The organism is Paracoccus versutus (assembly GCF_000763885.1).
Lineage (GTDB): Bacteria > Pseudomonadota > Alphaproteobacteria > Rhodobacterales > Rhodobacteraceae > Paracoccus > Paracoccus versutus.
The window spans coordinates 1-45,396 of record NZ_JRKO01000047.1 but is presented as its reverse complement, the minus strand read 5'-3'; the positions used below and the strand labels follow the sequence as shown (position 1 = coordinate 45,396).

At 69.0% G+C, this 45,396-nt stretch carries 47 protein-coding genes and 1 pseudogene; 24 read left to right on the top strand and 24 right to left on the bottom strand.

Features of this window, described 5'->3' with window-relative positions; genetic code table 11:
* The 5 genes from IT40_RS19490 to IT40_RS19470 form a co-directional block, all read left to right on the top strand.
* Window positions 1-639, top strand: a 639-nt coding sequence (locus IT40_RS19490; RefSeq protein WP_036758695.1) for a 2-dehydro-3-deoxygalactonokinase, incomplete at its 5' end; no start/stop codon positions are given.
* A complete protein-coding gene (locus IT40_RS19485) occupies window positions 636-1,238 on the top strand; it encodes a 2-dehydro-3-deoxy-6-phosphogalactonate aldolase (protein WP_036758694.1) in 603 nt (200 codons plus the stop codon). The genes IT40_RS19490 and IT40_RS19485, both read left to right, overlap by 4 nt.
* Complete coding sequence (locus tag IT40_RS19480) at window positions 1,235-2,080, top strand: SMP-30/gluconolactonase/LRE family protein (protein ID WP_036758674.1); 846 nt, start codon at window positions 1,235-1,237, stop codon at window positions 2,078-2,080. Before IT40_RS19485 ends, IT40_RS19480 begins: the two co-directional genes overlap by 4 nt.
* On the top strand, window positions 2,077-3,087 hold the full coding sequence (locus IT40_RS19475; RefSeq protein WP_243700116.1) for an aldose epimerase family protein: 1,011 nt from the start codon (window positions 2,077-2,079) through the stop codon (window positions 3,085-3,087). The genes IT40_RS19480 and IT40_RS19475 overlap by 4 nt, the downstream gene beginning before the upstream one ends.
* Before the next feature lie 44 nt (window positions 3,088-3,131).
* Window positions 3,132-3,854 (top strand): GntR family transcriptional regulator, encoded by a 723-nt coding sequence (locus IT40_RS19470; protein WP_036758671.1) that lies wholly within the window; start codon window positions 3,132-3,134, stop codon window positions 3,852-3,854.
* A gap of 116 nt (window positions 3,855-3,970) precedes the next feature.
* Here IT40_RS19470 and IT40_RS19465 read toward each other — a convergent pair whose 3' ends face one another.
* The 3 genes from IT40_RS19465 to IT40_RS19455 form a co-directional block, all read right to left on the bottom strand.
* Window positions 3,971-4,816, bottom strand: a complete 846-nt coding sequence (locus IT40_RS19465) for an ureidoglycolate lyase (protein WP_036758668.1) — start codon at window positions 4,814-4,816, stop codon at window positions 3,971-3,973.
* Window positions 4,817-4,845: 29 nt separating this feature from the next.
* Complete coding sequence (locus tag IT40_RS19460; RefSeq protein WP_036758666.1) at window positions 4,846-5,583, bottom strand: SDR family oxidoreductase; 738 nt, start codon at window positions 5,581-5,583, stop codon at window positions 4,846-4,848.
* A gap of 87 nt (window positions 5,584-5,670) precedes the next feature.
* Window positions 5,671-7,122 (bottom strand): aldehyde dehydrogenase family protein, encoded by a 1,452-nt coding sequence (locus tag IT40_RS19455; RefSeq protein WP_036758662.1) that lies wholly within the window; start codon window positions 7,120-7,122, stop codon window positions 5,671-5,673.
* 161 nt (window positions 7,123-7,283) lie between these two features.
* Between IT40_RS19455 and IT40_RS19450 the strand changes: the two genes are divergently transcribed.
* A complete protein-coding gene (locus IT40_RS19450) occupies window positions 7,284-7,940 on the top strand; it encodes a peroxiredoxin (protein ID WP_036758660.1) in 657 nt (218 codons plus the stop codon).
* Between the two features lie 34 nt (window positions 7,941-7,974).
* Here IT40_RS19450 and IT40_RS19445 read toward each other — a convergent pair whose 3' ends face one another.
* The 10 genes from IT40_RS19445 to IT40_RS19400 form a co-directional block, all read right to left on the bottom strand.
* Window positions 7,975-8,739, bottom strand: a complete 765-nt coding sequence (locus IT40_RS19445; RefSeq protein WP_036758657.1) for a glycosyltransferase family 25 protein — start codon at window positions 8,737-8,739, stop codon at window positions 7,975-7,977.
* A 44-nt stretch (window positions 8,740-8,783) separates the two neighbouring features.
* The gene (locus IT40_RS19440; protein ID WP_036758654.1) at window positions 8,784-9,530 is read right to left on the bottom strand and encodes a hypothetical protein; all 747 of its coding nucleotides are present in this window, start codon (window positions 9,528-9,530) and stop codon (window positions 8,784-8,786) included.
* A 4-nt stretch (window positions 9,531-9,534) separates the two neighbouring features.
* On the bottom strand, window positions 9,535-10,431 hold the full coding sequence (locus IT40_RS26930; RefSeq protein ID WP_052096157.1) for a hypothetical protein: 897 nt from the start codon (window positions 10,429-10,431) through the stop codon (window positions 9,535-9,537).
* Between the two features lies 1 nt (window position 10,432).
* Window positions 10,433-11,179: a glycosyltransferase family 25 protein gene (locus tag IT40_RS19430; RefSeq protein ID WP_166435619.1), complete on the bottom strand. Its 747-nt coding sequence runs from the start codon at window positions 11,177-11,179 to the stop codon at window positions 10,433-10,435.
* A 78-nt stretch (window positions 11,180-11,257) separates the two neighbouring features.
* A complete protein-coding gene (gene pnp / locus IT40_RS19425; protein ID WP_036758720.1) occupies window positions 11,258-13,402 on the bottom strand; it encodes a polyribonucleotide nucleotidyltransferase in 2,145 nt (714 codons plus the stop codon).
* 241 nt (window positions 13,403-13,643) lie between these two features.
* Window positions 13,644-14,309 (bottom strand): hypothetical protein, encoded by a 666-nt coding sequence (locus tag IT40_RS26925; RefSeq protein ID WP_147307248.1) that lies wholly within the window; start codon window positions 14,307-14,309, stop codon window positions 13,644-13,646.
* A 170-nt stretch (window positions 14,310-14,479) separates the two neighbouring features.
* Entirely contained in the window at window positions 14,480-14,749 is a 270-nt protein-coding gene (rpsO, locus tag IT40_RS19415; protein ID WP_024842753.1) for a 30S ribosomal protein S15, read from the bottom strand.
* 144 nt (window positions 14,750-14,893) lie between these two features.
* The gene (locus IT40_RS26920; RefSeq protein ID WP_244274035.1) at window positions 14,894-15,751 is read right to left on the bottom strand and encodes a calcium-binding protein; all 858 of its coding nucleotides are present in this window, start codon (window positions 15,749-15,751) and stop codon (window positions 14,894-14,896) included.
* Window positions 15,752-15,914: 163 nt separating this feature from the next.
* Window positions 15,915-16,568 carry a YggS family pyridoxal phosphate-dependent enzyme gene (locus tag IT40_RS19405; RefSeq protein WP_036758650.1) on the bottom strand — a complete coding sequence of 218 codons (654 nt, stop codon included), beginning with the start codon at window positions 16,566-16,568 and terminating at the stop codon, window positions 15,915-15,917.
* 70 nt (window positions 16,569-16,638) lie between these two features.
* Window positions 16,639-17,631 carry a porin gene (locus IT40_RS19400; protein ID WP_036758648.1) on the bottom strand — a complete coding sequence of 331 codons (993 nt, stop codon included), beginning with the start codon at window positions 17,629-17,631 and terminating at the stop codon, window positions 16,639-16,641.
* 305 nt (window positions 17,632-17,936) lie between these two features.
* Here IT40_RS19400 and IT40_RS19395 point away from each other — a divergent pair, with 305 nt between their 5' ends.
* The 5 genes from IT40_RS19395 to IT40_RS19375 all read left to right on the top strand — a co-directional run bounded on the left by IT40_RS19395 (window position 17,937) and on the right by IT40_RS19375 (window position 23,872).
* The gene (locus IT40_RS19395) at window positions 17,937-18,449 is read left to right on the top strand and encodes a DUF3576 domain-containing protein (protein ID WP_052096154.1); all 513 of its coding nucleotides are present in this window, start codon (window positions 17,937-17,939) and stop codon (window positions 18,447-18,449) included.
* 75 nt (window positions 18,450-18,524) lie between these two features.
* Window positions 18,525-21,140 (top strand): leucine--tRNA ligase, encoded by a 2,616-nt coding sequence (gene leuS / locus IT40_RS19390; RefSeq protein ID WP_036758640.1) that lies wholly within the window; start codon window positions 18,525-18,527, stop codon window positions 21,138-21,140.
* On the top strand, window positions 21,127-21,612 hold the full coding sequence (gene lptE, locus IT40_RS19385; RefSeq protein WP_036758638.1) for an LPS assembly lipoprotein LptE: 486 nt from the start codon (window positions 21,127-21,129) through the stop codon (window positions 21,610-21,612). The genes leuS and lptE overlap by 14 nt, the downstream gene beginning before the upstream one ends.
* Window positions 21,609-22,637 carry a DNA polymerase III subunit delta gene (gene holA / locus IT40_RS19380; protein ID WP_036758634.1) on the top strand — a complete coding sequence of 343 codons (1,029 nt, stop codon included), beginning with the start codon at window positions 21,609-21,611 and terminating at the stop codon, window positions 22,635-22,637. The genes lptE and holA overlap by 4 nt, the downstream gene beginning before the upstream one ends.
* Window positions 22,634-23,872 carry a TIGR03862 family flavoprotein gene (locus tag IT40_RS19375; protein ID WP_036758710.1) on the top strand — a complete coding sequence of 413 codons (1,239 nt, stop codon included), beginning with the start codon at window positions 22,634-22,636 and terminating at the stop codon, window positions 23,870-23,872. Before holA ends, IT40_RS19375 begins: the two co-directional genes overlap by 4 nt.
* Here the strand turns inward: IT40_RS19375 and IT40_RS19370 are convergent.
* Window positions 23,848-24,435, bottom strand: coding sequence for a glutathione S-transferase family protein (locus tag IT40_RS19370; RefSeq protein WP_036758630.1), 588 nt, complete (start codon window positions 24,433-24,435; stop codon window positions 23,848-23,850). The two genes, IT40_RS19375 and IT40_RS19370, sit on opposite strands and share 25 nt — an antisense overlap.
* Before the next feature lie 121 nt (window positions 24,436-24,556).
* On the opposite strand from IT40_RS19370, the gene IT40_RS19365 reads away from it, so the two are divergent.
* The 6 genes from IT40_RS19365 to IT40_RS19340 all read left to right on the top strand — a co-directional run bounded on the left by IT40_RS19365 (window position 24,557) and on the right by IT40_RS19340 (window position 31,589).
* Complete coding sequence (locus IT40_RS19365) at window positions 24,557-25,813, top strand: MFS transporter (RefSeq protein WP_036758622.1); 1,257 nt, start codon at window positions 24,557-24,559, stop codon at window positions 25,811-25,813.
* Window positions 25,814-25,889: 76 nt separating this feature from the next.
* Window positions 25,890-27,083, top strand: a complete 1,194-nt coding sequence (locus IT40_RS19360) for an MFS transporter (protein ID WP_036758620.1) — start codon at window positions 25,890-25,892, stop codon at window positions 27,081-27,083.
* Window positions 27,076-28,122, top strand: coding sequence for a glycosyltransferase family 4 protein (locus IT40_RS19355; protein ID WP_036758617.1), 1,047 nt, complete (start codon window positions 27,076-27,078; stop codon window positions 28,120-28,122). The genes IT40_RS19360 and IT40_RS19355 overlap by 8 nt, the downstream gene beginning before the upstream one ends.
* Complete coding sequence (locus tag IT40_RS19350; RefSeq protein ID WP_036758615.1) at window positions 28,119-28,733, top strand: glycosyltransferase family 29 protein; 615 nt, start codon at window positions 28,119-28,121, stop codon at window positions 28,731-28,733. The genes IT40_RS19355 and IT40_RS19350 overlap by 4 nt, the downstream gene beginning before the upstream one ends.
* A gap of 101 nt (window positions 28,734-28,834) precedes the next feature.
* Entirely contained in the window at window positions 28,835-29,857 is a 1,023-nt protein-coding gene (locus IT40_RS19345) for an aspartate-semialdehyde dehydrogenase (protein ID WP_036758613.1), read from the top strand.
* Window positions 29,858-29,963: 106 nt separating this feature from the next.
* Window positions 29,964-31,589 carry a DUF4139 domain-containing protein gene (locus IT40_RS19340; RefSeq protein WP_036758611.1) on the top strand — a complete coding sequence of 542 codons (1,626 nt, stop codon included), beginning with the start codon at window positions 29,964-29,966 and terminating at the stop codon, window positions 31,587-31,589.
* A 297-nt stretch (window positions 31,590-31,886) separates the two neighbouring features.
* Here IT40_RS19340 and IT40_RS19335 read toward each other — a convergent pair whose 3' ends face one another.
* The 3 genes from IT40_RS19335 to IT40_RS19325 form a co-directional block, all read right to left on the bottom strand.
* Window positions 31,887-32,525, bottom strand: a complete 639-nt coding sequence (locus IT40_RS19335; RefSeq protein ID WP_036758707.1) for a 5'-methylthioadenosine/S-adenosylhomocysteine nucleosidase — start codon at window positions 32,523-32,525, stop codon at window positions 31,887-31,889.
* 87 nt (window positions 32,526-32,612) lie between these two features.
* A complete protein-coding gene (locus IT40_RS19330; protein WP_036758608.1) occupies window positions 32,613-34,208 on the bottom strand; it encodes a PAS-domain containing protein in 1,596 nt (531 codons plus the stop codon).
* Between the two features lie 75 nt (window positions 34,209-34,283).
* A complete protein-coding gene (locus IT40_RS19325; RefSeq protein WP_139293963.1) occupies window positions 34,284-35,627 on the bottom strand; it encodes an ActS/PrrB/RegB family redox-sensitive histidine kinase in 1,344 nt (447 codons plus the stop codon).
* Between the two features lie 89 nt (window positions 35,628-35,716).
* Here IT40_RS19325 and IT40_RS19320 point away from each other — a divergent pair, with 89 nt between their 5' ends.
* The 3 genes from IT40_RS19320 to IT40_RS19310 all read left to right on the top strand — a co-directional run bounded on the left by IT40_RS19320 (window position 35,717) and on the right by IT40_RS19310 (window position 37,349).
* Complete coding sequence (locus IT40_RS19320) at window positions 35,717-36,358, top strand: SCO family protein (RefSeq protein ID WP_052096159.1); 642 nt, start codon at window positions 35,717-35,719, stop codon at window positions 36,356-36,358.
* 52 nt (window positions 36,359-36,410) lie between these two features.
* The gene (locus IT40_RS19315) at window positions 36,411-36,959 is read left to right on the top strand and encodes an ActR/PrrA/RegA family redox response regulator transcription factor (protein WP_036758606.1); all 549 of its coding nucleotides are present in this window, start codon (window positions 36,411-36,413) and stop codon (window positions 36,957-36,959) included.
* An 81-nt stretch (window positions 36,960-37,040) separates the two neighbouring features.
* Window positions 37,041-37,349 carry an H-NS histone family protein gene (locus IT40_RS19310; protein ID WP_036758604.1) on the top strand — a complete coding sequence of 103 codons (309 nt, stop codon included), beginning with the start codon at window positions 37,041-37,043 and terminating at the stop codon, window positions 37,347-37,349.
* Between the two features lie 44 nt (window positions 37,350-37,393).
* Here IT40_RS19310 and IT40_RS19305 read toward each other — a convergent pair whose 3' ends face one another.
* The 3 genes from IT40_RS19305 to IT40_RS19295 all read right to left on the bottom strand — a co-directional run bounded on the left by IT40_RS19305 (window position 37,394) and on the right by IT40_RS19295 (window position 39,293).
* Complete coding sequence (locus tag IT40_RS19305) at window positions 37,394-38,002, bottom strand: HD domain-containing protein (RefSeq protein ID WP_036758601.1); 609 nt, start codon at window positions 38,000-38,002, stop codon at window positions 37,394-37,396.
* 147 nt (window positions 38,003-38,149) lie between these two features.
* A complete protein-coding gene (secB, locus tag IT40_RS19300; RefSeq protein ID WP_036758599.1) occupies window positions 38,150-38,674 on the bottom strand; it encodes a protein-export chaperone SecB in 525 nt (174 codons plus the stop codon).
* Between the two features lie 49 nt (window positions 38,675-38,723).
* Complete coding sequence (locus IT40_RS19295; protein WP_036758597.1) at window positions 38,724-39,293, bottom strand: FxsA family protein; 570 nt, start codon at window positions 39,291-39,293, stop codon at window positions 38,724-38,726.
* Between the two features lie 114 nt (window positions 39,294-39,407).
* Between IT40_RS19295 and IT40_RS19290 the strand changes: the two genes are divergently transcribed.
* On the top strand, window positions 39,408-40,064 hold the full coding sequence (locus IT40_RS19290; RefSeq protein ID WP_036758595.1) for a Tim44/TimA family putative adaptor protein: 657 nt from the start codon (window positions 39,408-39,410) through the stop codon (window positions 40,062-40,064).
* A gap of 3 nt (window positions 40,065-40,067) precedes the next feature.
* A complete protein-coding gene (locus tag IT40_RS19285) occupies window positions 40,068-40,664 on the top strand; it encodes a Smr/MutS family protein (protein WP_036758593.1) in 597 nt (198 codons plus the stop codon).
* Here IT40_RS19285 and IT40_RS19280 read toward each other — a convergent pair.
* The 3 genes from IT40_RS19280 to hslU are packed head-to-tail and all read right to left on the bottom strand — an operon-like array spanning window position 40,661 to window position 43,330.
* Complete coding sequence (locus tag IT40_RS19280; RefSeq protein ID WP_036758591.1) at window positions 40,661-41,734, bottom strand: alpha/beta hydrolase; 1,074 nt, start codon at window positions 41,732-41,734, stop codon at window positions 40,661-40,663. The two genes, IT40_RS19285 and IT40_RS19280, sit on opposite strands and share 4 nt — an antisense overlap.
* A 60-nt stretch (window positions 41,735-41,794) precedes the next feature.
* Window positions 41,795-41,971 (bottom strand): PLD nuclease N-terminal domain-containing protein, encoded by a 177-nt coding sequence (locus IT40_RS27830; RefSeq protein ID WP_072462136.1) that lies wholly within the window; start codon window positions 41,969-41,971, stop codon window positions 41,795-41,797.
* A gap of 54 nt (window positions 41,972-42,025) precedes the next feature.
* The gene (hslU, locus tag IT40_RS19275) at window positions 42,026-43,330 is read right to left on the bottom strand and encodes an ATP-dependent protease ATPase subunit HslU (RefSeq protein ID WP_036758588.1); all 1,305 of its coding nucleotides are present in this window, start codon (window positions 43,328-43,330) and stop codon (window positions 42,026-42,028) included.
* Between the two features lie 129 nt (window positions 43,331-43,459).
* On the opposite strand from hslU, the gene IT40_RS26915 reads away from it, so the two are divergent.
* Window positions 43,460-44,077, top strand: coding sequence for a WYL domain-containing protein (locus IT40_RS26915; RefSeq protein WP_116171031.1), 618 nt, complete (start codon window positions 43,460-43,462; stop codon window positions 44,075-44,077).
* A gap of 97 nt (window positions 44,078-44,174) precedes the next feature.
* Here IT40_RS26915 and hslV read toward each other — a convergent pair whose 3' ends face one another.
* A complete protein-coding gene (gene hslV / locus IT40_RS19265) occupies window positions 44,175-44,729 on the bottom strand; it encodes an ATP-dependent protease subunit HslV (protein WP_036758586.1) in 555 nt (184 codons plus the stop codon).
* 103 nt (window positions 44,730-44,832) lie between these two features.
* Here hslV and IT40_RS26910 point away from each other — a divergent pair.
* A pseudogene (locus IT40_RS26910) lies at window positions 44,833-45,396 on the top strand (hypothetical protein); the annotation flags it as partial.

Genomic DNA, 45,396 nt, shown 5'->3' with positions numbered 1-45,396 from the left:
GACCCGCGCCGCGCCATCCGCGCCCCCGCCCACGACCCGCGGCTGGATGTCCGCATCCTGCCCGGCCTGTCGCAGGCCGAGCCCCCCGACGTCATGCGCGGCGAGGAAACACAGATCGCCGGTTTCCTGGCCGAGAACCCCGGTTTCGACGGCGCGCTCTGCCTGCCCGGCACGCATAGCAAATGGGTCCGCCTGTCGCAGGGCCGGGTCGAGCGTTTCCGCAGCTTCATGACCGGCGAGGTCTTTTCGCTGCTTGTCGGCCAGTCGGTGCTGCGGCTGACCATCGGCGCGGCCCGCCCCGATCCCGCGGCCCTTGCCGAAGCCGGGGCCGAGGCGCTGGCCGATCCCCATGCCGCGCAATCCGGGCTGTTTCCCCTGCGCGCCGCCGCCCTGCTGCAGGGGCTGGCGCCGGAACGGGCGGCGGGCCGCCTTTCGGGCCTGCTGATCGGCGCCGAACTGGCCGCGGCGCGCGACTTCTGGCAGGACGGCCCGACCGCGATCATCGGCGCGCCCGACCTGGCGCGGCTTTACGAAACCCTGCTGCTGGCGGCCGGCGCGCAGGCATGCCACAAGGACGGCACGGCGCTGGTCCTGGCCGGCCTTGCCGCCGCCAGCCTCGATTTGCCGGAGGACACATGACCCTGCCCATCATCGCCATCCTGCGCGGCCTGACCCCGGCCGAGGCCCTGCCCGTCGCCCGCGCCCTGGTCGATGCCGGCATCGACCGCATCGAGGTGCCGCTGAACTCGCCCGACCCGCTGGAAAGCATCCGGCGGATGACAGGGGGGCTGGCCGGGCAGGCGACCATCGGCGCCGGAACCGTGCTGACGGTGGATGAGGTCGCGCAGGTGGCCGATGCCGGCGGGCGGATGATCGTCTCGCCCAATGCCGATCCGGCGGTGATCGGCGCGACGCGGGCGCGCGGCCTGCAATCCTGGCCCGGCGTCTTCACCGCCACCGAATGCTTCGCCGCCATCGCCGCGGGCGCGACCGGGCTGAAGCTGTTTCCCGCCGACCAGGCCGGCACCGGCACGCTCAGGGCGCTGCGCGCGGTGCTGCCGCGCGACATGCCGGTCTATGCCGTGGGCGGCGCCGGCCCGGCGAATTTCGCCGAATGGCTGGATGCCGGGGCGCAGGGCTTCGGCATCGGCAGCGCGCTCTATCGCCCCGGCGACGGACCCGAGACGGTTGCGGCCCGCGCGCGCGACATCGTGGCGGCGCTGCGGGCCTGCGCATGAACGCGCGGGTCTTCGACCCCCGCATCTGCGAACTGGGCGAAGGCGCCTTCTGGCATCCCGAACGCGCCCAGCCCTTCTGGTTCGACATCCTCGGCCGCCGGCTTTTGTCGCGGCTGGACGACGGGACCGAGCTGGAATGGCGATTCGACGAGATGGTCTCGGCCGCGGGCTGGATCGACCGCGACCGCCTGCTGATCGCCAGCGAAACCGGGCTGATCCGCTTCGACCTGCGCGACGGCCGCCAGGAACGGCTGGCCGCGCTGGAAGCCGACCGGCCCGGCAACCGCTCGAACGACGGGCGGGCCGATGCTTTCGGCGGTTTCTGGATCGGCACGATGGAACGCGACGGAAGGGCTGGAAAGGGGGCGATTTATCGCTATCTTGACGGAGAGTTGCGCCTGCTGCGGGGGAACATGTCCATCCCGAATGCGATCTGCTTTTCTCCCGACGGTCGCCTGGCCTATTTCGCCGACACCGCCGCCCAGACCGTCTGGTCGCAAGACCTGGACGCGCGCGGCTGGCCCTGCGCCGAGGCCCGCGTCTTCCTGGACCTGGCCAGGACCGACCAGTTCCCCGACGGCGCCGTCACCGACGCGCAGGGGCGGTTCTGGAACGCGCGCTGGGGCAGCGGCGCGGTCGTCTGCCATGCGCCGGACGGCCGCCTGCTGCGCCGCCTGTCCCTGCCCGCCAGCCAGCCCAGCTGCCCGGCCTTCGGCGGCCCCGGCCTTGCGCAGCTGATCGTGACCAGCGCCGCCGAGGGCCGGCACGGGCCGCAGGACGGCCGGACCTGGCTGCTGGACCCCGACGCCCAGGGCCGGCCGGAACCGCGGGTCCGGGCATGATGCCACGCACATTCGGCCTGCTGCCGGACGGCCGGCCGGTGATGCAGGCGACGATCTCGGGCCATGGGCTGACGGCCTCGGTCATCACGCTGGGGGCCTCGCTCCAGGATCTGCGGCTGGCCGGGATCGGGCATCCGCTGGTACTGGGCTTTCCGCGGCTTGCACCCTATCTGGACGAGGGGCGCTATTTCGGCGCGGTGATCGGGCGCTATGCCAACCGCATCGCCCATGGCCGCGCGGCGCTGGACGGGCAAAGGCTGCAACTGGACCGCAACCAGGACGGCCGCCACATGCTGCACGGCGGCCACGACGGCTGCGGCACGCGCAACTGGATGCTGGCCGACTGGGACGAAAGCTCGGTGGCGCTGGCCGATCACCTGCCCGCGGGCCACATGGGCTTTCCCGGCGCCATGCTGATCCGCGCGACCTGGTCCATCCTGCCCGGCCCGGTCCTGATGCTGACCATCCTGGCCACCTCGGACGACACCACCTTCTGCAACTTCGCCCAGCACAGCTATTTCAACCTGGATGGCACCGATACCGTGGCCGGCCACCGGCTGACCGTCCCGGCCGAAACCTACCTGCCGGTGGACGAGGACATGATCCCGCTGGGCGCGCCCGCGGCGGTCCAGGGCACGCATCTGGATTTCCGCAATCCCGTCACCCTGGCCGAGCGGCTCAAGGGGCCGCGCATCGACCACAACCTCTGCCTTTCGGACCGGCGCCGCATCGTGCCGCGCAAGGCGGCGGTGCTGCAGGCGGACGGGCTGATGATGACCCTGCGCTCGACCGAGCCGGGGCTGCAAGTCTATGCCGGCGAACACCTGGCGCCCGGCGCGCCCGGCCTTGGCGGCCGGCCCTATGGCCGCCATGCCGGCATCGCGCTGGAATCGCAGCTCTGGCCGGACGCGCCCAACCATGCCGGCTATCCCTCGGCGCGGCTGGAGGCGGGGCAGCTCTACCGCCAGACCACGGTGATGAGCTTTCACCGCAGCCCCAAAGGTTGACGCAAGGTCCGGTCCCGAACTAATGCGGGTTCCAGGGAGGATTCATGGACCCCGCATCGACCGAAACCCTTTCCGCCACCGGGGGCCCGCCGCCCTTCGCGGCGCAATTGCACGCCCGCCTGCGCCAGCGCATCATCCGCGGCGAGCTGCCGCCCGGCACGCGCCTCTCCGAACAGGAGATCGCCGACCAATGCGCCCTGTCGCGGCAGCCGGTGCGCGAGGCCTTCATCCGCCTCGCCGGCGAGGGCCTGCTCGAGGTGCGGCCGCAGCGCGGCACCTTCGTCACCCGCATCGACATGGAATGGGTGCTGTGTACGCGCTTCATCCGCGAATCGGTCGAGGCCGACACCGTCCGCCTGGCCGCCGCCTGCGCCCCGCCCCAGGATTGCGAGGCCCTGTTCGCCCAGATCGCCCGGCAAGAGGCCGAGGCCGACCCCACCGCGCTGGCCCAGCTGGACGAGGAATTCCACGCCACCCTGGCCGCGATCGCCGGCAAGGCAAGGGTCTGGAGCCACCTGCAGCAGATGAAGATGCATCTCGACCGCGCCCGCCACCTGCTGACGGCGATGACGCCCAAGGACACCATGCTGGCCCAGCACCGCGCCGTGGCCGAGGCCATCGCCGCCCGCGACCCCGACCGGGCCGAGGCCGCCATCCGCCAGCACCTGCGCCGCGTGCTGCTGGACCTGCCCGGCGTGCTGCGGCTGTCGCCCGACTATTTCACCAAGACCGACACGCTGGCGGAAACCCTGGCCGCCGAAAGCTGACGGCCTTCTTCGTTCTCCAAATACCCATTGCGACCGCGCCGCCGGCCGCTGCCTTGCCGGCTTCCGCGCAGCCTCTCCGCTTCACCGTTTCCGAAATACTCGCCCACCCGCAGCCGTCAATCGCGGCAGCGCACCCTCTGGCGCTGCTCGCCCAGGCCCTCGATGCCCAGCCGCATGATCTCGCCCCCGCGCAAGAACACCGGCGGCGTCGCGCCCATGCCGACTCCCGGCGGCGTGCCCGTCGTGATCACATCCCCCGGCATCAACGTCATCAGCCGCGAGCAATAGGCGACGATCTCGGCCACGCCGAAGATCATCGTCGCGGTCGAGCCCTGCTGGCGGCGCAGCCCGTCCACCTCCAGCCACAGCTCCAGCGCCTGCGGGTCGGGCACCTCGTCGCGCGTCACCAGCCAGGGGCCGATCGGGCCGAAGGTGTCGAAGCCCTTGCCCTTGTCCCAGGTGCCGCCGCGCTCGGCCTGCCATTCGCGCTCGCTCACGTCGTTGACCACGCAATAGCCGGCGACATGGTCCAGCGCCGCCGTCTCGGAAACATGGCTCGCGCGCGAACCGATGACCACGCCCAGTTCGACCTCCCAATCGGTCTTCTGCGCGCCGGGCGGGATCACCACGTCGTCGTCCGGGCCGATGATGCAGCTGGTCCATTTGTTGAACACCACCGGCTCGGCCGGCACCGGCAGCCCGGCCTCGGCGGCGTGGTCGGCATAGTTCAGCCCGATGGCGACGAATTTCGGCACCTGGCCCACGCAGGGCCCCAGCCGCGGCTGGCCCGAGACGATGGGCAGCCCGTCCAGGTCCAGCGCCGCGATCCCGGCCAGCCCCTCGGGCCCCAGCACCGCGCCGGCGATGTCGGCGACATGGGCCGAGAGGTCGCGGATGCGGCCCTCGGCGTCCAGAAGCCCCGGCTTTTCCCGGCCCGGCGGGCCATAGCGCAGCAGTTTCATCCCTGATCCTTTCGCTTGTCCGGGCCCGTTCAGCCGCGCCCGACAAAGGGCATGTTCGTCGCCATCACCGTCATGTGCAGCACATTGGCGCCCTCGGGCAGGCTGGCCATGTGCAGCACCGCCTCGGCCACGTTCGCGGCGTCCATCACCGGCTCGGGCCGGATCGAGCCGTCGGCCTGCGGCGCGCCCTGCGTCGCCACGGCGGCGATCATCTCGGTCGCGGCATTGCCGGCGTCGATCTGGCCGCAGGCGATGCCGAACGGCCGCCCGTCCAGCGCCAGCGTCCGCGTCAGCCCCGTCACCGCGTGTTTCGAGACCGTATAGGGCACCGAGCCGGGGCGCGGCGCCTCGGCCGCGATCGAGCCGTTGTTGATGATCCGCCCGCCCATCGGCTGCTGACGCCGCATCTGCCGGAAAGCGGCGCGGGCGCACAGGAACATGCCGTCGATGTTCACCCGCGCCACGCCCTGCCACTCCTCCCAGGAAATCTCGTCGATCAGCCGCGAGATCAAGATGGCGCCGGCATTGTTGAACAGCACGTCCAGCCGTCCCCATTGCGCCACCGCGCGGGCAAAGGCGGCATCGACCGCCTCGGGCACCGTCACGTCGCAGGGCAGGACCAGCGCCTGCGGATGGCCGTCCGCGGTCTCGGCCAGCGCCGCCTCGCGCCGGCCGATCAGCCCGACGCGCCAGCCGGCGTCAAGAAACCGCCGCGCGGTCAGCCGGCCGATGCCGCTGCCGCCGCCGGTGATCAGGATGGTCTTCATCTGTCGCGCCCCCTCGACTTGCGCGGCGCGGATGCTAGCGGCACGGCCCCGCAAGGAAAAGGGCCGCCCGCCAAGCGGCCCCGCACGTCAGGCATCGGGATCCCAGCCGCTGATCTGCTTGCTGTCCATGAACTCCTCCAGCCCCCAGACGCCGCCCTCGCGCGCCCGGCCCGAGGCCTTGACGCCGCCGAAGGCCGAGCCCCTGCCCCGGCCCTGCCCGTTCATCTCGACCATACCGGCGCGCAGCTGCCGCGCCAGCCGGTTGCGCCGTGCGCCGTCGCTGGTCTGCACATAGTTGGTCAGGCCATAGATCGTGTCGTTGGCGATCGCGACCGCCTCTTCCTCGCTGTCGAAGGGGATGATCGACAGCACCGGGCCAAAGATCTCCTGCCGGGCGATGGTCATGTCGTTGGTCACATCGGCAAAGACCGTCGGGCGCACGAAATAGCCGCGATTGACGCCCTCGGGCAGGCCGGGGCCGCCCGCGACCAGGCGCGCGCCCTCGTCGATGCCCTTCTGGATCAGGTCCTGGATCTTGTCCCATTGCTGCTTGCTGACCACGGGGCCGATATGGCGCCCCGGCTGGTGGGCCGTCGCCACCGCGGTCTCCTCGGCCACCTTGCGGGCCTGCTCGACCGCGGTTTCGTAAAAGGACCGCTCGACCAGCATCCGCGTCGGCGCGTTGCAGGACTGGCCGCTGTTGTAGAAGCAATGCCGCGCCCCGCGCGTCACCGCCTTGTCGTCGGCATCGGCAAAGACCAGGTTGGCGCCCTTGCCGCCCAGCTCCAGCGCCACCTTCTTCAGCGTATCGGCAGCCGCCTTGGTGATGGCGATGCCGGCGCGGGTCGAGCCGGTAAAGCTGATCATGTCCACGTCGGGATGCACCGAAAGCTGCGAGCCCACGCCCGCACCGTCGCCGTTCACCATGTTGTAGACCCCCGGCGGCAGCCCGGCCTCGTCCACGATCTCGGTAAAGACGACCGAGGACAGCGGCGCGATCTCGCTGGGCTTCAGCACCACGGTATCGCCGGCCAGCAGCGCCGGGATCACCTTCAGCGTGACCTGGTTCATCGGCCAGTTCCAGGGCGTGATCAGCCCGACCACGCCGACCGGCTCCCATGCCACCATGCTGGTCGGCGTGTCGGGGCGCAGCGGCCGGATGAACTCGAAATCCCGGAACGCCTCGATGAAGGTCTCGATGTGATAGCTGCCCGCCGCGGCCTGGTCGTTCAGCGACATGTCCTGCGGCGCGCCCATCTCGGCACTGATGGCGGCGGCCATGTCGGGCGCGCGGCGCTTGTAGATTTCCAGGATCTTCTCGACATGGGCCAGTCGCTGGGCCGGGGGCGTCGCCGCCCAGGCCGGGAAGGCCGTCTTGGCCGCGGCCACCGCCGCATCGGTGTCGGCCTGGCCGCCCAGGCTGATCACCGCCACCGCCTCCTCGGTCGAGGGGTCGATCACCTCCAGGTCGTTGGGCGCGCGCGGCGCAACCCATTCGCCGCCTATGTAGAATTTCCGCTTGTCGGCAAGTCCGCTCATGAGAGCCTCCCTTGATCTGCGATTGGCCCGCAGACTGGCACCCGCAAGACCGGGCTGCAAGCCGCAGCGGCCCTGCGAATTATCACGACTGAACAGATCGAGTTGGACAATCCGCCGCAGATGCCTATCTTGTCGCCGAAGGCCAACCGAAAGGATCTGCAATGTCCCTGCGCATCAACGACACCGCCCCGGATTTCACCGCCAATTCGACCGAGGGCCAGATCAGTTTCCACGACTGGATCGGTGACAGCTATGCGGTTCTTTTCTCGCATCCGCGCGATTTCACCCCGGTCTGCACCACGGAATTCGGCGTGGTGGCGCAGCTGGTGCCCGAGTTCGAGAAGCGCGGCACCAAGGTTCTGGGCGTCTCGGTCGATTCGGCCGAGGACCACGGCAAATGGAAGGCCGACATCGAGAAGGTCGCAGGCGTCCCGGCGAATTTCGCCATCATCGACGACACCGAACTGACGGTGGCCAAGGCCTATGACATGCTGCCGGCCGACTATTACCTGCCGACCGAGGGCCGCACGCCGCAGCATTCGGCCACGGTGCGCACGGTCTTCATCATCGGGCCGGACAAGAAGGTGCGGCTGACGATGACCTATCCGATGTCGGTCGGCCGCAACTTCGCCGAGATCATCCGCGCGCTGGACGCGGTGCAAAAGACCGACGGCGTGCCGCTGGCCACCCCGGCGAACTGGGAACCGGGCCAGGACGTGATCGTGGCGCTGGCGCTGGACGACGCGGCGGCCGAGGCGAAATACGGCCAGCTGAACAAGGCGCTGCCCTATCTGCGCTTTGCCAAGGATCCGGCCTGATCCTGCAAAGGCCGCGGCACCGCCCGCGGCCTTTCTACCGGCGCGCCAGCCGCCGCTTGTGACGCCACGCGATCAGCTTGTTGACGATCTGCCGGCGTTGCTTGATCAATCCGTAAAGCGGGTGCCGCCCGCCTGCCGACCGCTTGCCCTTGCCGTCTTCGATCTGGCTTTCCACGCCGGTCGTCGTGACCAGAGGCGGCCAGACCGCCAGCCCCCGGTCGTTGCGGGTCAGCCAGTGGCGGAAATGATTGTCCACGCCCGCCGTGATGCGCCGATGGGTGCGAATAAAGGTTTCGGCCCCCTGCCGCGACCAGAGCAGCGCGGTGGCCGTCATCGGAAAGTAATGGGCGCGGGTCAGCTCATGATGCCGACCCGCAACCTCGAACCCCATGACCGGGGTATAGATCTTGTGCTGTCTGGCGCCGAAATTGATCAGATCCCAGTCGCGATCATGCCGGTCCAGCCAGCCCATGAGGATGCGCATCCCCTCGGCAAAGCCAGGCTGCAATTGCATGTCATCCTCGAACACCAGGCCATATTCGGCGCCGCTGTCCAGAAAGCGCCGCGCACAGTCGAGATGGCTGAGATAGCAGCCGATCTCGCCCCCGCGCAAAGGCCGGCCCATATAGGCCATCGCCCCAGCGGGATCGTAATCGGGAAATTCCTCGACCCGCAGCGCCCTGCCGTCAAAGGCCGGGACGCGCTCGAAGGGCACGCCCGCCTCGTCCAACTGCCGGGAGGCTGAACGAAGCCGCTCGTCCGAGCCGTCAAGGTTGATGAGATAGGCGGGAAGGCGCATCTATTCGCCCCTCGCGACCAAGCAATCCGACAAGCCAAGGACACTCATGTCTCGTCCTCCCACCAACCGGTGCGGTCGCGGCGGTGCAGCGCCCGGAGCCGGGCAAAAGCCGTATCGTTGACCTGCATCCGATCATAGACCGTCTTGAGGATCATCCCCGCAGAACCGGCGGCGAAGAAGGGCTCCAGCCGCCAATACATGTTGCGCAGCGTATCGTCGGTGCCGACGGTAAAAACCGACATCCCCTCGAAAAGCGGAACCAGTTCGGTCTGGAGTTCTTCGATCCGCTCCGGCAGCGGCGCCGATGTCTCCGAACCGCGGACATAGCGGTCGGATTCACCGATCTTGACGGTATTGGCCAGAAGCGAGGCCATCATCGCGACCGCGCGGGCCTGCGGATCAGGGCCATGGTCGGCAAAGGTATCCGCCGCCGAGATCAGCCAGCGCAGGTTCAGGTGCCGACACAGAAACTCCGCCTCCTGCGCCCAAAGCGCGGTGAATTGGCCGAGACTTTCGGCCAGCCGCACCTCGCGACGGATCAGAACGATCAGCGTGGCGTGATGCAGCAAAAGCTCCGGGCGGCCCGAAAACTCGCAGCGCAGGTTCGCCAGGTGCCGCTCCAGCGACTTATCCGAGCCGCGGGTCTGCACCGGCTCGCCCGCCTGGACGATCCGCTCGCGCATCGCGACCAGGTCGGGGGCGGCCAGGACATGTCGCCGCGCGCCCCAACGCTTGCGATGCTGATTGAGCGAAAAGAAGCGCTCTAGCCGGGATTTCCTGCGCCTGACCATTCGCCTATGTCCGCCGCGAGACGATCGCATCCAGTTGCGGATCGAAACTGAAATCAAGGTTCGCCAGCGCGGCGCGATAGCCAGCGCTCAGGTCGTCGCTTCCGATCTCATCCTTCGGCCGGGCCGAGGCGTTCACATAGGCCTTGAGCCGGCGCGATGCCTGTTTCTGGTCGATGAAGGGCCGGATCTTGCGCCCGAACGGATAATAGAACAGCCTGTCCCGCAGATCGCGGATCTTGGGCCGGGGAGTGCGGGACACCCCGCCGTTGAACCATTGGCTCGCCAGCGCCGTCTCGCGAGCGGTGCGGAACCAGGCCAGGCTGAAAAGCACCTGATCCCAGACATTCGGATGCTGGTCGCAAAGCCGCACCCATTCCGCCAGCATCCTGCCCGTCGCCTCGGTGGCGTTAAGGTAAATCAAATAGGAAATATCTTCCCACCCCGCGCGGCGGACGAAAGCCACATCAAAGGGATTGCCCATCAGAAAGCTGGGCGGCCGCAGGATCGCCGCATCCGCGTCGATCCAGCAGACCGGGCGGCCGCTGTCTTGCCAGGCCGCCTGGATCACCCGCGCCTTGAGCCCGGTATTGGCGACCCATGACCCGCGCGACGCCACCGGCTCGATCCGATGGGGCAGGCCGTGGCGGTCCAGCGAGGCGCGCAGATCGGCGGCAAGCGCCTCATATGGCGTATCGGTGGTATAGTAGGAAACGAAAAGCGGCGGCTCGCCCTGGGGGGTTTCGTAAAGCGCGATCTCTTGCGTGAGATCGGCCGTGCAGGCCAGATCGACACCGTCCGGGCGGCGCAGATGGGCAATCACCCTGCCCCGCGGGTCCGCCAGCGCCTCTGGCACCGGCCGGAAGGACAGGCCCGCCCCTGCGATATAATCCGAAGGTGTCATGCTAGGAGTCCACGCGGCGCGCCAGCCTGCGCCGAACAAGCCCGCGGTAATAACTTGCCTTAAGGAAACGGGCCGGATTCCTCTTTTCACAGGGCCGCTGCATCTCCGCAACGGTTCGCTCCTGGGCTAGATGCGAAAGCCCCTGTCCCGGAGGGGCATGATGCACGACACGCGGGGCGACCAACCAAGCTCGCGAATCATACAAGTCCACGGGCCAGTCGGACACGAAACTGACCGGGGTCATCGCCTGCAACAGCTCATGCGCCATGTTTCGGGACAGCGTGTAGCCGGTGCAGCCCGATGCCCGTCGCGTCGGACGATACATCAACCACCGACCGGCTTTCCTGCGTTGCCAGGGCAGCGCGCGGCCGGAATAGTGATACAGCAAGGCCAACGTATCGGTCAAATGGTGCCCCGCACGAATGAAGTCGGGAAAGTCCGGCGTCAGGATTGCATCATCCTCAAGCACGAGCGCCCCATCAAGACCCTCGGCCATGATAATCTCGTAAATACGCCGATGCGACAAGGCGCAGGCAAATTCCGAATCCGTCATCGGCCGTTTCAGTCGATCCTGAGCGGCGTCGCGGTCGATCATCGGCAAGTATTCCGGCGGCAGGCCCCGCCGTCCATCGACCCCGTAGACCAGGCGCCATTGCAAGCCGTTTTCGGCAAGCCGGTCCAACAATGGCTGACGACGCGCCTCGTCGCCTGCCAATGTCAATACGAAGATCGGCCAATTCGTCTGCATCGTTGATATCCCGTCCCGCCGAACATGGAGGAGCCCCGGCATTGCCGAGGCTCCAACAGTCGAATCGCGGCGAAAGCCTCAGCCCTCGGCCGATTCCTCTTTCTTCTCGGTGATCTCTTCACCGGTCTCCTGGTCGACCATCTTCATGCCCAGGCGCACCTTGCCGCGGTCGTCGAAGCCCAGCAGCTTGACCTTGACCTCCTGGCCCTCCTTCAGCACCTCGTTGGGGTGGTTCAGGCGCTTGTTGGCGATCTGGCTGACATGCACCAGCCCGTCGCGCTTGCCGAAGAAGTTCACGAAGGCGCCGAAATCGACCAGCTTCACGACCTTGCCGACATAGACCTTGCCCTCTTCCGGCTCGGCCACGATCGAATAGATCATGTCATAGGCCTTCTTGATCGAATCGGCATTGGCCGAGGCGATCTTGATGGTGCCGTCGTCGCTGATGTCGACTTTCGCACCCGAGGTCTCGACGATCTCGCGGATCACCTTGCCGCCCGAGCCGATCACTTCGCGGATCTTGTCGGTCGGGATGGTCATCGTCTCGATGCGCGGGGCATGGGCGCTGAACTCGCGCCGGCCTTCGGACAGCGCCTTGGACATCTCGGCCAGGATGTGCAGCCGGCCGTCCTTGGCCTGGGCCAGCGCCTGCTCCATGATCTCGGGCGTGATACCCGCGACCTTGATGTCCATTTGCAGGCTGGTGATGCCGTTTTCCGTGCCCGCGACCTTGAAGTCCATGTCGCCCAGGTGGTCCTCGTCGCCCAGGATGTCGGTCAGCACCGCCCAGCGGCCGTCCTCTTCCAGGATCAGGCCCATGGCGACGCCGGCGACCGGCGCCTTCAGCGGCACGCCCGCATCCATCATCGACAGCGAACCGCCGCAGACCGAGGCCATCGAGGACGAGCCGTTCGACTCGGTGATCTCGGAAACCACGCGGATGGTATAGGGGAAGTCGGTCGCGGCCGGCAGCACGGCCTGCAGCGCACGCCAAGCCAGCTTGCCATGGCCGATCTCGCGACGGCCGGGGCTGCCGACGCGGCCCACCTCGCCCACCGAATAGGGCGGGAAGTTGTAGTGCAGCAGGAAGTTCGAGCGGGAATTGCCATGCAGCGCGTCGATGATCTGCTCATCGTCGCCGGTGCCCAGCGTGGTCACGACCAGTGCCTGCGTCTCGCCGCGGGTGAACAGCGACGAGCCGTGGGTGCGCGGCAGGAAGCCCACTTCGCAGTCGATGGGCCGCACGGTCTTGTTGTCGCGGCCGTCGATGCGCGGGCGGCCGTCGATGATGCCGCCGCGCAGGATGCCCGATTCCAGCTTCTTCAGCGCCGAGCCCAGGTTCGGGTCGAGCCGCTCTTCCTCGGTCAGCCCTTCGAGGATCTTCACCTTCACGGCCTCGATGGTGTCGCGGCGCTCACCCTTGTCGTGGATGGCATAGGCGGCGCGCATCTCGGTCTCGCCCAGCGATTTCACGCGGGCGTAAAGCGGGCTGTAATCCGGCGAGGCGAAGGGGAAGGGCTCCTTGGCGGCGGCCTCGGCCAGGTCGATGATCAGGTCGATCACCGGCTGCATCGCCTCGTGGCCGAATTTCACCGCGCCCAGCATCTCGGCCTCGGTCAGCTCATAGGCTTCCGATTCGACCATCATCACCGCGTCGCGGGTGCCGGCGACCACCAGGTCCAGCCGCTGCTCGGGGTTGCCGCGCAGCTGGTCCATGTCCTGCACCTCGGGGTTCAGGACGTATTCGCCATTGGCGAAGCCGACGCGGGCGGCGGCGATCGGGCCCATGAAGGGCACGCCGGAAATCGTCAGCGCGGCCGAGGCGGCGATCATGGCGACGATGTCGGGATCGTTGACCAGATCGTGGCTCAGCACCGTGCACATCACCAGCACTTCATGCTTGAAGCCGGGGGCGAACAGCGGGCGGATCGGACGGTCGATCAGGCGCGCGGTCAGGGTTTCCTTTTCCGAAGGCCGGGCCTCGCGCTTGAAGAAACCGCCGGGGATCTTGCCGGCGGCATAGTATTTTTCCTGGTAATGCACCGTCAGGGGAAAGAAGTCCTGGCCGGGCTTGGGTTCTTTCGCGAAAGTGACGTTGGCCATCACGCTGGTCTCGCCCAGGGTGGCGATGACCGAGCCGTCGGCCTGGCGGGCAACCTTGCCCGTTTCCAGCGTGAGCGTTTCCTGGCCCCACTGGATGGATTTCTTCACTTCATCAAACATCTGGTTTCCTCTGGCGACGCGCCGGCCCTTCCGGTCGCGTCCCGTGTCAAATGGCGGCCCCATTGCCGCCGCCCCTATCCTTCGCATGTGCCCAGGGGCCTGGCGTCACGTCACAGATGGAGACGCCCCATACAGGAAATCAAGGCACATGGAAAGTGGCTTGGCATCCGCCCCGCCCCTGCGAATCGAAGCGGGCGGCGCCCGGTCGGCAGCCGCCCGCCTTGTTCCGCGCATGGGGCGATCAGGCCACGGCCAGCGTTCTGGACGCGGCGGCTTCCTGATCGGCCTTCAGCACCTTCACCGCCTTTTCGGTCCTTTCAGCGGCCGCGTCGGTCGGCCAGGGCCGGGTGCTGAGCGCGGCGACGCGATCGACCATGGTCTGCACGCCCTCCCTGTCCTGGGCCTTGATCGCCCAGGCGCGAGCCAGCGCCTCGGCATCGGGATCGGCGGCCTGGGCCACGCTTCTGGCCGCGGCTGCGGCTGGGGCCGCAACCTCGTCCGGGGTGGCCGCATCAACCCCGCCAGACGCGGCCGCCGCCTGGGCCGGAGCCTGCGCGGCCAGCACCACGGCGGCAGGCCCCGCTGCCGCCTCCGCCGGATCGGCGCCCCCGGCCGGGGCCTGGGCCGCGGCAGGGACTGCAGCCTCGGGCGCCGGGTGCTTCGCGGCCGCGGCGGCGACAGGGGCCGGTGGTTCATCGGCCGGGGCCGCGCCATCGGCAGAAGCCTGCATCGCCTGGGACGAGAAGTCGAACCGGACCCCGTCGCCATCCGCGGGCTTCACGCCCAGCAGCGATCCGGCCAGCGTATCGACGGCGTTCGAGACAGCCTGCAAGGGCGTCGCACCGGCCCCCGAGGCGGCGGCTGGGGCAGAAGAGGAAATAGGCTTGAAAAGTGAACTGATTACCATCTTACGATCTCCATCTTGAAGACAGCCACAGGATAAAGGCCGCCCGTTAGGAATCCAGAAAGCAATTCGTTGGATTTTAATTGACCGGCCGCACCGCAACGAAAAACGCCCGCAGCCTTTGCCGCGGGCGTTTCCTGCAATCCAAGGGCCGCGGGATCGCGGCCGGCCGGTCAGCGGCGCAGGCCCAGCTTGCCGATCAGGTCGGTATAGCGGGCTTCGTCCTTGCGCTTCAGGTAGTCCAGCAGCTTGCGGCGCTGCGCGACCAGCTTCAGCAGACCACGACGCGAATGGTTGTCCTTCTTGTGGGTCTTGAAATGCTCGGTCAGCGTGGCGATGCGCGACGACAGGATGGCGACCTGCACCTCGGGCGAGCCGGTGTCGCCTTTCTTGGTCGCGAATTCGGTCATCACGCGGTTCTTTTCCTCGACGGTGATCGACATCGGGGTCTCCTTTCAGGATCAAAGGGTTATGGCACAGGCCGGGATGTCGTCCAGCACAGGCCCGTGGAGAGATCCGCCGGAATCGCCCGGTCGGATGCGGGCGTATAGGCAAAATCGGCCGAAAAGGAAAGGGTTTTCTGCGGCTCAGCCGCCCGGTGCGATCCGCGTCAGGGCGATGTCGGCAACCCGCAGCCCTTCGGCCTGCAACACCCGGCCCACCGCCATCCCGTCCACGCGGATCACCGCCGATCCGTCGGTCTCGCGCTCCAGCGCGACCACGGGATCGGGGCCGTCGCCGTGATAGCGCAGCTCGATCCGGTCCAGATCCCGGTCGAAATCGGCGATGACCGGCAGCGTCTCGCCCGGATCGTCCAGATCCTCGCCCGGCACGTCCAGCAGGAACAGATCCTCGCCCTCGCCGCCCTCGGCGAAATCGCCCAGGCCGGGCTGCAGCGTGTCGTGGCCGGCGGCACCATGCAGCCAGGCCCGCTCGGGCTCGGCCGAGCCGATCAGCAAATCGTCGCCCTCGCCGCCGTCCAGGTCATCCTCGCCGCCGCCGGCGATCAGCGTGTCGTTGCCGGCATTGCCCGAGATCCAGTCGTCGCCGTCGCCCCCGGTCAGCAGGTCGTCCCCCTCGCCACCGAAGATCGTGTCGTTGCCGGGGCCGCCATGCACGGTGTCGTTGCCGCCCTGCCCGGCCAGATAGTCGTCGCCCGCGCCGCCGTCGATGGAATCGTCGCCGCCCGGTCCATAGTCGCCGTCGCCATAGATCCAGTCGGTGCCGTCGCCGCCCAGCAGCGTGTCGCTGCCCAGCCCGCCATGCAGGTCGTCGTTGCCGCCAAGGCCGGTCAACAGGTCGTCGCCATCGCCGCCGGCCAGCCAGTCCGAGCCCTCGCTGCCCTCGGCCGTCAGCCCCTTGGGCGCGTCGCGATCGGATGATTCAGGAAAAGGCGGGTCGTCGGGGTCATGCTCACCGCCGGGAGTGCGGGCGGTCCCGGTCACATCCACGGCAAGGCCGGCGAATACCAAACTGAGCAGACTACTGATCAACAACATTACGGGAACCCAAGCGAATCACGCGACCCACATTGGCACCTTATCCCGTCGCCGCCCGCCCCGCATCCTTATTGCTAATAAAGGCTTAACGGGCCGGGGAGCCCCGCGGTCAGCCGTAGTCGCGCGCGCCAAAGATGGCGCTTCCGATGCGGACATGGGTCGCGCCCTCGGCGATGGCGGTTTCGAAATCGGCGCTCATCCCCATCGACAGCCCCGCCAACCCGTTCTGTGCGGCAATATCACGCAGGGCGCGGAAATGCGGCACCGGGTCCAGATCCTCGGGCGGGATGCACATCAGCCCGGTGATCGCCAGGTCCAGCGCGCGGCATCGGGCGATGAAGGCGTCGGCCTCGTCCGGCAGGACGCCGGCCTTTTGCGGCTCGGCGCCGGTGTTCACCTGCACGAAAAGCTGCGGGCAGGCCCCGCGCGCCTGCACCTGCCGCGCCAGTTTTTCGGCCAGCGAGGGGCGGTCGAGCGTGTGGATGGCGTCGAAAAGCTCCAGCGCGGGTTTCAGCTTGTTGGTCTGCAGGGGGCCGATCATGTGCAGTTCGATGCCGGGGAAACGCTCGCGCCAGCGGGGCCATTTCCCCGCCGCCTCCTGCACGTAGTTTTCGCCGAAGACGCGATGGCCGGCCGCCAGCACCGCCTCGACCCGGTCGGGGGGCTGCACCTTGCTGACGGCGATCAGCGTGACCGCGCCAGGCGCGCGTCCGGCGGCTTTCTCGGCCGCGGCAATGCGGCGCCTGATGTCATCCAGTTCCATGGCGGCATGATTTCCAAAAGAAAAGAGCGGGCGCAAGGCCCGCTCTTCCTGTTTTCCGTATCCCGTAGGATCAGAACTCGAAGCGCACGCCCATGTCGGCGGTCACGCGCTCTTCGTAGTCGCGCTGGAGCGACGCACCCAGACGGGCACCGCCCAGGTCGTAGTTCACGCCGATACCGAACGCGTTGTCGGTTTCTTTCGCAGCCCAGTCGCCGTCGTTGTTGGCGATGTAGGCTTCGATGTTGGTGCGGCCGTCAACCAGGGTGTAGTCGCCATAGAGGGCGAAGGTCTGACCATAGTTGTTGGTGGCCGACACCGGACCCGCGTTCACCGCCGAGTCCTCGGCGTTGACATAGTTCAGGCCGATGCGGGCGTTTTCCATGACGGCATAACGGGCGCCGAGGAAGAAGATGTCGTTGCCGTCGATGCCTTCGCCGTTGAACGCGGCAGCGGCCGACAGTTCCAGACGGTCGTTCCAGGTGTAGTCGGCCGACAGCGAGAACTCTTCTTCGTGGTTCGCTTCATTCACGCCCGACTGGTCGGGATCGACATAGGACGCTTGCAGCTCCACGTCGGCCAGGGTGTAGAGGGCGCGGATGCCCACGCGATCGGCTTGGTCGGTGCCATAGCTCTTCGCCGAATAGGCGAAGAAGTTGCCGGTCACGCTGCTGAAGCCGACCGAACGGTCATAGGAGCCGAGTTCGGTCGCGTAGATCAGGCCGTTCGAGTCGAGGGCGGTGTCGACGTTGCCGACCTCAACGGTGAAGCCCTGGGCGCTGACCCACAGTTTGCCGGGGTTCGAGCCGGTGCCGGCATCGCCCTGGTCCCACTGAAGGCGGAAGCGGGCACCGAAGTCGACGCCCGAATCGGTCGAGGTCGAGGCGTCGATGTTCATCCGCAGACGGCTGACGATGCGCGCTTCGTTCACGCCGGCGGCGTCTTGAGCAGCAGTGTTTTCGTAGTAGATCACACCGGTCCGGCCGTAGCCCGAGATCGTGACGTCGGCGGCGGCCACGCCCGCGGTCAGGAGCAGCGCGGTGGAGGCGATAAGAGCCTTTTTCATGATGTTTCCCTCTTGTCTCTCTCGTATGCCCCACCCGGTATGCCGGTTTGGGGTATGCCAGTTGTGTCGCGCTTTCCCCCCTGCATTGCAACGGAATCGCATCGGCTTAGCCCGATTCCGACCTGCTGTGATGCACATGGGCCACACCCCGTTGCAACGCCCCCCGCCCCGCCGCGAACGCCCTTACGCGCGCGAGCCATATCCCCTCCGGGACGGGGGATCGCGGGCCAGGGGCGCAGCCTCTCTTGTCGCAAGGGGCGGAATTGCGCTATGGCTCGCGGCAAGGACGATCCGGGGGACATCAGATGACCAGACGCGCCGCACGGCTGACCGCCGCCCTGCTGATCCTGGCGGGGCTTGCCGCCTGTTCGGGGGGCGGCTCGGGCTTGGGTTCGGCAGGCTCGGCCGGATCGGCGACCTCGATGCCGGGCGGCGGGAATCGCCAGGCCCAGCCGCAGACCGTCGAGCGGCGCGAGACGATCTGGGACGTGTTCTCGGACCGGCGCAACCCCAACGACACGGTGGCGGTCAACAAATACCTGTGGAACGCCAGCCTGGACGTGCTGAACTTCCTGCCGATCCAGTCGATCGACCCCTTCACCGGCGTCATCGTCACCGGCTACGGCACCCCGCCGGGCGGCGGGCGGTCCTATCGCGCCACGATCAAGGTCAGCGACCCGGCGCTGGATGCCCGCGCGCTCAAGGTCTCGTTGCAGGGGGCGGGCGGGGCTGCCGTGGCGCCCGATACCGTGCGCGCGGTCGAGGATGCGATCCTGACGCGGGCCCGGCAGCTGCGGGTGCAGGACCGCAACCTCTGATCCCGCCGAGCCCGCTGGACCTGCATCGGGCAAGCGGCTAATACCCTGCGGGCAATCTGTCGCCCGGAGGTTTCCATGCCCTATGATCCCGCAATCAGCGAACCGCGCTGGCAAGAGGCGTGGGAGCAGGCCGATACGTTCCGCGCCATGCGGGACGAGCGGCCCAAGTATTACGTGCTGGAGATGTTCCCCTATCCCTCGGGGCGCATCCACATGGGCCATGTGCGCAACTACACGATGGGCGACGTCGTGGCCCGCTTCAAGCGCGCGCAGGGCTTTTCCGTGCTGCACCCGATGGGCTGGGACGCCTTCGGCATGCCGGCCGAGAACGCGGCGATGGAGCAGGGCGGCCATCCGCGCGACTGGACCTATGGCAATATCGCCACCATGCGCGGCCAGCTGAAGCCGCTGGGCCTGTCCATCGACTGGAGCCGCGAATTCGCCACCTGCGACGACGCCTATGTCGCCCAGCAGCAGGCGCTGTTCCTGGACATGCTGGAGGCCGGACTCATCACCCGCAAGTCGGCGCAGGTGAACTGGGATCCGGTCGACATGACGGTGCTGGCCAACGAGCAGGTGATCGACGGCAAGGGCTGGCGATCCGGCGCCACGGTCGAGCGCAAGGAGCTGACGCAGTGGTTCTTCAAGATCTCGGATTACTCGGACGAGCTCTTGTCGGCGCTGGACGGGCTGGAGGGCTGGCCGGAAAAGGTGCGGCTGATGCAGGCCAACTGGATCGGCAAGTCGCGCGGGCTGCAATTCCGCTTTGATACCGTCGATCTGCCGGATTTCCCGCAGATCGAGGTCTACACCACCCGGCCCGACACGCTGATGGGCGCCAGCTTCGTGGCGCTGTCGCCGGATCATCCGCTGGTCAAGTCGCTGGCCGCATCGGACCCGAAGGTCGCGGCTTTCGTCGAGGAATGCCGCCGCATCGGCACCACCGAGGAAGCCATCGAGACCGCGCCCAAGATGGGCTTCGACACCGGGCTGACCGTGTGCCACCCGCTGGACCCGGATTGGCAGCTGCCGATCTGGATCGCCAATTTCGTGCTGATGGACTACGGCACCGGCGCCATCTTCGGCAGCCCCGCGCATGACGAGCGCGACCATGAATTCGCCACCAAATACGGCCTGCCGATCCGCGCCACCTTCGGCGAGCGCGGCATGGACCTGGCCGCCGCCGACGCGCTGGTGGCCAAGGCGCCCTATGTGCCGCTGAAATCCGAGACCGTGACCTATGTGCGCGGCTTCGCCGGCGAGGCCGACCAGACCGGCGAGGCCGCGGTCGATGCCGCCATCCTGCACGCCGAGGCCGCCGGCTATGGCGAGGGCGTGACCAAGTTCCGCCTGCGCGACTGGGGCATCTCGCGCCAGCGCTATTGGGGCTGCCCGATCCCGGTGGTGCATTGCGACGCCTGCGGCACCGTGCCCGAGGCCAAGGCGAACCTGCCGGTGCTGCTGCCGCAGGACGTCAGCTTCGACGTGCCCGGAAACCCGCTGAACCGGCACCCGACCTGGGCCGCGACCACCTGCCCGAAATGCGGCGGCCCGGCCCGGCGCGAGACGGATACCATGGACACCTTCGTCGATTCGTCCTGGTATTACGCCCGCTTCACCGCGCCACACGCGGCCACGCCGACCGACCGGGCCGAGACCGACTACTGGATGAACGTGGACCAGTATATCGGCGGCATCGAACACGCGATCCTGCACCTGCTCTATTCCCGCTTCTTCGCCCGCGCCATGGTCCGGACCGGCCACCTGCCGGAAGGCGCAAAGGAGCCCTTCGACGCGCTGTTCACCCAGGGCATGGTCACGCATGAGATCTACATGACCCGCGACGAGCGCGGGCGCCCGGTCTATCACCTGCCCGAGGACGTGGTGCTGGTTACTCTTCCAACGGGATCGAAGGTGGGGATAACTAGAAGCGCTTTACCTGCGAACTATGCTGAAAACGACGTGCTTGCTGCCTGGAATCAAGATCGAGGCGTTGTCGAAATCATCCCCTCGGCCAAGATGTCGAAGTCCAAGAAGAACGTCGTCGATCCGGTGAACATCGTCGAAAGCTTCGGCGCCGATACCGCGCGCTGGTTCATGCTGTCCGACAGCCCGCCCGAGCGCGACGTGGAATGGACCGCCGCCGGGGCCGAGGCCGCGAACCGCTTCCTCGCCCGGGTCTGGCGGCTGGCCGACGAGATCCCCGAGGGCGGGGCCGATCCCGAGCTGACCCGCGCCGCGCATCGCGCCATCGACGAGGTGACGCGCGCCATCGAGGGCTTTGCCTTCAACAAGGCCGTGGCCAAGATCTATGAGCTGGCGAACGCGACGGCCAAGTCGGCCGCGGGCGGCGAAAGCCGGCGCGAGGCGCTGCGCATCCTGGCGCAGCTGATGGCGCCGATGGTGCCGCACCTGGCCGAGGAGGTCTGGGCCAAGGCCGGCGGGCAGGGCATGGTGGTCGATGCCGCCTGGCCCAAGGCGGACCCGGCGATGCTGGTTTCCGACAGCGTGGTGCTGCCGATCCAGATCAACGGCAAGCGCCGGGCCGAGATCGAGGTGCCCAAGGACATGCCCAAGGACCAGATCGAGGCCATCGTGCTGGCCGACGAGACCGTGCAGCGCTTCATGGAAGGTCAGGCGCCGAAGAAGCTAATCGTGGTGCCGGGGCGGATCGTCAATGTCGTGGTCTAGGCGGGCGGTGATCCTGGGCGCGCTGGCCCTGGCCGGCTGCGGCTTTTCCCCGGTCTACGGGCCGGGGGGGACGGGGGGCAAGCTGTTCGGCCAGGTTCGCACCGCCGATCCGCGCACGCCCGACGACTTCGCCTTTGCCGGCCGCATCGCCGAGCGGCTGGGGCCCGATGCGCAGGCGCGCTTCCTACTCGACTACCGGCTGCGCATCGCCGTGGTGCCGCAGGCGATCACCCCCGACGAGGTGACGACGCGCTATGCGCTGAACGGCACCGCCGATTTCACCCTGACCGAGGCCGGCACCGGCCGCGAGGTGACGCGCGGGCAGGTCAGCAGCTTTACCTCCTATTCCACCACCGGCACCACCATCGCCACCATGGCCGCCGAACAGGACGCGCATGAGCGGCTGGCGCGGATGCTGGCCGACCAGGTGGTGACGCGGCTGCTGGCCATCCAGCCCGACGCCGTGCCATGATCCTGAAGGGCGCCGAGATCGGACGCTACCTGGCGCGGCCCGATCCGACGCGTCCGGCGCTGTTGATCCATGGCCAGGACGCGATGCGCGTGGCGCTGAAGCGGGCCGAGGCGGTCAAGGCCCTGGTCGGGGCGGGGGCCGAGGAAGAGATGCGCCTGACCCGCATTCCCGGCGCCGACCTGCGCAAGGATCCGGCGGCGCTGTTGGACGCGGTCAAGGCGGTGGGGTTCTTTCCCGGCCAGCGCGTGGTGCTGGTCGACGACGCGCCGGATGCGGCGGCGCCGGCCATCGCCTCGGCCATCGCGGAATGGAAGCCGGGCGACGCGGTGATCGTGGTCGCGGCGGGCGGATTGAGCAAGTCCTCGGCGCTGCGCAAGCTGTTCGAGCCGCATCCCGCCGCCGTGGCCGCGCCGATCTATGACGACCCGCCCGGCGAGGACGAGGTCGGGCGCTGGCTGAAGGATGCCGGCCTGCGCGAGGTGCCGCGCGACGCCATGCGCGACCTGATGGCGCTGTCGCGGGCGCTCGATCCCGGCGATTTCCGGCAGACGGTGGAGAAGATCGGGCTTTACAAGCATGGCGATGCCGAGCCGCTGACGCCGGCCGAGATCGCCGCGCTGGCGCCCGCGACCATCGAGGCCGAGGTGGACGAGCTGATCGACTGCGTGGCCGAGGGCCGCGCCCGCGAATTCGGCGCGCTGATGCGGCGGATCGAGGGACAGGGAACCCTGCCGGTGACGCTGTGCATCGCGGCGTTGCGGCATTTCCGGGCGCTGCACGCGGCGGCCTCGGACCCCGGCGGGCCGGGGGCGGGGCTGGCCCGGCTGCGGCCGCCGGTCTTCGGCCCGCGCCGCGACCGGATGATTCGTCAGGCGCAGGACTGGGGCATGCGGGCGCTGGAGGATGCGATCCACCAGCTGATCGACACCGACCTGGTGCTGCGCTCGTCCTCGCGCGCGCCGGCCATGGCGCTGATGGAGCGGATGCTGTTGCGGCTGTGCATGATGCCGCGGGGCGGGCGGTGAGCGAGGCGGCAGAGGTCGAGGCGCTGGTGATCGGTGCCGGGCCGGCGGGGCTGATGGCGGCCGAGGTGCTGGCCGGGCAGGGCGCGCGGGTGATGGTGGCCGAGGCCATGCCGACCCCGGCGCGCAAGTTCCTGATGGCGGGAAAATCCGGGCTGAACCTGACCAGGGACGAGCCCTGGGCGATGTTCGTGACGCGATACGGGGGCTCTGCCCCCCGCGCGCCCGACCCCTCGACGGGGTCGGGCGCGCGTCCCCCGGAGTATTTGCAGAACGAAGAAATCGGGCCCGAAGCGGTGATGGCCTGGGCACGCGGGCTGGGGGTGGAGCTGTTCACCGGCTCGACCGGGCGGGTGTTCCCTGTGGGCATGAAGGCCTCGCCATTGCTGCGGGCCTGGCTGGCGCGGCTGGCCGGGCAGGGCGTCGCCTTGCGGACGCGCTGGCGCTGGACCGGCTTTCAGGGCCAGGACTGGTGCTTCGAGGTTCCGGGCGGGGTGGCCTTGCTGCGGCCCCGCGTCGTGGTGCTGGCGCTGGGTGGGGCAAGCTGGCCCCGGCTCGGCTCGGATGCGGCCTGGGTGCCGTGGCTTGCCGGGCGCGGCGTGGTGGTGGCGCCGTTCCGGCCGGCGAACATGGGGTTTCGCGTCGCCTGGTCGGCGCCGATGGCGCGGCATTTCGGCCAGGCGGCCAAGGGCGTCGCGCTGCATGTCGGCGATCGCGTCGGCCGCGGCGAATGGGTGGTGACGGCCGAAGGCATCGAGGGCGGCGGCATCTACGAGGTCGCGGCCGCGATGCGCGACGGGGCCGAGGCTTTCGTCGACCTGGCCCCCGATCTCGCGCCCGAGGAACTGGCGCGGCGCCTTGCGCGCGCGCCCTCGAAGCTCTCGGTCGGCAACCGGCTGCGGCGGGTGCTGGGCGATCCGCTGCGCGCGGCGCTGCTGATGGAATGGGGCCGGCCCTTGCCCCTTGAGCCCGAGCGGCTGGCCATGCGCGCCAAGGCGCTGCACCTGCGGCACCAGGGCGCGATGGGCATCGAGCGGGCGATTTCCTCGGCCGGGGGGATCGCTGCCGAAAGCCTGACCGCGGCGCTGGAGCTGAAGGCGCTGCCCGGCGTCTTTGCCGCCGGCGAGATGCTGGACTGGGAGGCGCCGACCGGCGGCTACCTGCTGACCGGCTGCCTGGCCACCGGGCGGCTGGCCGGGCGCGGCGCCGCCGCCTATCTGGCCGCGGCGCGCAGGTAGGCCGGGCGGGCGCGCATCATCTCGAGGTAGTCGGTCAGCCGGTGTTCGGTGATCGGGAAGCGCGCGGTCAGCGCCCAGGTCAGGCAATGCGCCAGGATGATGTCGGGCACGGTCATGCGGTCGCCCATCAGGAAGCCCCCCTCGGCGATGCGATGCACCAGGGTGCGCTGGCTGCGCTCGAATTCCCAGCGCAGCGTGTTCTTGATCGCCGCCAGCCGCATCTCTTCGGGCAGCACGAAGCTGTGGCGCGCCGCCAGCCACAGCGCGGCGTCGAATTCATCCAGCACGAATTGCGTCAGGCTGTCCTGGCGCGCCCGGTCCAGCGTGCCCGCCGGATGGGTCAGCGCGCCGTGCTTGTCGGCCAGATAGGTCAGGATCGCGGTGGAATCGGTGACGGGCACGCCGTCCACCACCAGGACCGGCACCTTGCCGGCCGGGTTGAAGGGCCTGACGCCCTCGCTATGCGGGTTGACGGCGACATGTTCATAGGGCTGGCCCAGTTCCTCGAGCATCCACAGCACGCGCATGGCGCGGCTCTTGCCGGTTCCGATCACCTGATACATCCAGTTCCCCGCATGGCGTTGAAACCCAAGGCTAGCGCCGCCGCCCGATTCAGGCAATCGACGCCATTGACGCGGCCCCCGGCCGGGCGCAGGAATTGCAGGCTGCGAGAGGGAGGGCAACATGACCAAGGCAATGCGCGCGCCGCTGTTCACGCCGGTGCTGATCGGCGGCTCGATCATCCTGCTGATCAACTTTGCCCTGCGGGCCAGCTTCGGCGTCTTCCAGATCCCGATCGCGCAGGAATTCGACTGGCCGCGGGCCGAGTTCAGCATGGCCATCGCCATCCAGAACCTGGCCTGGGGCATCGGCCAGCCGATCTTCGGCGCGCTGGCCGAGCGCTGGGGCGACCGCTGGTCGGTCATCATCGGCGCCTTCCTTTACTCCGCCGGGCTGATCCTGACGGCCTATGCGACCGACCCGCTGGCCATGCAGCTGCTGGAGGTCATGGTCGGCTTCGGCATCGCCGGCACCGGCTTCGGCGTCATCCTGGCAGTGATCGGCCGGGCCGCCAGCGACGAGAACCGCAGCTTGGCGCTGGGGATCGGCACCGCCGCCGGCTCGGCCGGGCAGGTCTTCGGCGCGCCCCTGGCCGAGGTGCTGCTGATGCATTACCCGTGGCAGAGCGTCTTCGTCATCTTCGGCGTGATCGTGCTGGCCTGCCTGTTCTTCCTGCCCATGCTGGGCAGCGGCAAGCCCGCCAGCCGCAGCGAGCTGGAAGAAAGCATGGGCTCGGTGCTGAAGCGCGCCTTCACCGACCCGTCCTATCTGATGATCTTTGCCGGCTTCTTTTCCTGCGGCTACCAGCTGGCCTTCATCACCGCGCATTTCCCCGCCATGGTGACCGAGATGTGCGGGCCGATCAGCCCCATGGGCACGCTGGCCAGCATCGGCATCACCACCACCTCGACGCTGGGGGCGGCCGCGATCTCGCTGATCGGGCTGGCGAATATCGCCGGCTCGATCTTTGCCGGCTGGCTGGGCAAGCGCTATACCAAGAAATACCTGCTGGCCGGGATCTATACCCTGCGCACCATCGCCGCCGCCGCCTTCATCCTGATGCCGATCACGCCCACCAGCGTCATCGTCTTTTCGCTGGTGATGGGCGGGCTGTGGCTGGCCACGGTGCCGCTGACCTCGGGGCTGGTCGCCTATATCTACGGGCTGCGCTACATGGGCACGCTTTACGGCTTCGTGTTCCTGAGCCACCAGATCGGCTCGTTCCTGGGCGTGTGGCTGGGCGGCAAGCTCTATGACATCTATGGCGACTACACCATGGTCTGGTGGGTCGGCGTGGGCGTCGGCGCCTTCAGCGCGCTGATCCACCTGCCGGTGCGCGAGGCGCCGGCCCGGCTGGAGGGCGCCGCGAAAACCGCCTGATCCGGCCCGCGGGGGCCATTGCGTCCCGCCGGGCAATCGACAAATCTCGGCCCGGTGCAGCGGAGGGGGACGGTTCATGCGCGCATTGCTGTCGGCGGGGATCATCAGCCTGATCCTGGCCTATACGCTCAGTCAGTTCTACCGCGCCTTCCTGGCCGTGCTGTCGCCGGTCTTGCAGGCCGAGCTGGGGGCGGGGCCCGAGGATCTGGCGATCTCGTCGGGGATGTGGTTCCTGACCTTCGCGCTGATGCAGATCCCCATCGGCGGCGCGCTGGACCGCGCCGGGCCGCGGCGCACGGTGGCCGTGCTGCTGGCGCTGGGGGGCGCGGGCGGGGCGGCGGTCTTTGCCCTGGCGCAGGCGCCCTGGCACCTGCATGTCGCGCTGGCTCTGATGGGGATCGGCTGCGCGCCGGCGCTGATGGGCAGCTATTACATCTTTGCCCGCAACTATCCGGCGGCGCTGTTCGGCACCCTGGCGGGCGCGGTGGTCGGCTTTGGCTCGATGGGCAACATCCTGGGCGCCGCGCCCTTGGTCTGGGCGACCGAGGCCTTCGGCTGGCGCGAGACGCTGTGGGCGCTGGCCGGGGTCACGCTGGCGGTGGCACTGGCGATCCTGGCCTTTACCCGCGACCCGGAACGGCTGGCCGCCACCGCGCCGCGCGGATCGCTGGCCGAGATCCTGCGGCTGCGGCCGCTATGGTTCATCCTGCCGCTGTTTTCCGTGAACTATGCCGCCTCGGCCGCGATCCGCGGCCTTTGGGCCGGGCCCTACATGGCCGAGGTCCACGGCGCCTCGGACCAGCTGATCGGCTGGGCGACGCTGGCCATGGGCGTGGCCATGGTGGTCGGCAGTTTCCTGGTCGGGCCGGCGACGCGGCTGGTCGGCTCGATCCGGCGGCTGGCGCTGATCGCCAATGCCGCGGGCGTGGCGGTCATGGCCGGGCTGTGGCTGTTTCCGGCCGAGGGCGTGGCGCTGTCGGTGGCGCTGCTGGCGCTGGTCGGGCTGTCGGGCGCGACCTATACCGTGCTGATGGCGCATGGCCGCGCCTTCCTGCCCCCGCACCTGGTGGGGCGGGGCGTCACCTTCCTCAACCTGTTCTCGATCGGCGGGGCCGGGGTGCTGCAATTCACCTCGCGCCCGGTCTATCGCTGGGCCAGCGCCCACGGCACCCCGGCCGAGGCTTACTCGACCCTGTTCCTGTTCTTCCTGATTCCGCTTACGGTGGGGTTCCTGCTGTATTTCCTGACGCCCGAGACCCCCGATGCCTGAGATACCCGCCGACCGGATCGACGTGGTCGCCCCGAACCTGAAACGCCGCCTGTCGGGCGTGACGGCGACCGTGGTGCGGCTGATCCCGGTGCAGGCCGGGATGATCGGCATCGTCGCCACCGGCCCCGGCCTGCCGCCCGGCCTGCCGCATATCCCGCTGGCCCGCGCCGCGTTGCTGCCGCGCGACCGCTGGCGGGTCTGGCACGCCCGGCGCAACACGGAGATGGCGCTGGGACTGGTGCTGCGGCATGTGCTGCGGCGGCGCTATCGGCTGCTCTTCACCTCGGCCTCGCAGCGTCGGCACAGCCGCTATACGAAATGGCTGATCTCGCGGATGGACGCGCTGGTGGCGACCTCGGCCAGGGGCGCGGCGTACCTGGAGCGTCCGGCCCGCGTGATCCACCACGGCATCGACACCGACGGCTTCGCGCCCCCCGCCGACAGGGCCGCGCTACGCGCAAGCCTGGGCCTGCCGCCGGACCAGGTGCTGGTCGGCTGCTACGGCCGCATCCGGGCGCAAAAGGGCACCGGCGATTTCGTGCAGGCGATGCTGGCCCTGCTGCCCTCGCGCCCCGGCGTGACCGCGCTGGTCATGGGCCGGGCCACGGAAAAGCACCGCGCCTATCTGGCGGACCTGAAGGCGCAGGTGGCCGGGGCGGGCCTGTCCCAGCGCATCCTGTTCCCGCCCGAGGTGCCGGTGGACCGGATGGCGGCATGGTATGGCGCGCTGGACCTGTATGTCGCGCCGCAACGCTGGGAGGGCTTCGGCCTGACCCCGCTCGAGGCCATGTCCTGCGGCGTTCCCGTGGTGGCGACCCGCGTCGGCGCCTTCGAGGAACTGGTCCGGGACGGCGTGACCGGCAGCCTGGTCCCGCCCGAGGACCAGCCCGCCATGCAGGCCGCCGTCGCGCGCTGGCTGGACGACGATGCCGCGCGGCAGGCGGCGGGGCAGGCGGCCCGCGCCCATGTCGCGGCGAACCACGCCATCGAGACCGAGGCCCGCGCCCTGGTCGAGGTCTATCGCGGGCTGCTGTCGTGAACCGGCTCGGCTTCCTGGTCGCCCGCACCCTGCGGGATGAGGGCGCGCTGCAACGTTTCTCGGCGCCGCAATCCGCGCTTCTGGACGATCTGGCGGGCAAGCGTGTCGCGCTGGTCGGCAATGCCCGCGCGCTGGCCGAGGCCCGGCACGGCGCGCAGATCGACGCCGCCGACCTGGTGATCCGCATCAATCGCGCGCCGATGCCCTCGGCCGAAAGCCACGGCAGCCGCACCGACTGGCTGGCGCTGGCGGTGCGGCTTTCGGATGCCGACCGCGCCCGCATCGCGCCCGCGCGCCTTTTGTGGATGTCGCCCAAGCGCAAGCGGCTGGACTGGCGCACCGCCTCCAGTCCCGGTTTCTACCTGCACCCGCTGGCGGATTACCGGGCGCTGATGGCGCGGCTGGGCGCCCCGCCCACCACCGGCGCGATGATGATCGACCTGATCGCGCGCTCGCAAATGGCGCGGCTGGAGCTTTACGGCTTCGATTTCTTCGCCTCGCTCTCGCTTTCCGGCCGGCGGACCGCCGAGCAGGTTCCCCATGATTTCAAAGGCGAATCCGAATGGGTGCGGGAACTCATTCTGGCAGATCGCCGGATTCTTCGGCATTAAGCCGAAATCCTGCCAGATCAGCGGGCGTTTTGACGAAATCTCGCTTTCCCTTTGCCGCAATACCCCCTATATCGCGGCGTCCTTTGTTGAAGGAGACCCCAATGGGCTACAAGGTCGTTGTCGCCGGCGCCACGGGGAACGTGGGCCGTGAAATGCTGAACATCCTGGCCGAGCGCCAGTTTCCTGCTGATGAGGTTGTCGCTCTGGCTTCGCGCCGGAGCATTGGCACTGAGGTCAGCTATGGCGACAAGACCTTGAAATGCAAGGACATCGAGGGATTCGACTTCACCGGCTGCGACATCGCGCTGTTCGCCATCGGCTCGGACGCGACCAAGACCTATGCGCCCATCGCCGCCTCGCAGGGCTGCGTGGTGATCGACAACTCGTCGCTCTATCGCTACGACCCCGAGATCCCGCTGGTCGTGCCCGAGGTGAACCCGGACGCGGTCGAGGATTACCGCAACAAGATGATCATCGCGAACCCCAACTGCTCGACCGCGCAGATGGTGGTGGCGCTGAAGCCGCTGCATGACCGCGCCCGCATCAAGCGCGTGGTCGTCTCGACCTACCAATCGGTCTCGGGCGCCGGCAAAGAGGGCATGGACGAGCTGTGGAACCAGACCAAGGGCGTCTATGTTCCGGGCCAGGAAGTCGAGCCGAAGAAGTTCCAAAAGCAGATCGCCTTCAACGTGATCCCGCAGATCGACGTCTTCCTGGACAGCGGCGACACCAAGGAAGAATGGAAGATGGTGGTCGAGACCAAGAAGATCGTCGATCCGGCGATCAAGGTCACGGCGACCTGCGTGCGCGTGCCGGTCTTCGTCGGCCATTCGGAATCGGTGAACATCGAGTTCGAGGATTTCCTGGACGAGGACGAGGCCCGCGACATCCTGCGCGAGGCGCCGGGCATCCTGGTCATCGACAAGCGCGAGCCGGGCGGCTACTCGACCCCGGTGGAATGCGTGGGCGATTTCGCCACCTTCGTCAGCCGCATCCGCCAGGACGTGACGGTGGAAAACGGCCTGAACATGTGGATCGTCAGCGACAACCTGCGCAAGGGCGCGGCGCTGAACGCGGTGCAGATCGCCGAGCTTCTGGGCAATCGCTGCCTGAAGAAGGGCTGATCCGATACGGATATGTGAGGGCGCCCCCGCGGGTTTCGCGGGGGCGCCCTCTTGCATTTCAGGGCCCCCTCGCGGACCTTGGCCGGGTCATGACAAGGGGGGCCCGATGCGCCATCTGCTGATTTCCACCGCCATCCTGCTGGCCGGCCCCGCCCTGGCCGATCGGATCGAGACCGTGGCCCGCGTCACCGAAGTCACCGTCTATCCCTGGGGTGCCGGCGTCACCCGCGAGGCGGCGCTGGACCTGCCCGCCGGCGCGCATGAGCTGGTGATCCCCGGCATGCCCGCCGGCATCGACCCCGCCAGCCTGCGCATTGCGGCCGAAGGCGCGGTGATCGGCGCGACCGGCCTCCAGCAGGAACGCGCCTTGCCGGAAACCCCGGCGAAATCCCCCGAATTACGCGCGGCCGAGGATGAGGTCCGCCGCCTGAAAGCCGCGCTGGCCGAACGCGATGCCGGCGTGGCCGAGATCAAGGCGCGGGCCGAGGCGGCCGAGGACAGCATCGACTTCCTGATGAAGCTGGCCGAATCCGACGCTGCCGGCACCGCCGACATCGCGGCGCTGGCCCGCGTGGTGGGCGAACAGCTGTTGCAGGCCCGCCAGACCGCGATCCGCGCCGGGCTGGAAGCCGAGGCCGCCGATGCCGGCCGCGAGGAGCTGGCCGAGGCGCTGGCCCGCGCCGAGGCCCGGCTCGAGGCGCTGCGCGGCCCGGATGCGGATCGCGGCGCGCTGGTGATCGCCGTGCAGGGCCAGGGCCAGCCCGCCCGCATCCGCATCACCAGCCTGACCGACGCGGCCAGCTGGGAGCCGGTCTACGACCTGTCCCTGCAGCGCAAGGAAGGCAAGCTGCGGCTGGACCGCGGCTTGCTGGTGCGGCAGGACACCAGCGAGGACTGGCGCGGCGTGCATCTGGTGCTGTCCACCGCCCGGCCGATGGACCAGTCGGCGCCCAGCGAATTGCAGCCGGACTTCCCCCGCATCGGCGAGTCCGAGGCCAAGCTTTACAGCCGCTCGGCCGCGCCCATGGCCGAAGCGGCCATGGATTCGATGGAACGCGCGGCAGCCGCGCCGGCGCCCGTGGCCGGCTCGGCCCTGGCGGGCATGGTGGGCGAGACCGTAGTCTACGACTATCCGACGCCGGTGGACATGCGTGCCGGCGCCGATGCGCTGCGCCTGCCGCTGGATTCGCACGAGCTGGCGCCCGAGATCGTCGCCGAGGCGGTGCCGCGACGCGACAACACCGCCTATCTGGTGGCGGATACGGTGAACTCCACCGGGGCGGTGATCCTGCCCGGCGACGCGACCTTTCATGCCGACGGCGCCATGGTCGGGCGCGGCGCGCTGGAACTGACCGCCGCCGGGGACGACATGAAGCTGGGCTTCGGCCCGCTGACCGGCATCAAGCTGGAACGCCGCATCCCCGACGAGATCGAGGGCAATCGCGGGCTGATCTCGAAATCCTCGGAGCGGCGGGAAACCGCGATCCTGCGGCTGCGCAACCTGACGGGCGAGGAATGGCCGCTGCGGGTGATCGACCGCGTGCCGGTCTCGACCCAGGAAAACCTGCGCATCGACTGGTCCGCCGATCCCAGCCCCGACGAGACCGACCCCGAGGGCAAGCGCGGGCTGCTGGTCTGGAACGGCAGCATCGGCGCGGGCGAGGAGCGCATCATCACCCTGACCACCACGCTGCGCTGGCCCGAGGGGCAGGTGCTGGTCGGCGGCGACTAGGCGCCTGGCCCGCCGCCGGCAAAGGGGGCGAGGGCTGGTCAAGCCCTTCCCGCTTTCGGTCGACGGGTCGATGATGCGCAACCACGCGATGATCGAGATCGCCGGCGACGATGCCGCAGCCCTTGTCGCCGCGGTGGTGCTGGGCGATGGCGCCATCCCGCAAGGCACCGGCCGGCGCATCTTGCCGCAGGCCGGCTTTGCCCCGATGGCGCGCGCCCTGCGACGCGGCAAGGGCACCGGACGGGCTGGACGCGGGCGCGCCATGCCTCTCGCCGGGGCCGCGAAGGACGGCACCACCTACAGCGCCAGTTCGCCCCGCTCCAGCGCCTCGGCCAGCCGGTCCACGGCCTCGGCCAGGCGCTCATCGACCAGGTGCAGGTAGCGCGTCCAGTCCGAGAGCTGCGCCAGTTCCTCGGCCCCGTCCGAAATGCCGCGCAGCCCGATCAGCGGCAGGCCGAAGCGCTGGCAGGCGCGCAGCACCGCGAAGCTTTCCATATCGACCATCTCGGCGGCGATGGCGTCATAGCCGGCGCCGCTGACGATGCTGGCCCCGGTCGCCAGGCTGGCCGCGGCGATGCCGGGGATCCGCAAGGGCAGCTCGACGCGCACCGGCAGGCCCAGAAGCGGCGTCTCGCCCCTGGCGAAACCCAGGGCCGAGGCATCCATGTCGCGATATTCCAGCGAGGCGACCTGGTAGATGCCCAGCTGCGCCAGCCGGCGCGAACCGGCCGAGCCCAGCGAGACCACCAGATCCGGCAACTCGCCCCGCGCCTGAAGGCCCGAGAGCGCCGCGGTCAGCGCCACCGCCGCCTCGACCGGGCCGACGCCGGTCATCAGCGGCGAGATCCGCGCCCGCAGTTGCGGGCCGTATTCGGCATCCACGGCCATGACGAACAGCACCCGCCGCCCGGCCAGGACATCCGGCCCCGCGGTCACGACCGCCCTCTTGCATCCGCCATCCATGATCCCTTTCCGACAGTTTTCGCAAGGGAAGCGCAGCCGCGCCCGCAGAGCAAGACCCGATCAGCCGGTCAGGGCGCGCTGCATCGCGGCAGATGCCGCCGGCTCGGGCTTGTCGGCGGCGCGCGGCGCCTCGCGCCCCATCGGCAGGGGCGGCATCGGGGCGGCAAAGCTCAGCAGCAGGCGCGCGCCGGACAGGCCGCGCAGCCCCCAGGACAAGAGCCCGCCCGCCGGCCCGGCCATGGCCCCGCGCAGCGGCTCGTCCGGCAGCGCCGCGTTCAACGCGTCGCGCAGGGCGACCAGGCCGGGGCTTGCGCCGCAGGCCTGGGTCCAGACCTGCACATGGCCCTCCAGCGTGGCGGGCACCGCCGCGCCCCACAGCTCGGCATAGCGGCGGTTCGAGATCAGCAGCTCGCCATTGGCGGCAAAGACCGCCACCGCATCCTCCAGCGCGTCCAGCACCTCGGCGCCCAGCGACAGGTCGGCGCGGAACTTGCGGGTCAGCGAGATTTCCGAGGTGATGTCCTCGAACAGAAAGGCGACCGCGCCGTCGGGATGCGGCCGGCCGGTCACGCGATAGGTCTGCCCGCCGGGCAGCGACCACATCTCGACATGGTGCCCCGAGGAGGCGGCGGCCTCCAGCGTGTTCATCTGGTTGCGCCAGCTGCGGTAATCCTTGGGCTCGGGCACCATCCGCGCCTCGCGCAGCCGGTCGAGAAAGGCGTAAAGCGTCGGCCGCGCGGTCAGGAAGCCGGTGGCAAGCCCGGTCAGGTCGATCAGCGCCGGGTTGAACAGCTGCAGGTTGCGTTCGCGGTCGAAGATCGCCAGCCCGATGGGCAGGTCGGCAAAGGTCTTGGTCAGGGTCTGGACGAATTCGCGCAACGAGCGTTCGGCGCGCACCGCCGCATCGGCGGGCAGGGCAATGGCCACGGTCTGCCCGCCGATCTCGTGCAGGTGGCAATCATACCAGCGGCTTTGCCCGTCATGGTCGATCTGCATCCGCCGCGCGCCGCCGGGGGCGGCGGGCTGGACCGGCCGCGCCGACAGGTCGATGATGCGGGGCAGCGGCCAGACCGTCTGCCCCTGGGCCTTGGCCTCGACCAGGTTCAGATAGGCCGAATTGGCCCAAGTGACCTGCCCCTGCAAATCCTGCCGCCAGGCCAGCATCGGCGAATGGTCCATGGCGCTGCGCAGGATTTCCAGCTCCTGCTCCATCGCGTGCAGGGACAGCGAATCGACCAGGATGCCGGCATCCTCGGCCGCGGGGTCGGCAAGCGTCAGCCGCAGCAGCCCTTCTCCCAGATCCTCGGCCAGAAGCCGCAGCGGGCTGTGGCCGCCGCGCTCTGTCAGTTCGATCCGCGCGGCGCCGCCCAGGTCGGGCAGCAGCGCGCTGAATTCCGGCAGGCGCATGCCCAGCCATGCGCTGAGCCGCTGCCATTCGCTGTCGCCGGGCAGGCTGGCCAGCAGGGTGCGCGCCGGCACGGTGGCATCGACCAGCGTCCCGTCGCGAAACAGGAAGGCGATCGGTTCAAGCGCACGCTCCAATCCGCGCGCCACCGGCGCCCCGGCAAGGCCCCGGTCCGCCAGCCGAAGCCACGCCAGCGCCAGCAGGACCGCCAGCCCCGCCGCCGCGAAGGCGATAAGGAATTGCGCAACCATCGAAACATCCCCGCACGATACAGCCACCCACAACTATAGCGGGATAGTTTAAGAAGTGGTTAACGCGGCTGGAGATCAGGCCAGAATCTCGGGATTGGGGCCCAGGGGGATACGATCCTGGGCCTCGATCATGTCGCGCGGCCATGTCACCAGGATCTCGGCGCCGCCCTTGGCGCCATTGGCAAAGCGCAGCCGCGCGCCCGAGCGTTCCAGCAGCGCCTTGGCGATGAACAGGCCCAGCCCCATGCCTTCGTAGCTGCGGCCGTCCTCGGCCCGCGGCCGGGTGGTCAGGAAAGGGCTGCCGATGCGCGGCAGCAGCGCGGGGGGAAAGCCCGGCCCGTCGTCGGCGATCCGCACCCACAGGTCGCGGCGGTCGGCGCCGGTCTCGATGGTCACGCGGCGGGCGGCGAAATCGACGGCGTTCTGGATCAGGTTGCGCAGCCCGTGGATCACCGCGGCGTCGCGCTGGACGATCAGCGGCTCGGGCGGGGGCTGGACCATGATCTCGGCGCCGCGGCCGCGGTGGGGGGCGGCGGCCTCGGCCAGCACTTCGGTCAGCGGGGCCGAGCGGATCAGCAGGTCGTCGCGCCCGGCGCTGCCCATGGATTTCAGGATGTCGCGGCAGCGGTCGGCGGATTGGCGCAGCAGGGCCACGTCCTCGGCCAGATCCTCGCGCTCGGGCAGGGCCTCGTCCAGCTCGTCCGCCAGTTCGGCGCTGACCAGCTTGATCGTGGCCAGGGGCGTGCCCAGCTCATGCGCGGCGGCGGCGACCACGCCGCCCAGATGCTGCAGCCTCTGCTCGCGCTCAAGCGCAAGGCGGGCGGCGAACAGCGCGTCCGAGGTGGCGTTGACCTGCGCCGCGACCAGCCGGGCATAGCCTGCAAAGAACACCGCGCCGATCACGATGGCGAACCAGTGGCCGACCAGCAGCGGCTCGCGCAGCGTGACCAGGCCGCCGGCGCCGAAGGTCAGCGGCTGGGCGCAGATCGCCGACAGCGTGACCATCAGGAAGGTCGCGGCCCCCAGCGCCAGCAACTGCCGCGGCGGCAGGGCGGTGGCGGCGACCGTCACCGGCGCCAGCAAAAGCAGGGCGAAAGGGTTCGAGAGCCCGCCGGTCAGCGCCAGCAGCGCCGCCACCTGCCCCAGGTCGAAGCCCAGCTGCCAGGCCGCCTCGCGGGCCGAGATGCGCCGATCCGGCCGCATCGTCAGCGCCAGGTTCAGCGCCACCGCCAGGCCGATCACCGCCAGCACCGCCGCCAGCGGGAAATCCGCCCCGATCACCAGCGCCGCGCCGACGGCGGCCAGCTGTCCCGCGATCGCCACCCAGCGCAGCAGGATCAGGGTGCGCAGGCGGATCGGCTCGGGCGCGGGCTGGCCGGGCAGCAGGTCGATGCGGTGGGAAACAAGGCCGAGGGGCACGCTGGGACTTCCTGATGGGACGGGCTTTTGCATTGATACCCATGGCCGGATGGGCGATCAATGCGTCCAAGCGGACGGAGACGCGCCTGATGGGCAAAGACGGAACGATCCTGATCCTCGGCAGCCTGGCCGCGGCCCTGGTGCTGGTGACGGGCGGGCTGTGGCTGTCGCGCGGCGCGGCCGATCCCTTTGCCCCCTGCCGCCAGGGCGGGGTGCAGGGCGGGCTGGACAGCCTGGGCGCGCCCTTCGAGCTGACGAACCAGGACGGGCGGCGGGTCAGCGACCGGCAGGTGCTGGCGCAGCCGGCGCTGCTTTATTTCGGCTATACCTATTGCCCGGATGTCTGCCCGCTGGACAGCGCCCGCAATGCCGAGGCAGTGGCGATGCTGGAGGAACGGGGAATGACGGTCACGCCGGTCTTCATTTCCGTCGATCCCAAACGCGACACGCCCGAGGTGCTGGGCGATTTTACCCAGGCCATGCACGAACGGATGATCGGATTGACCGGAACCACGGCCGAGATTGATGCGGTCGCGAAAGCCTGGCGCAACTATTACAAGGTGAATGACCAGGAAGATCCGCAGAACTATCTGGTGGATCACATGACCAATACCTATCTTGTGATTCCCGGCATCGGCACTGTCGAGCTCTTCGGCCGCGAGCTTTCCGCGCAGCAACTTGCGGAACGCACCGCCTGTTTCATTGACGCGGCGTCAGGCAACGGGGTTTGACCGACTGGACAAAACACTCTAATCAACAGTGAACTTTCAAGGGCAAGTGAATATGGCAGAGGATTACCAAATCGGCCCCGACCCCAGCCTGCTGCTGGTCGACGACGACGAGATCTTTCTGAACCGTTTGGCCCGTGCGATGGAAAAACGCGGCTTCTCGGTCGCCCGCGCCGCCTCGGTCGCCGAGGCACGGACGGCGGTGGCCGAACACCCGCCCGCCTATGCGGTGGTCGATCTGCGGCTCGAGGATGGGAACGGGCTCGATGTGGTGGATGCCCTGCGCGAGGCGCGCGAGGATGCCCGGATCGTCGTGCTGACCGGCTATGGCGCCATCGCGACGGCGGTGGCCGCGGTCAAGATGGGGGCGACGGATTACCTGTCGAAACCGGCGGATGCCGACGACGTGACCCATGCGCTGCTGGCGCGGGGCGACACTTTGCCGCCCCCGCCCGAAACGCCGATGTCGGCCGACCGGGTGCGCTGGGAACATATCCAGCGCGTCTATGAGCAATGCGACCGCAATGTCAGCGAAACGGCGCGCCGGTTGCATATGCACCGGCGGACTCTCCAGCGGATTTTGGCCAAACGCAGCCCGCGTTAATAATCCGGTTCTCAAAAAAGATTGCAATTCATATTGGAATGCAAATAGTGAGAACATACTGCCAAAACCAAGGATAAAGATATGAGCATAGACCTGGACGCAATGTCCTTGCGGGAACTTCGGGATCTGCGCAACAAGCTCGACCGTGCCATTTCCACCTTCGAGGACCGCCGCAAGCGCGAGGCGCTGGCGGCTGCCGAAAGTGCGGCGCGCGAATTTGGCTTCAACCTTGCCGACCTGACCGTCGCCAAGCAGGCGCGCGGCAAGGTGGCGCCGAAATACGCCAATCCCGCCGATCCCTCGCAGACCTGGACCGGCCGCGGCCGCAAGCCGCGCTGGGTGCAAGAGGCACTGGATGCCGGCAAGAAACTGGACGCCATGGAAATCTGAACCCATCGCCCCGCATCCAGGATGCGGGGCTTTTTCGTCCGGGATCACGCTTTGCAGTCGATTTCCGCAATAAGCTGGGTAAAGCGCGATAAAAACGCATTGCGCGTTTCCAGGGGCGGGCGCAGGCGTATTTCCAGCCCCTGCAGCAATTCCGGCCGGGGCGCGGGAAACAGGCGATCCGCCTCGGCCCTGGAAAACCCGGCGATCTGCACGGCCTCCAGCCAGGCCGAGATGCGGTCGGCCCGCTTGATCGCGCGTTTCACCACCGCCGGCAATTGCGCGGGCAGGCCGAAGCGGCGATGGATCGCCGCCGCCAGCCGCGCATCCATTTCCCCGTATTCCCGCCCAAGCGCCGCCTTCACCGGCGAGATCATGTCGCCGATGACATATTCCGGCGCATCGTGCAGCAGCGCCGCCAGCCGCCAGCGCGGCTCGCAATCGGGGTTGCTGCGGGCGTGGATTTCCTCGACCAGCAGCGAATGCTCGGCCACGCTATAGGCCCAGTCGCCGCGGGTCTGGCCGTTCCAGCGCGCGACGAAGGCAAGGCCATGGGCGATGTCGCCGATCTCGACATCCATGGGCGTCGGGTCCAGAAGATCCAGCCTGCGCCCCGACAGCATCCTCTGCCAGGCCCGTTTCGCGCCTTTCGCCATGCCGCTCTCCGTCTTGTGCCGCGCGAAACTAGCGCCATCGCCGCGGCCGCGCCAGCGCCGCTTGGGCTGGCGCGCCGGGCAAGCAAAAGGCCCGCGACCGGAGGGCCGCGGGCCGATGGGGGCATGCCTCACGCAGAAGTGATCAGCTCAGGACAGCGGCTGGTCGGCCGGCCGCTGGGCCTGCGCCCGGCGCGCGATTTCCTGGCGGTAAAGCGCCACGAAATCCACCGGGTCCATGTTGAAGGGCGGGAAGCCGCCGTCGCGGGTCATGTCCGACACGATGCGCCGCACGAAGGGGAACATCATGCGCGGGCATTCGATCATCAGGAAGGGGTGCAGCTGGTCCTCGGGCACGCCCTCGACATGGAAGATGCCGCCGTAATCCAGCTCGCACAGGAACAGGGGCGACTTGTCGGCGGCGTTCGCGGATTGCACGCGGAACTTGCTGATCACCTCGTATTGGTGCTCGGTCGGGCGCTTGCGGGCATCCAGGCTGACCTGCACGCTGATTTCCGGCTGCACCTCGCCCGAGGGCAGGCCCTTTTGCGCCACCGCGTTCTCAAAGGACAGGTCGCGGATATATTGCGTCAGGATCTGCAGCCGCACGGCCGGCTGCGCTGCATTCTGGGCCTCGGACGCGGCGGCGGCGTCGCTGTTGTTCTCGTCGCTCATGGAAATCTCCTCGGATCTGACGGGGTTCTAGCACCCCGCCGCCCGGCGCTCAATGCCGGGTCCAGCCGGAATTGCCACGCCGCGGAGGCGCCGCGTCGCCCTGGTCGGTCAGCCCTTCGCGCACCGGGCCGGGCGGGTCGTCCTGCACCGAATATTCGCCGTCGATCACCCCGTCCTCGCGCCAGCCGGGGCCACGGCGCAAGCCCGCCGGATCGGCGCCGAAATCGCCCTCGGCGCCATAGCTCTGGCGATAGCTGAAGCCGGCGCCCGTCACCCGCATGCGCGCGGCCATCTGCCGCAGGATCAGGCTGCGCACCGCCGGGATCAGCAGCAAAAGCCCCAGCGTGCTGGTGAACAGGCCCGGCACCACCATCAGCAGCCCGGCGATCATCACCAGCGCGCCATGTGCCATCGGCCGGGCGGGATCGCGAAAATCCTGCATGGCGCGCTGCACGTCCAGCGCGGCGCGCGCGCCCTGGTGGCGCATCACCGCCACGCCGGCCACGGCCGAGGCCAGGACCAGCGCGATGGTGGGCAGGACGCCGATCGCGCCCCCCACCTGGATGAACAGCGCGATCTCGACGATGGGCAGGATCACGAAGGGCAACAGCAGCCACATAACGCCTTTTTCCTCCGGCACTTTCTATTTCCCGGCGCCCAAACTGGACTTGGGCCGGTCCTCACCCTACATAAGCATGCGAAAGCGCCGTTACAAAGCTCGTTAGGTCCGTTGATGTCGAACCCCCTGCTGCAACTGCTCGTCCTTGGGGCGATCGCCGTGTTCCTGATCCTGCGCCTGCGCGGGGTTCTTGGCACCCGCGACGGATTCGAGCCGCCGCGCGTCCCCGAAGAGCCGGTCCAGCGCCGCCGCTTCGACGTGATCGACGGCACCGCCGAGGCGGGCGACAGCGACATCACCGACCATACCGAACCGGGCAGCCCCGCCGCCAAGGCCCTGGCCGAGATGAAGCGGGTCGAGCCCGACTTCGCCGTGGGCCCGTTCCTGTCCGGCGCGAAATCCGCCTATGAGATGATCCTGATGGCCTTCGAGCGCGGCGACCTGTCCGAGGTGCGCGGCTTCCTGGCGCCGCCGGTGGCCGAAGCGTTCGAATCGGTGATCGAGGATCGCAAGGCCCGCAACCTGACCACCGAGGCGCAGTTCCTGGGCACCCGCGAAACCGCGCTGGCGGGGGCCGAGTTCACCCCGGCGACCGGCATGGCCGAGCTTTCGGTGCGCTTCGTCGGCGAGATGATCGTCGCCACCCGCGACGCCGACGGCAACGTGGTCGAGGGCGACCCCAAGGCCGCCCGCAAGCAGCGCGACACCTGGACCTTCGCCCGCCGCATGGGTCAGGACGACCCGAACTGGCAGCTGGTCGCCACGGCCTGAACCATGGCACGGCGGCGGGGACTCTCGGCCGAGGACAAGGCCCTGTGGTCCCGCGTCGCCGCGACCGCGGTGCCGATGCACCCTGCCCGCAAGCAGGCCGAGCCCGCGCCTGCGCCCCAGCCGCTGAAAAAGCCGCCCACCATGCCGCAGGCCGCGCCCCTGCCGCTGGCCGGGCTGCGGATCGGCGGGCAGCCCGGCTCGGGCTCGACCCGGCTGGACCTGTCGCCGCCCCCGCGCGAGGCGCTGCATGCCCAGCCGCTGCGCATGGATCACAAGACGCATCGCCAGATGAGCCGCGGCAAGCTCGCCCCCGAGGCACGCATCGACCTGCACGGCATGACGCTGGCCGTGGCCCAGCCGGTGCTGATCCGCTTCATCCTGCAAGCCAAGGCCGAAGGGCGGCGGCTGGTGCTGGTCATCACCGGCAAGGGGCGCGAAGGCGGGCCGGACGCGCCGCTGCCGGTCAGGCCGGGCGCGCTGCGCCACAACGTGCCGCATTGGCTGCACATGCCGCCCTTGAACGCCGTGGTGCTGCAAGTCCGCCCCGCGCACCGCCGCCATGGCGGCGAGGGCGCCTATTACGTCTACCTGCGCCGCTAGAAAGCCGGCGAGATCACGATCTGCGCCGCCCGCTCGGCATGCAGCGCCGCGCGGGTCAGCGGCCCGACCCCGCCGCCCACATCCTCGGAAAACACGCTGTTCAGCTCCTGCGCCTGCGCCAGGATGCGCAAAAGGGCGGGCGAGGTCGCCACGTTGAAATGCCCGTCCCCGGTCGAGAAGGCACCGACATCGACCAGCATCACCGGCAGGTCCGCCACGGGCCCGGCATCGGTCAGGCTGCCCAGCCGCACCGGCTCGGCCGAGATCAGCGCCGACAGGTTCAGTGCCCGGTCCCGCCCCGAGGTGAAGATGACGAAGGGCTGCGGCAGCCTGCCGATGGCCCGGACCTGGGTGCGAAACACGCCCACGTCGATGTCGGGCGAAAGCAGGACCACCGCGCCGATCCGGTCCAGGGTGCGGCGCTCGCCCGCGATGGCCATCTGGCGCAGGCTTTCCATCAGCAGCAGGGCGCCCATGGAATGCGCGACCAGGATCGCCCTGCCGCCGCCCGCCTCGGTGGCGATCTCGATGCTGCGCTCAAGCCCGTCGCGGGAATAAAGCACGCTGTCGCGATCCGCGGCATAGGCCAGCGGCTGCCCGCGCGACGGCCATGAGAAATGCAAGGGCACGCCCGGCAGGCTCAGGTCGCGCTCGATCTGGGCAAAGCGATAGAGCCCCTCGGCGAAGGTGTTGTTGTAGCCATGCACGAACAGCACCACGTCGCGGTCGCCCGGCGGGCGGGCGGCGACGGCGCGGCGCAGGTCGGCCTGGAAATCCTCGGGCCGGGCAAAGCGGGCATATTCCGAGACCAGGAAGTCCCGCTGCGGATCGGGCCTCGCGCCCTTGCGGGGATAGGTGATGGTGCCGGGCCGCCGCTCGGGCGGGACCGAGACATCGACCCGGCCAAAGCTGACGCCTTCCTGCCGGCTGCCCTCGGGGGTGCGGTTGCTGGCGACATAGATGCGCTCGACATGGCCAAGGCGCGCCGCTTCTGGGGCGACGGTGATCTCGCCGCGCGGCGCGCAGGCCGCCAGCAGCAGCAACAGCGAAACAAGGATCCGCCCCGGCATGTCCCCCGCCCTTTCGTCTTGCGGGCGACAATGCCACCGCGGCGGGGGCAGGGAAAGCCCTCAGCCGTAATTCGCCTTGGGCCCCGCGAACCACCAGATGATGAAGCCCAGCACCGGCAGGATCGCCACCAGCGCGATCCAGATCAGCTTGGTGGTCATGGTCTCGTTGGTGTTGATGATCGAGGCGATGGCCCAGACATCCAGCACGAAGATGATGATGCCGAAAAGATAGTTCATGCGCGTCCCCCGCCGTTGCGTCATTCCACAACGGCGGGAAGGCGCCAGGGTTCCTTACAGCACGTAGCGCGACAGGTCGGTCGAGCGCGCCAGGTCGCCCAGGTGCTTCTCGACGAAGGCCCCGTCCACCACCACCGTCTCGCCCGAGCGGTCCGGCGCGCTGAAGGACAGCTCCTCGAACACCCGCTCCATCACGGTATAAAGCCGCCGCGCGCCGATATTCTCGACCGAGCCGTTCACCTCGGCCGCGATGCGCGCCAGCGCCCGGATGCCGTCCTCGGTGAACTGGACCGTCACGCCCTCGGTCGCCATCAGCGCGGTATATTGCCGGGTCAGGGCGTTGTCGGTCTCGGTCAGGATGCGGACGAAGTCCTCTTCGGTCAGCGCGCGCAGCTCGACCCGGATCGGCAGCCGCCCCTGCAATTCCGGCAAGAGGTCCGAAGGCTTGGCGATGTGGAACGCGCCCGAGGCGATGAACAGGATATGATCCGTCCTGACCGGCCCGTATTTCGTGGAAACCGTGGTGCCCTCGATCAGCGGCAGCAGGTCGCGCTGCACCCCCTCGCGCGAGACATCGCCGCCGCGGGCGTCGGTCCGCGCGGCGACCTTGTCGATCTCGTCGATGAAGACGATGCCGTTCTCCTGCACCGCCTCCAGCGCGGCGGCCTTGACGGCCTCGTCGTCCAGCAGCTTGTCGGCCTCTTCCGCGATCAGCAGCTCATAGCTTTCCGCCACCGTCACCTTGCGCCGCACCCGGCGCCCGCCGAATGCCTTCATCAACCCCGACAGGTCCATCATCCCGCCGATGGCACCGGGCTGGCCGGGCATCTCCATCATGCCGAAGGGGTTGGAATTGTCCTGCACCTCCAGCTCGATCACCGTATCGTCCAGCTCGCCGCGCTTGAGCTTGTCGCGGAACATCTCGCGGGTCTGCTCGCGCGCGCCCTCGCCGGCCAGGGCGGCGACCACGCGCTCCTCGGCGGATTTATGGGCGCGGGCCTTGACCTCCTCGCGCATGCGCTCGCGGGTCTCGATGACGGCGGCATCGGCCAGGTCGCGGATGATCTGCTCGACATCGCGGCCGACATAGCCGACCTCGGTGAACTTGGTCGCCTCGACCTTCAGGAAGGGCGCGCGGGCCAGCTTGGCCAGGCGGCGGCTGATCTCGGTCTTGCCGACGCCGGTCGGGCCGATCATCAGGATGTTCTTGGGATAGACTTCGTCGCGCAGGTCGTCGCCCAGCTGCCGCCGGCGCCAGCGGTTGCGCAGGGCCACGGCCACGGCGCGCTTGGCATCCCTTTGCCCGATAATGAAGCGATCCAGTTCGGAGACGATTTCGCGCGGGGTCAGGTCGGACATTCGGGGCTCCTGTCTCATTTCGGCATCACTTAAAGTCCGCGGGGGGCCGATTCAACCAAGCGGCTGGACCCAAGTCCGAATCCGCGCCAGATCGGCCGCCTTTTTCCCCGGCCAGCAAGGAAGCCGAACATGCGACCGCGTCGCGACCCGCCCGCCGCCCCGATGCTGTCCCGCCGTGCCCTGGCGTCGCGGCTGGCCGCGGCTGCCGCGACGCTGGGCCTGGGCCCGCGCGCGGCCGCGGCGCAGGCGCCCGCCGCGCCGGCGCTCGACCCGGAACTGCGCGACGCCGCGCTGCGCGGCCTGGCGCTGGCGGATCATCGCGGCGATCCGGTGCATGCCGCCGCCGCCCGCGCGGCGATGGACCGGCTGCAACAGGCCGACCCCGAGGGCGCGCTGCTCCTGCGCCTCTATCGCAAGCTGGACGTGCGCCCCGCCGCCCATTACCGCGAGGACATGCCCCAAGCGGCCGCCGCCGACCTGGCGCTGCTGCATGCGGCGATGCGCGCATGCCGGCCGGTCGCCTTCGGCTATGCCGACCTTGCCGGCAATGAAACGCAGCGAACGGCCCTGCCGCTGGCGCTGGTCCACCCGCCGCAGGGCGTCAAGCTGCTGGCCTGGTGCGAAAAGGCGCAGGACTACCGCCAGTTCTTCGTGCGCGCCATGCAGGGGCTAGCCACCGGCTCCGGCGATTTCCGCCGCGACCGCCTGGCGCTGCTGCAAGGGCTGGCGGCAAAGGAAGGCGCCTGAGCCCGGCGCCTGCCCGCTTTCTCCGTTGCACAAATACCCTGGGGGACGCCCCGCAAGCCCCGTCGAGGGGCTTGCGGGGCGGGGGGCGAAGCCCCCGCTAGCCCAGAACCTCGACCGTCAGGTTGCCGTTGGTATAGACGCAGATGTCCGCCGCGATCGCCATGGCCTTGCGCGCCACCGCCTCGGCATCCAGGTCGCCCTCCATCAGCCCGCGCGCAGCGGCCAGGGCGAAATTGCCGCCCGAACCGATGGCGGCCACGTCATGCTCGGGCTCCAGCACGTCGCCGGCCCCCGTCACCACGAAGATGTCGCGCCCGTCGGTCACGATCAACATGGCCTCCAGGTTACGCAGGTATTTGTCCATGCGCCAGTCCTTGGCCAGGTCGACGCAGGCCCGCGCCAACTGGCCGGGCGCCGCCTCGAGCTTCTTCTCCAGCCGTTCGAGCAGGGTAAAGGCGTCCGCGGTCGAGCCGGCAAAGCCCACCACCACCTCATGCCCGCCGGGGCTCAGCCGGCGCACCTTGCGCGCCGTGCCCTTCATCACCGTCTGGCCGACGCTGACCTGGCCGTCCCCGGCGACGACCACGCGGCCGCCGCGTCGCACCGCCAGGATGGTGGTGCCGTGCCAGCCGGGAAATTTGTCTTCGGACATGCCTCTCTCCGATCTCTCGCCTGCGGGGTCAGATATGGGCCGGCCGGGGCTTTCGCAACCCGCCCCCTTCCGCCACGCCGCGCCAGCCGCTAGCGTGCCGGCCATGACCCACGCCCCCGTCCTGCGCGTCTACCTGGAAGGCTCGATGCTGGAAACGGCGCGGGCGGGCAGCTTCAACTTCATGACCGTGCTGCGCCGGGCGGTCGAGGACGCGGGCTGGCGCGTCGAATGGCACAAGACCGGCGCCGCGGCCCGCATGGCCGCGCCCCTGCGCGACGGCTACGCGCTGTTTCACATGGAGGCGCCGACCCATGCGCGCGCCCTGACCTTTCGCCGCGCCTATCACTACCCGTTCTGGCAGATCGAGCCGGTGCCGCAACGCTGGCGCTTCCAGGTCGCGCAAAGCCGCCACGACCCCGCGGCCATCGACCCCGAGGCCGCGCGCAGCTTCGCCGACCGGCTGCGCGCCCGCGTGCTGCCGGGGCCGCCGCCCCGGCGCGGCGATGCGGTGCTGGTGCCGCTGCAAGGCCATATCCGCCGCTGCCGTTCGTTCCAGACCATGAGCCCCATCGAGATGCTCGAGGCGGTCGCCACCACCGGCCGCCTCGAGCATCTCGATGGGGCTCATGGTCTGGAACGAACGGCAGCGGCGGATATGGCCTTGCAG

Excerpts from the sequence above, each read along its gene's own strand:
- rpsO (WP_024842753.1), bottom strand. The coding sequence starts at position 14,749 with ATGTCGATCACCGTCGAGGAAAAGAACCGCGTGATGACCGAATTCGCG.
- IT40_RS19355 (WP_036758617.1), top strand. The coding sequence starts at position 27,076 with ATGCCTGAGATACCCGCCGACCGGATCGACGTGGTCGCCCCGAACCTG.
- IT40_RS19445 (WP_036758657.1), bottom strand. The coding sequence starts at position 8,739 with ATGCGCCTTCCCGCCTATCTCATCAACCTTGACGGCTCGGACGAGCGG.
- IT40_RS19290 (WP_036758595.1), top strand. The coding sequence starts at position 39,408 with ATGTCGAACCCCCTGCTGCAACTGCTCGTCCTTGGGGCGATCGCCGTG.
- IT40_RS19395 (WP_052096154.1), top strand. The coding sequence starts at position 17,937 with ATGACCAGACGCGCCGCACGGCTGACCGCCGCCCTGCTGATCCTGGCG.
- IT40_RS19315 (WP_036758606.1), top strand. The coding sequence starts at position 36,411 with ATGGCAGAGGATTACCAAATCGGCCCCGACCCCAGCCTGCTGCTGGTC.
- IT40_RS19455 (WP_036758662.1), bottom strand. The coding sequence starts at position 7,122 with ATGAGCGGACTTGCCGACAAGCGGAAATTCTACATAGGCGGCGAATGG.
- IT40_RS19345 (WP_036758613.1), top strand. The coding sequence starts at position 28,835 with ATGGGCTACAAGGTCGTTGTCGCCGGCGCCACGGGGAACGTGGGCCGT.
- IT40_RS19440 (WP_036758654.1), bottom strand. The coding sequence starts at position 9,530 with ATGGTCAGGCGCAGGAAATCCCGGCTAGAGCGCTTCTTTTCGCTCAAT.
- IT40_RS19310 (WP_036758604.1), top strand. The coding sequence starts at position 37,041 with ATGAGCATAGACCTGGACGCAATGTCCTTGCGGGAACTTCGGGATCTG.
- hslV (WP_036758586.1), bottom strand. The coding sequence starts at position 44,729 with ATGTCCGAAGACAAATTTCCCGGCTGGCACGGCACCACCATCCTGGCG.
- IT40_RS19295 (WP_036758597.1), bottom strand. The coding sequence starts at position 39,293 with ATGTGGCTGCTGTTGCCCTTCGTGATCCTGCCCATCGTCGAGATCGCG.
- IT40_RS19470 (WP_036758671.1), top strand. The coding sequence starts at position 3,132 with ATGGACCCCGCATCGACCGAAACCCTTTCCGCCACCGGGGGCCCGCCG.
- IT40_RS19400 (WP_036758648.1), bottom strand. The coding sequence starts at position 17,631 with ATGAAAAAGGCTCTTATCGCCTCCACCGCGCTGCTCCTGACCGCGGGC.
- IT40_RS19340 (WP_036758611.1), top strand. The coding sequence starts at position 29,964 with ATGCGCCATCTGCTGATTTCCACCGCCATCCTGCTGGCCGGCCCCGCC.
- holA (WP_036758634.1), top strand. The coding sequence starts at position 21,609 with ATGATCCTGAAGGGCGCCGAGATCGGACGCTACCTGGCGCGGCCCGAT.
- lptE (WP_036758638.1), top strand. The coding sequence starts at position 21,127 with ATGTCGTGGTCTAGGCGGGCGGTGATCCTGGGCGCGCTGGCCCTGGCC.
- leuS (WP_036758640.1), top strand. The coding sequence starts at position 18,525 with ATGCCCTATGATCCCGCAATCAGCGAACCGCGCTGGCAAGAGGCGTGG.
- IT40_RS19360 (WP_036758620.1), top strand. The coding sequence starts at position 25,890 with ATGCGCGCATTGCTGTCGGCGGGGATCATCAGCCTGATCCTGGCCTAT.
- IT40_RS26915 (WP_116171031.1), top strand. The coding sequence starts at position 43,460 with ATGCGACCGCGTCGCGACCCGCCCGCCGCCCCGATGCTGTCCCGCCGT.
- IT40_RS19405 (WP_036758650.1), bottom strand. The coding sequence starts at position 16,568 with ATGGAACTGGATGACATCAGGCGCCGCATTGCCGCGGCCGAGAAAGCC.
- IT40_RS19480 (WP_036758674.1), top strand. The coding sequence starts at position 1,235 with ATGAACGCGCGGGTCTTCGACCCCCGCATCTGCGAACTGGGCGAAGGC.
- IT40_RS19475 (WP_243700116.1), top strand. The coding sequence starts at position 2,077 with ATGATGCCACGCACATTCGGCCTGCTGCCGGACGGCCGGCCGGTGATG.
- IT40_RS19485 (WP_036758694.1), top strand. The coding sequence starts at position 636 with ATGACCCTGCCCATCATCGCCATCCTGCGCGGCCTGACCCCGGCCGAG.
- pnp (WP_036758720.1), bottom strand. The coding sequence starts at position 13,402 with ATGTTTGATGAAGTGAAGAAATCCATCCAGTGGGGCCAGGAAACGCTC.
- IT40_RS19465 (WP_036758668.1), bottom strand. The coding sequence starts at position 4,816 with ATGAAACTGCTGCGCTATGGCCCGCCGGGCCGGGAAAAGCCGGGGCTT.
- IT40_RS19305 (WP_036758601.1), bottom strand. The coding sequence starts at position 38,002 with ATGGCGAAAGGCGCGAAACGGGCCTGGCAGAGGATGCTGTCGGGGCGC.
- IT40_RS19370 (WP_036758630.1), bottom strand. The coding sequence starts at position 24,435 with ATGTATCAGGTGATCGGAACCGGCAAGAGCCGCGCCATGCGCGTGCTG.
- secB (WP_036758599.1), bottom strand. The coding sequence starts at position 38,674 with ATGAGCGACGAGAACAACAGCGACGCCGCCGCCGCGTCCGAGGCCCAG.
- IT40_RS19450 (WP_036758660.1), top strand. The coding sequence starts at position 7,284 with ATGTCCCTGCGCATCAACGACACCGCCCCGGATTTCACCGCCAATTCG.
- IT40_RS27830 (WP_072462136.1), bottom strand. The coding sequence starts at position 41,971 with ATGAACTATCTTTTCGGCATCATCATCTTCGTGCTGGATGTCTGGGCC.
- IT40_RS19285 (WP_036758593.1), top strand. The coding sequence starts at position 40,068 with ATGGCACGGCGGCGGGGACTCTCGGCCGAGGACAAGGCCCTGTGGTCC.
- hslU (WP_036758588.1), bottom strand. The coding sequence starts at position 43,330 with ATGTCCGACCTGACCCCGCGCGAAATCGTCTCCGAACTGGATCGCTTC.
- IT40_RS19460 (WP_036758666.1), bottom strand. The coding sequence starts at position 5,583 with ATGAAGACCATCCTGATCACCGGCGGCGGCAGCGGCATCGGCCGGCTG.
- IT40_RS19320 (WP_052096159.1), top strand. The coding sequence starts at position 35,717 with ATGGGCAAAGACGGAACGATCCTGATCCTCGGCAGCCTGGCCGCGGCC.
- IT40_RS19365 (WP_036758622.1), top strand. The coding sequence starts at position 24,557 with ATGACCAAGGCAATGCGCGCGCCGCTGTTCACGCCGGTGCTGATCGGC.
- IT40_RS19330 (WP_036758608.1), bottom strand. The coding sequence starts at position 34,208 with ATGGTTGCGCAATTCCTTATCGCCTTCGCGGCGGCGGGGCTGGCGGTC.
- IT40_RS26925 (WP_147307248.1), bottom strand. The coding sequence starts at position 14,309 with ATGGTAATCAGTTCACTTTTCAAGCCTATTTCCTCTTCTGCCCCAGCC.
- IT40_RS19430 (WP_166435619.1), bottom strand. The coding sequence starts at position 11,179 with ATGCAGACGAATTGGCCGATCTTCGTATTGACATTGGCAGGCGACGAG.
- IT40_RS26930 (WP_052096157.1), bottom strand. The coding sequence starts at position 10,431 with ATGACACCTTCGGATTATATCGCAGGGGCGGGCCTGTCCTTCCGGCCG.
- IT40_RS19280 (WP_036758591.1), bottom strand. The coding sequence starts at position 41,734 with ATGCCGGGGCGGATCCTTGTTTCGCTGTTGCTGCTGCTGGCGGCCTGC.